The 57,671-nt window shown below is 44.1% G+C and carries 51 protein-coding genes and 1 tRNA gene (1 of these 52 running past the window's edge); 22 read left to right on the top strand and 30 right to left on the bottom strand.

Annotation, left to right across the window (positions count from 1 at the left end; genetic code table 11):
* Positions 1-931, bottom strand: the 5' portion of a protein-coding gene (gene hisS, locus HDC91_RS15225; protein ID WP_183553615.1) for a histidine--tRNA ligase. Its footprint begins 503 nt before the window's first position; 931 of the gene's 1,434 nt are visible here — the first part of the coding sequence; the start codon lies at positions 929-931; the stop codon falls past the left edge of the window.
* 390 nt (positions 932-1,321) lie between these two features.
* On the opposite strand from hisS, the gene HDC91_RS15220 reads away from it, so the two are divergent.
* The gene (locus HDC91_RS15220; RefSeq protein ID WP_183553613.1) at positions 1,322-3,094 is read left to right on the top strand and encodes a hypothetical protein; all 1,773 of its coding nucleotides are present in this window, start codon (positions 1,322-1,324) and stop codon (positions 3,092-3,094) included.
* Positions 3,095-3,250: 156 nt separating this feature from the next.
* On the opposite strand, the gene HDC91_RS15215 is transcribed toward HDC91_RS15220, so the two are convergent.
* The 15 genes from HDC91_RS15215 to HDC91_RS15145 form a co-directional block, all read right to left on the bottom strand.
* The gene (locus HDC91_RS15215) at positions 3,251-3,931 is read right to left on the bottom strand and encodes an OmpA family protein (protein WP_162429796.1); all 681 of its coding nucleotides are present in this window, start codon (positions 3,929-3,931) and stop codon (positions 3,251-3,253) included.
* Positions 3,932-4,132: 201 nt separating this feature from the next.
* The gene (locus HDC91_RS15210; protein ID WP_183553611.1) at positions 4,133-5,470 is read right to left on the bottom strand and encodes a cell wall metabolism sensor histidine kinase WalK; all 1,338 of its coding nucleotides are present in this window, start codon (positions 5,468-5,470) and stop codon (positions 4,133-4,135) included.
* Between the two features lie 4 nt (positions 5,471-5,474).
* Entirely contained in the window at positions 5,475-6,158 is a 684-nt protein-coding gene (locus tag HDC91_RS15205; RefSeq protein ID WP_183553609.1) for a response regulator transcription factor, read from the bottom strand.
* Positions 6,159-7,034: a hypothetical protein gene (locus HDC91_RS15200; RefSeq protein WP_183553607.1), complete on the bottom strand. Its 876-nt coding sequence runs from the start codon at positions 7,032-7,034 to the stop codon at positions 6,159-6,161.
* Between the two features lie 22 nt (positions 7,035-7,056).
* Positions 7,057-7,350: a hypothetical protein gene (locus tag HDC91_RS15195; RefSeq protein WP_183553605.1), complete on the bottom strand. Its 294-nt coding sequence runs from the start codon at positions 7,348-7,350 to the stop codon at positions 7,057-7,059.
* A 199-nt stretch (positions 7,351-7,549) separates the two neighbouring features.
* Positions 7,550-8,503, bottom strand: coding sequence for an FAD:protein FMN transferase (locus HDC91_RS15190; RefSeq protein ID WP_183553603.1), 954 nt, complete (start codon positions 8,501-8,503; stop codon positions 7,550-7,552).
* 181 nt (positions 8,504-8,684) lie between these two features.
* Complete coding sequence (gene prfA, locus HDC91_RS15185; RefSeq protein WP_183553601.1) at positions 8,685-9,758, bottom strand: peptide chain release factor 1; 1,074 nt, start codon at positions 9,756-9,758, stop codon at positions 8,685-8,687.
* A gap of 281 nt (positions 9,759-10,039) precedes the next feature.
* Positions 10,040-10,795 (bottom strand): UDP-2,3-diacylglucosamine diphosphatase, encoded by a 756-nt coding sequence (locus HDC91_RS15180; protein ID WP_183553599.1) that lies wholly within the window; start codon positions 10,793-10,795, stop codon positions 10,040-10,042.
* A gap of 31 nt (positions 10,796-10,826) precedes the next feature.
* On the bottom strand, positions 10,827-11,384 hold the full coding sequence (locus tag HDC91_RS15175; protein WP_183553597.1) for a DUF922 domain-containing protein: 558 nt from the start codon (positions 11,382-11,384) through the stop codon (positions 10,827-10,829).
* Positions 11,385-11,407: 23 nt separating this feature from the next.
* Complete coding sequence (locus HDC91_RS15170; protein WP_183553595.1) at positions 11,408-12,349, bottom strand: SPFH domain-containing protein; 942 nt, start codon at positions 12,347-12,349, stop codon at positions 11,408-11,410.
* A gap of 77 nt (positions 12,350-12,426) precedes the next feature.
* Complete coding sequence (gene egtD, locus HDC91_RS15165) at positions 12,427-13,413, bottom strand: L-histidine N(alpha)-methyltransferase (RefSeq protein ID WP_183553593.1); 987 nt, start codon at positions 13,411-13,413, stop codon at positions 12,427-12,429.
* Between the two features lie 24 nt (positions 13,414-13,437).
* Positions 13,438-14,592 (bottom strand): ergothioneine biosynthesis protein EgtB, encoded by a 1,155-nt coding sequence (gene egtB, locus HDC91_RS15160; RefSeq protein ID WP_183553591.1) that lies wholly within the window; start codon positions 14,590-14,592, stop codon positions 13,438-13,440.
* Between the two features lie 8 nt (positions 14,593-14,600).
* A complete protein-coding gene (locus tag HDC91_RS15155; RefSeq protein ID WP_183553589.1) occupies positions 14,601-16,172 on the bottom strand; it encodes an ABC transporter permease/substrate-binding protein in 1,572 nt (523 codons plus the stop codon).
* Positions 16,165-17,130: an ABC transporter ATP-binding protein gene (locus tag HDC91_RS15150; RefSeq protein ID WP_183553587.1), complete on the bottom strand. Its 966-nt coding sequence runs from the start codon at positions 17,128-17,130 to the stop codon at positions 16,165-16,167. The genes HDC91_RS15155 and HDC91_RS15150 overlap by 8 nt, the downstream gene beginning before the upstream one ends.
* Positions 17,131-17,136: 6 nt before the next feature.
* Positions 17,137-18,525, bottom strand: coding sequence for a mercuric reductase (locus HDC91_RS15145; protein ID WP_183553585.1), 1,389 nt, complete (start codon positions 18,523-18,525; stop codon positions 17,137-17,139).
* 280 nt (positions 18,526-18,805) lie between these two features.
* On the opposite strand from HDC91_RS15145, the gene HDC91_RS15140 reads away from it, so the two are divergent.
* The 9 genes from HDC91_RS15140 (at position 18,806) to HDC91_RS15100 (ending at position 29,105) form a co-directional block, all read left to right on the top strand.
* Positions 18,806-18,877, top strand: a tRNA-Glu gene (locus tag HDC91_RS15140).
* A gap of 162 nt (positions 18,878-19,039) precedes the next feature.
* Complete coding sequence (locus tag HDC91_RS15135) at positions 19,040-20,368, top strand: sigma-54 dependent transcriptional regulator (protein WP_183553583.1); 1,329 nt, start codon at positions 19,040-19,042, stop codon at positions 20,366-20,368.
* 252 nt (positions 20,369-20,620) lie between these two features.
* Positions 20,621-20,698, top strand: coding sequence for a K(+)-transporting ATPase subunit F (gene kdpF / locus HDC91_RS20205; protein ID WP_095705731.1), 78 nt, complete (start codon positions 20,621-20,623; stop codon positions 20,696-20,698).
* Positions 20,699-20,704: 6 nt separating this feature from the next.
* Positions 20,705-22,423: a potassium-transporting ATPase subunit KdpA gene (gene kdpA, locus HDC91_RS15125; RefSeq protein WP_183553581.1), complete on the top strand. Its 1,719-nt coding sequence runs from the start codon at positions 20,705-20,707 to the stop codon at positions 22,421-22,423.
* Between the two features lie 54 nt (positions 22,424-22,477).
* On the top strand, positions 22,478-24,508 hold the full coding sequence (kdpB, locus tag HDC91_RS15120) for a potassium-transporting ATPase subunit KdpB (RefSeq protein ID WP_183553579.1): 2,031 nt from the start codon (positions 22,478-22,480) through the stop codon (positions 24,506-24,508).
* A gap of 123 nt (positions 24,509-24,631) precedes the next feature.
* On the top strand, positions 24,632-25,183 hold the full coding sequence (locus tag HDC91_RS15115) for a K(+)-transporting ATPase subunit C (RefSeq protein WP_183553577.1): 552 nt from the start codon (positions 24,632-24,634) through the stop codon (positions 25,181-25,183).
* Between the two features lie 5 nt (positions 25,184-25,188).
* A complete protein-coding gene (locus HDC91_RS15110) occupies positions 25,189-26,229 on the top strand; it encodes an outer membrane beta-barrel protein (protein ID WP_183553575.1) in 1,041 nt (346 codons plus the stop codon).
* Between the two features lie 3 nt (positions 26,230-26,232).
* Positions 26,233-27,360: a sensor protein KdpD gene (locus HDC91_RS15105; RefSeq protein WP_183553573.1), complete on the top strand. Its 1,128-nt coding sequence runs from the start codon at positions 26,233-26,235 to the stop codon at positions 27,358-27,360.
* Positions 27,357-29,105: an ATP-binding protein gene (locus HDC91_RS15100; protein ID WP_183553571.1), complete on the top strand. Its 1,749-nt coding sequence runs from the start codon at positions 27,357-27,359 to the stop codon at positions 29,103-29,105. The genes HDC91_RS15105 and HDC91_RS15100 overlap by 4 nt, the downstream gene beginning before the upstream one ends.
* 278 nt (positions 29,106-29,383) lie before the next feature.
* On the opposite strand, the gene HDC91_RS15095 is transcribed toward HDC91_RS15100, so the two are convergent.
* Positions 29,384-30,010 (bottom strand): response regulator transcription factor, encoded by a 627-nt coding sequence (locus tag HDC91_RS15095; protein ID WP_183553569.1) that lies wholly within the window; start codon positions 30,008-30,010, stop codon positions 29,384-29,386.
* Between the two features lie 2 nt (positions 30,011-30,012).
* The gene (locus HDC91_RS15090; RefSeq protein WP_183553568.1) at positions 30,013-31,239 is read right to left on the bottom strand and encodes a sensor histidine kinase; all 1,227 of its coding nucleotides are present in this window, start codon (positions 31,237-31,239) and stop codon (positions 30,013-30,015) included.
* A 115-nt stretch (positions 31,240-31,354) separates the two neighbouring features.
* Here HDC91_RS15090 and HDC91_RS15085 point away from each other — a divergent pair, with 115 nt between their 5' ends.
* The gene (locus tag HDC91_RS15085) at positions 31,355-32,149 is read left to right on the top strand and encodes a hypothetical protein (RefSeq protein ID WP_183553566.1); all 795 of its coding nucleotides are present in this window, start codon (positions 31,355-31,357) and stop codon (positions 32,147-32,149) included.
* Between the two features lie 379 nt (positions 32,150-32,528).
* Here the strand turns inward: HDC91_RS15085 and HDC91_RS15080 are convergent, their stop codons facing one another.
* The 4 genes from HDC91_RS15080 to HDC91_RS15065 form a co-directional block, all read right to left on the bottom strand.
* Positions 32,529-33,620 (bottom strand): phosphoglyceromutase, encoded by a 1,092-nt coding sequence (locus tag HDC91_RS15080; RefSeq protein ID WP_183553564.1) that lies wholly within the window; start codon positions 33,618-33,620, stop codon positions 32,529-32,531.
* A 58-nt stretch (positions 33,621-33,678) separates the two neighbouring features.
* Complete coding sequence (locus tag HDC91_RS15075; RefSeq protein ID WP_183553562.1) at positions 33,679-35,277, bottom strand: SusD/RagB family nutrient-binding outer membrane lipoprotein; 1,599 nt, start codon at positions 35,275-35,277, stop codon at positions 33,679-33,681.
* Positions 35,278-35,297: 20 nt separating this feature from the next.
* The gene (locus HDC91_RS15070; protein WP_183553560.1) at positions 35,298-38,576 is read right to left on the bottom strand and encodes a SusC/RagA family TonB-linked outer membrane protein; all 3,279 of its coding nucleotides are present in this window, start codon (positions 38,574-38,576) and stop codon (positions 35,298-35,300) included.
* 180 nt (positions 38,577-38,756) lie between these two features.
* Positions 38,757-39,347 (bottom strand): phosphonate degradation HD-domain oxygenase, encoded by a 591-nt coding sequence (locus HDC91_RS15065; protein ID WP_183553558.1) that lies wholly within the window; start codon positions 39,345-39,347, stop codon positions 38,757-38,759.
* Positions 39,348-39,505: 158 nt separating this feature from the next.
* On the opposite strand from HDC91_RS15065, the gene HDC91_RS15060 reads away from it, so the two are divergent.
* From HDC91_RS15060 to HDC91_RS15045, 4 genes are all read left to right on the top strand, one after another.
* Positions 39,506-40,093, top strand: coding sequence for a helix-turn-helix domain-containing protein (locus tag HDC91_RS15060; protein ID WP_183553555.1), 588 nt, complete (start codon positions 39,506-39,508; stop codon positions 40,091-40,093).
* A gap of 74 nt (positions 40,094-40,167) precedes the next feature.
* Positions 40,168-40,872, top strand: coding sequence for an HAD-IA family hydrolase (locus tag HDC91_RS15055; protein ID WP_183553553.1), 705 nt, complete (start codon positions 40,168-40,170; stop codon positions 40,870-40,872).
* Positions 40,859-42,169, top strand: a complete 1,311-nt coding sequence (locus HDC91_RS15050) for a DUF5690 family protein (protein ID WP_183553551.1) — start codon at positions 40,859-40,861, stop codon at positions 42,167-42,169. The genes HDC91_RS15055 and HDC91_RS15050 overlap by 14 nt, the downstream gene beginning before the upstream one ends.
* On the top strand, positions 42,166-43,293 hold the full coding sequence (locus HDC91_RS15045; RefSeq protein ID WP_183553549.1) for a TIGR03364 family FAD-dependent oxidoreductase: 1,128 nt from the start codon (positions 42,166-42,168) through the stop codon (positions 43,291-43,293). Before HDC91_RS15050 ends, HDC91_RS15045 begins: the two co-directional genes overlap by 4 nt.
* 81 nt (positions 43,294-43,374) lie before the next feature.
* Here the strand turns inward: HDC91_RS15045 and HDC91_RS15040 are convergent, their stop codons facing one another.
* Positions 43,375-44,628: an alkaline phosphatase family protein gene (locus HDC91_RS15040; RefSeq protein ID WP_183553547.1), complete on the bottom strand. Its 1,254-nt coding sequence runs from the start codon at positions 44,626-44,628 to the stop codon at positions 43,375-43,377.
* 217 nt (positions 44,629-44,845) lie between these two features.
* On the opposite strand from HDC91_RS15040, the gene HDC91_RS15035 reads away from it, so the two are divergent.
* Positions 44,846-45,721, top strand: a complete 876-nt coding sequence (locus HDC91_RS15035) for an alpha/beta fold hydrolase (protein WP_183553545.1) — start codon at positions 44,846-44,848, stop codon at positions 45,719-45,721.
* Positions 45,722-46,192: 471 nt separating this feature from the next.
* Here HDC91_RS15035 and HDC91_RS15025 read toward each other — a convergent pair whose 3' ends face one another.
* On the bottom strand, positions 46,193-46,594 hold the full coding sequence (locus HDC91_RS15025) for a hypothetical protein (protein WP_183553541.1): 402 nt from the start codon (positions 46,592-46,594) through the stop codon (positions 46,193-46,195).
* A 119-nt stretch (positions 46,595-46,713) separates the two neighbouring features.
* On the opposite strand from HDC91_RS15025, the gene budA reads away from it, so the two are divergent.
* Positions 46,714-47,508 (top strand): acetolactate decarboxylase, encoded by a 795-nt coding sequence (gene budA, locus HDC91_RS15020; RefSeq protein ID WP_183553539.1) that lies wholly within the window; start codon positions 46,714-46,716, stop codon positions 47,506-47,508.
* On the opposite strand, the gene HDC91_RS15015 is transcribed toward budA, so the two are convergent.
* Positions 47,505-48,989: a PLP-dependent aminotransferase family protein gene (locus tag HDC91_RS15015; RefSeq protein ID WP_183553537.1), complete on the bottom strand. Its 1,485-nt coding sequence runs from the start codon at positions 48,987-48,989 to the stop codon at positions 47,505-47,507. The genes budA and HDC91_RS15015 overlap by 4 nt on opposite strands.
* Positions 48,990-49,070: 81 nt before the next feature.
* Between HDC91_RS15015 and HDC91_RS15010 the strand changes: the two genes are divergently transcribed.
* Together HDC91_RS15010 and HDC91_RS15005 are read left to right on the top strand one after the other, a co-directional pair.
* Positions 49,071-49,517 carry a DoxX family protein gene (locus tag HDC91_RS15010; protein ID WP_183553535.1) on the top strand — a complete coding sequence of 149 codons (447 nt, stop codon included), beginning with the start codon at positions 49,071-49,073 and terminating at the stop codon, positions 49,515-49,517.
* 5 nt (positions 49,518-49,522) lie between these two features.
* Positions 49,523-50,521: an EamA family transporter gene (locus HDC91_RS15005; RefSeq protein WP_183553533.1), complete on the top strand. Its 999-nt coding sequence runs from the start codon at positions 49,523-49,525 to the stop codon at positions 50,519-50,521.
* Positions 50,522-50,750: 229 nt separating this feature from the next.
* Here the strand turns inward: HDC91_RS15005 and HDC91_RS15000 are convergent, their stop codons facing one another.
* The 4 genes from HDC91_RS15000 to HDC91_RS14985 form a co-directional block, all read right to left on the bottom strand.
* Positions 50,751-50,951, bottom strand: coding sequence for a PLDc N-terminal domain-containing protein (locus HDC91_RS15000; RefSeq protein WP_183553531.1), 201 nt, complete (start codon positions 50,949-50,951; stop codon positions 50,751-50,753).
* A 101-nt stretch (positions 50,952-51,052) separates the two neighbouring features.
* Positions 51,053-51,853: an ABC transporter permease gene (locus tag HDC91_RS14995; protein ID WP_221262202.1), complete on the bottom strand. Its 801-nt coding sequence runs from the start codon at positions 51,851-51,853 to the stop codon at positions 51,053-51,055.
* A 6-nt stretch (positions 51,854-51,859) separates the two neighbouring features.
* Positions 51,860-52,759, bottom strand: coding sequence for an ABC transporter ATP-binding protein (locus tag HDC91_RS14990; protein ID WP_183553530.1), 900 nt, complete (start codon positions 52,757-52,759; stop codon positions 51,860-51,862).
* Entirely contained in the window at positions 52,753-52,959 is a 207-nt protein-coding gene (locus tag HDC91_RS14985; RefSeq protein ID WP_162429758.1) for a hypothetical protein, read from the bottom strand. Before HDC91_RS14985 ends, HDC91_RS14990 begins: the two co-directional genes overlap by 7 nt.
* A 329-nt stretch (positions 52,960-53,288) precedes the next feature.
* On the opposite strand from HDC91_RS14985, the gene HDC91_RS14980 reads away from it, so the two are divergent.
* The 3 genes from HDC91_RS14980 to HDC91_RS14970 are packed head-to-tail and all read left to right on the top strand — an operon-like array spanning position 53,289 to position 55,646.
* Positions 53,289-54,299, top strand: a complete 1,011-nt coding sequence (locus HDC91_RS14980; protein ID WP_183553528.1) for a sensor histidine kinase — start codon at positions 53,289-53,291, stop codon at positions 54,297-54,299.
* 2 nt (positions 54,300-54,301) lie between these two features.
* A complete protein-coding gene (locus HDC91_RS14975) occupies positions 54,302-55,027 on the top strand; it encodes a LytTR family DNA-binding domain-containing protein (RefSeq protein ID WP_183553526.1) in 726 nt (241 codons plus the stop codon).
* Between the two features lie 19 nt (positions 55,028-55,046).
* Positions 55,047-55,646 carry a hypothetical protein gene (locus tag HDC91_RS14970; protein WP_183553524.1) on the top strand — a complete coding sequence of 200 codons (600 nt, stop codon included), beginning with the start codon at positions 55,047-55,049 and terminating at the stop codon, positions 55,644-55,646.
* Between the two features lie 10 nt (positions 55,647-55,656).
* Here HDC91_RS14970 and HDC91_RS14965 read toward each other — a convergent pair whose 3' ends face one another.
* Positions 55,657-57,033 (bottom strand): RNA methyltransferase, encoded by a 1,377-nt coding sequence (locus HDC91_RS14965; protein ID WP_183553522.1) that lies wholly within the window; start codon positions 57,031-57,033, stop codon positions 55,657-55,659.
* Positions 57,034-57,671: the final 638 nt, after the last annotated feature.

Here is a 57,671-nt window from a genome sequence, read left to right as displayed (position 1 = left end):
GTTCCAGTTTTGCCGTTAGCGGTTTGCAGGCCGCTATATAATCAAATACGGTTTGTATCTCGTCACATCCCTGTAAGCCAATAGTTGAATTTTTTAAAGCATCGCGTAAGCTGGAAAGTTTATCATCGTTGCTGCCCTCTAAAAGGATAATAGGCTTAATGGTATCAATATCCGCCTGGCTAAAACCACGCTCATGCAGTTCTTTCACAACTCCATCAAAGCCAATTTTGTCAAGCTTATCAATAGCAACGGTCATATCTATAATGTTCTCGTGCTTATCAATAACCTGGGCTATGCCCGATAATATCTTTCGGTTGTTTATTTTGATGCTGAAATCTTTTAACCCAAGCAGGCTTAAGGCTTCGTCGTATATCATAATAAACTCCGCTTCGTTCAATAACGATGCCGAGCCCACTACATCCGCGTCGCACTGGTAAAACTCGCGATAGCGGCCTTTCTGCGGCCTGTCGGCACGCCACACCGGCTGCACCTGGAAGCGTTTGAACGGAAATGTGATCTCGTTTTGGTGCTGTACCACGTAGCGGGCAAATGGCACGGTGAGGTCGTAACGCAGGGCTTTTTCGGAGATTTCTTTTGATAATTCTTTAGAGGTTATTGCTTCTAGCTCATCAGCAGTTAACCTGGAAATGCCTTGTATGGCGGCTTTAGTAACTATTTGTTGACGATTCCAAGATTTAGATCGTTGTAAAAAATCCCCACTATCTAATACCTTAAATATCAACCTGTCGCCCTCATCGCCATATTTACCCATTAAGGTGTCCGAATTTTCCATCGAGGGGGTCTCTATCTGCTGGTACCCGTATTTTCTGAATACGCTTTTTATAGTATCAAAAATAAAGTTACGCTTTGCCATTTCGGCGGGAGAGAAATCGCGGGTACCCTTTGGTACAGATGGTTTGATGGATGCCATGCGGCAAAGGTACAAAAAAGCATTTGCCGCACCTAAAGCACTCTGAAAAGGAGCGGACTTAAAAGTTATACCGAAAGGCTAATCTGGCCTTGCTTCCCCGGTTCGGCCACAGGTGCCCGGAACTGCTTCTGCACGGGAGTAATATAGGGAGTGTAGATTTTGGTAGGTGCAAACCATTGCCTCTCATACGTGGGAGAGGATTGTTGTTTGCCGCTTAAGTGAGGGTGGCGAAATTAAAGACGTTTTTACCCCATTTAATAAGACGTTTTTGGGGTGTGCCTGCAAATTTTTTTGTTTAAATTAGTTATTGAATATCAGTAGGATATATAGCCTTCGCAAAGCTGTTACAGCCTCTTTTATCACAAACCTTAACCAAATCACAATCAAAAAATGAAGAAACAAGTATCAATAACCGCATTGCTTTGCCTGTTGGTTATTGCAGTTTGGCGCTGCAGCACCCCAAAAACAGAAACTGCTGCATCACTTGTAACCAAGAATTTGCTGCCCGATGATGTAAACCCGGCCTGTACCATTTCCGCGTCGGAATTTGCCGCCTGGTTTGCCGACGGTAAGGTGTCGATTAATGGGCTGGTCACGCCCGCAAACAGCGTAGCTTTTTCGGTAACCACGGGCAACTGCGATTTTTATGACTGGTCTGAACATATGCTGCTTTGGCTTACATCGCCGGTAAAAGATGGCGGGTCGGTACTGGAGTCGTCGTTATTTTACGATGTATCGGCCGGTGTTGAAGGCAGGCGCAGGCTGGTGCCGCATGATGCTAAAACCGTATTGAACATGAGTAGCGAAATCAATAAAACCGGCCCCAACGGTTTACCAGTGATAGAGAACAGCGACGGCAGGCTGCTTGAGATAGAAAATGCCGATACCACAACTAATGCGCCGGCATTAGTTAAAAGTGATAAGAGCAGCCCGCAGGAAGTTGCCAGTGTACAGCAGGATGCCGGCGGAGCGCTCCACTTTAAAGACCGCAGTAATAACGAGATTGCACATCCAAAAGCCCTCATTCGCCACGCGGTTAAAGAGAACTTTGTACAGCGTTTTAAAGTGGGAGATCATTTTGTATTTCTAGATGCCAATGGTAAGCTTACCCAGTCAGAAGTGGGGCAGGCTACAGGCCATGTGCTGATGTCAAAGCAGGGCTCGCTGGTTTATTACCTGTCATCGGTAAATGATGTGTATGCTTATTTTATGACTGGGGTTAAAAATGGCGAACTTGATAGCAGCAGTTTTCCAACCACCGCCGCTGCGCGCGACAAAATCATTGCTTATGCACGTAAAAGCGGCCACAACCTGCCCGACTCTAACGCACTTGCGCTGGAGATAAAAACGTCGTGGGTGGAGGCGGCCACGTTGCCTGATGCTGATAAGTATTTTAAGGTGAAAGCTACTATCCCGGTTTATGACACTACCAGCAAAATCAAATGGACACCGACAGGACATAAAACGGTAATGATGGCTATGGTAGGGATGCACATTGTGGGCAGCGTGGCCGGCCATCCCGAAATGATATGGGCCACTTACGAACATAACGGCATTACGCCTAATGCGGCTTATGATTATATCACCAAAGATGGAAAGGTAGCTACGCAGCCTGCAGATACCGGCACAGGTTGGGTATTTTCGACCAATGCCGCCGACACAGCGGTAAATATCCCGCACATGGGTAACCGGGATGCGCAGCGCGTTACCACGCCTTATATAACAGCACAAGCGGGCCATACCATAAGCGCAAGTAACACGCAACGTATTTTTGCCTGGGGCGCTTTCGGGATAGCTAACCCACGGTCTAAATCGGCGGCGGCATCAAACACCGAGCTGATCTCTATTAACAAAACCATTGAAACGCTGCTTTCGCAGGGCGATGTGAGGGCCAATTACCTGCTGATAGGCGCTACGTGGACAGAAAAGGGTGCAGCACCAAACGGGAAAAGCTACAGTGCGGAGTTTCAGGCACCGGGAGCGGCGGTTGGAACCAACGTGTTGGCCAACAGCACCATGGAAACCTATTTTCAAACATCCAGCAAGTCGTGCTTCACCTGCCACAGCAATTCCAAAGCCCCCGGAGTGTTACCAACAGATCTGAGCCACTATTTTAAATCGCTGCAGCCAATGGTGACAGCAAATGCAATGCGTAAACATTAGGGTAAGATCAAACAATGTCCCCTGAACCTAACGACCTCATTAATAACTTTTCAAGCGGGCTACCTTTCCATTGGTAGGAGAGACCTTAAATGAACAAAAAAAAGCCCCCGATGCATCGGAGGGCTTTTTTTAATTAACTATTAACTGATCTTAGTATTAATTAGTGGCTTGTTTGGCCTGGTTTTTCATGGCGTCGTTCGCCACGATCACGATCTCCACCCTGCGGTTCTGACTGCGGCCCTCAACGGTGTTGTTATCTGCAATTGGTTCGCTTTCGCCTTTACCGCTGGTAGTTAAGCGCGAGTTGGCCACGTTATTTGCTGCGATGTATGATTTTACCGATTCGGCCCTTCGTACCGACAGGTTTTGGTTGTACTCGTCTGTACCGGTATTATCCGTATGGCCCACAATCAGTATATTAGTTTGCGGGTTGTTTTGTAACGAGGTTGCCAGGTTAGCCAGGTTGGTACGTGCAGCAGGTTTAAGTTCTGACGAATTAGTGTCAAACAGAATACCCGAATCAAATTTCACCAAAATACCTTCGCCTTCGCGGGTAACGGTTGCCCCGGGTACAGTTTGCTTTATTTCTGCAGCTTGCCTGTCCATGTTGCGGCCAATAAATGCCCCGGCCGTGCCGCCAACAGCACCACCTATAATGGCGCCCAATGCGGTATTACCTGCTGCCTTGCCTATAAAGGCACCAATGGTACCACCGGCACCTGCGCCAATAGCTGCGCCTTTTTGTGTTTTGGTAAGTGAATTACAACCTGAGGCTATTACGCCTAACGAAGCTAACGCAATACTGTAAGTAGCGATTTTTATTTTTAGTGTTTTCATGTTTAAATGTTGTGTATTTAATAATGTGTTGCAAAGCAAATGCCAAACCCTAAACCTAAATATTATTAAAATATTATGGCCATTTGAGAAATAAAGGCGTACTATGACAACATATTTTTAAGATTTGAGAAAATAACTTTGGTTTAATACACTATGGAAAAATAAGTGGTATGCAGTGCTGCCTCTTTTTTAGTACAGCATTTATTTAACCGGCAGTTCGCCGGTAACTTTTTGCGGAAAGGTTAACGTAAATGTGCTGCCCTCTCCTTTTTCAGAAATTACGTTAATTCCTATTTTATGAAAAACCGCTATTGATTTAACGATAGGCAAGCCAAGCCCGAAGCTATCCTGCGAAAGGGATTGCTTTAGTTTCTTGAAACGGTTGAATATGTATGGTAACTCTTCATCGGCTATGCCAATACCAGTATCGGCTATGCTGATGGTGTAATTGTTTTTTACCCATTGCGCGGTCACGGTTATTTCGCCATCGGGCTTGTTGTATTTAATGGCGTTATTAATAAGGTTAAATAACATGTTAAACAGCAAAAACTTATTCACATTAATCAGTTCAACATCATCTATTACTAAAATGGCCAAACTGATGTTGCGGTCTTGCAACCGGATGGATATCTCGTCGTAAACATCCTGCAACAGGGTGCTGGCGGATATTTTATCTTCTTTTAAAAATTGCTCGTTCTCTATCTGTGATATCAGCAGCAAGGTTTTGGTAATGCTTTTTAAACGGTTAAGTATTTTCTGCATTTCCAGCAGGCGCACTTTCAGTTCGTCGGCAATGTCAAGCTCAAACATGTTTTCGATCTTTGATTGCAGGATAGAAATGGGAGTCATCAGTTCATGCGAGGCGTTGGATATGAATTCGCGCTCTTTCTGAAAGGTGGTTTCAATGGTCTCGACCATTTTGTGGATGCTGAGATCGAGCAGCTGAAAATCGGTAGTGCTGGTTTTAACTTCTTTGTAAACCGTAAATTTTGGGAACTTATTGCCGATTAGCTTTGTTTTAATAATAATGTTAAGCGGGCGTAAGATATAAGTAGAAAATATCTGGTCGGCCAAAATGGTGAGCAGAATCATCCCGAGCAATAACTGAAAGGCAATGTTTTGCAGCGGGCCGGTAGTTTCGCCAATGGTTTCGGTACTTTTGCCTATTTCTAACAGGTAGTTTTTATTATCCACCTTAAAAGTATGGCTTAATATGCGGTAGTCAATGGTGTCGCGCTCTACAAGGCGCTGCTCATCCCTTATGGTATCTAAATGATAACCCGGCTCTACTTCATCCAAACTAATGTACTCTTCTTTTAATGGGAGATACATACCGTAGCTTTCGCCGTTTTCGATATAGGTTTGTATACCTTTTTCCTTAACTATTTGTAAAAGCTTATTTTTTTGTTTCAGCAGGCGGCTATCGTTATAGCTTTTGTTAATGTTTTCGATAATATCAGGCAGCAGCAATATAAAAAGGGTTACAATAACCAATTTTGATATGGCATTAAACAGCGTAAGTTTAGTTGTAAGTTTCAAATACCTAAACGTTTGTTTTTATCCTGTAGCCTAAACCGCGCACGGTTTCCAGCCAATCGGCCGGGGCAAATGCGCTTAGCTTTTTGCGTATGTTTTTGATGTGGGCATCAATAAAGTTTGAGTCGTAATCGTCGTTAATCACACTTCCCCATATATGCTCGCTCAGTTGGGCGCGTGTAAGCGTACGGTTTTTATGCAGCAGCATATAAGCTATAAGGTCGAATTCCTTTTTTGTGATCGCATTAACGGCTTGGTCCTGGTACATAATGGTCCGCTCGGTAAGATTTACCAAAAAGCCATCCAGTTCTATAATATTTTGCGTGATGCCAAACTTGCGCCGCGTAATGGCCTGCATGCGGCTTTGCAACTCTAAAAGCGAAAAGGGTTTTGCCAGGTAATCGTCGGCCCCCAGGTCAAGCCCTTTTACACGGTCGTTAACTTCGGCGCGGGCGGTGAGTATGATACAAGCTGCTTCAGGATTGGCCTTTTTTGCTTCTTTAAGCAGATCGAGCCCTTCATAATCGGGCAAGCCCAGGTCAAGCAGTATAAAGTCATAAAGGTTAACAGCAATTTTTTCGGAAGCAGATACGCCGTTGTTGCTTACTTCGCAGATATAGTTATTTTTTACCAGGAAAAGCTCCAGTTCGTGGGCAAGCGCCTTTTCATCCTCTATGATCAGTACGTTCATTTAATAAAAGACGTAATAAAAGGTGAAATTAAAAAACGATTCCCGCCGGTTCCTCAATATCCCTTCAACGTTTACGGGTATCGAATATTTGTACGACGCCTCAAGCGTGTAGTGCGGCATATTGTACGCCAGGGGTATTTTAAAGCTGTAATTAAGCATATTAAACTTAGCGTTTGCCCTGGCCCGTCTTCCATTTTCGTTTTGCACAGCAATGTTATCGGCCTCTATCCTGTAATCATGATCTACAGAATATCGTTGCACAAAGTTTTGCGTGCCAAAAATGAGGTTAACTGAAGGGTTGATAGAAATAAAATCCTGATCGTTAAATATATTAAAGTTGCTTTCGATATATTTTGAGTTGCTGATGGTTGTGAACAGATCGTACGATTTGCCAAACAGGTAATCGGCGGTCAGGCTTGTTTTCAGATACTTCCAATCGAACGAGTTTTTCCAGTTGATATCGTTTGATGCGGAGGATTTAATAATATTTGCTTCTTTATTAAATATGAAACGCGTATAACTTACCGTACCTGTAAATTTTTTTGATAGCCTGTAATAATACCCTCCGCCAATATCAATCTCATCAACTAACGGCTTATAACCTAACACCTTTACCGCAGAGCCGTATATAAAAAAGCCGGGCTTGGTATTAAAAATAACGTCGGTAGACGTAAATGGATATTTAATTGGGCCGGTGCGGCCAAAAAATAAAGCGTCGCTGCCGTAGCTTATGCCTGCCGATACCGAGTTTTTACGCACAACGCTATCGGTATCTGCAACTGCGTAAGTATCCCTGTGTGCTATTACAGGCCGGGATACGGCCGCGTTTAATGCATTGCTTGTGATAATAAATAGCAGTACGCCAAAGTATCTCATTAATAAAAAGCTTGTGTACGTATTAGTCGTTTCTCCTTGGTATTTCCGGCGGCCGCTCTAAACCTTCGGGCCTGCGTTGCCGTTTGGGTTTTGGTTTAGCCGGTTCTATCTTTTCGGGCTTAGGCAACTTTTTTGCCTTAGCTACCTCTTTGATCTTCTTTTTATCTTCTTCTGATTGATGTGGTTTGCCTTTTGTTACAATTGTATCACGTTGTAACGTATAAAAAGTAATAAATGATACACCGCCGGTTGTATGAAGGCTGCCTTGAAAGCCGGGATTGTTATTGGCGTATGACAAACATGGCACGGATATCATTAAGAGTACAATATACAAAAACCACTTTATCATTTGAGAGAGTACGGAGCGCTAATATTGTAAAATACGCAACATGCGTATTTATTTATGAGTAATAGTTATTCTGTGTTAAAAGTGCGCAAAATCCCAATGGGCTTTATCCCCCCGGAATATCTGCGAAAAATTATATAATAGGTTTATGGCAATAATAAGCAAAAACTTACATCGCTACACTAATATGTTTCGATGTATATACACGGGCATGATCATCAATAATAATACATGCCATTTGGTTCAGTTTGTTAATCAGATACAAGCCGGCGTTCACGCCCATTGCAATTACAGGGGTTGCCATAGCATCGGCAAGTTCTGCGCCGGGAGTTATAATGCTTACACTTTTAATTTTACTAACCGGGAAACCATCGGCAGGATTGATATCACCGATAACTTTACTATTAGTCAGGTTGGTGTACTTATCGGTGTTATATGAAGTAGCTACCGCCATGTTGCTGATGTTGACACCTGCATGGGGTTGGGCTGCCTGCGATGGGTCGGCGGCGGCAATGGTCCAGGGTGTGTTATCGGGCTGCAGGCCCCAGGTTAGTAAGTCGCCACCGGCATTAATAACACCGCTGCTTACACCTTCTAGCTGTAGTATATATTTAGCCCTGTCTGCAGCGTAACCGCGGCTAACAGCACCCAAACCTATGCGCATACCCCTGTTTTTTAGAAAAACGGTTTGCGTGGCAAAATCAAGCACCACGTTGGTATAATTTGTCAGGTTAACTTTCTTTTTTAAAGCTGTTGCAGTGCCGGCGTTAGCATCAGGGCTTTTATCGATGCTAATAGTTGTTGCGGCAGCATAAGTAATGTCAAAAGTGCCTTCGGTTAATGATGAAATTTCCAACGCCCTTTCAATAATGCGGAATATTTCTGCACCTACACGCACCGGTTTAACGCCGGCATTGCGGTTTATATCGTTTATAATGCTGTCTTCAGTAAAGGTGCTAAGTAATTTATCAACGCGATTTATTTCGCTGATAGCGCTATCTATACGCTCATATGCCCAGGCAGGATCATTAGCCACTAAACTAATTTCGAATCTGTTGCCCATTAAACGCATTTCGCGTGTAAATATGGTTGACGCGCCTGTTAATTTTTTTACTGCCAGCATAGTAAATAGCGTTAATGTATAGTTAAACTTGTTGTACCCATACATTACGTAACGTAATGATAGAGTGTAACTTTACTATGCTAAAATAACCCGGTATTATGAAATTGACATGAAATGCAATTTTCTAAAAACGAAAAAAGCACCCGTAGGGTGCTTTAAATTTTACAATTATAGTAATTTATCAGGCTACAGTTCCTTCTTTAAGCTTCTCGGCGTTCTCAGCAAATTGCAGGGCTTCCATTATCTCCTGAAGGTCACCGTTCATTACGCCGGTTAGGTTGTATATGGTAAGGCCTATACGATGTTCGGTTAACCTGCCCTGCGGGTAATTATAAGTACGCACTTTAGCGCTTCTATCACCCGTGGCAACCATGGTCTTGCGCTTTTTTGATGTTTCTTCCAGGTGTTTTTGCAGTTCCATTTCGTAAACACGCGAACGTAACACCTGCAAAGCTTTGTCGTAATTTTTCAACTGCGACTTTTGATCCTGACACTGTGCCACAATACCTGTGGGGATGTGTGTTAAGCGCACAGCGGAGTAAGTGGTATTTACCGATTGCCCGCCCGGCCCTGATGCACAGAACAGGTCCTTACGTATATCGCTTACCTGTAAATCGATATCAAACTCATCAACCTCTGGCAGTACTACTACCGATGCTGCTGATGTATGCACCCGGCCCTGTGTTTCGGTATCGGGCACACGCTGCACACGGTGTACCCCGCTTTCGTACTTAAAATTACCGTAAGCATCCTCTGCGTTTACGTTAAATACAATCTCTTTATAGCCTCCGGCTGTACCTTCGGTATAATCAACCAGTTCGGTTTTCCAGCCGCGTCGCTCGCAGTAGCGCATGTACATACGGTAAAGGTCGCCTGCAAAAAGGGCAGCCTCGTCGCCGCCTGTACCGCCCCGGATCTCTATAATGGCGTTCTTAGAATCTTCCGGGTCTTTTGGTATAAGCATCAAACGGATGGTTTCTTCCATCTCTTCCTGCTTAACCAAAAGTTCATCCAATTCCATCTTAGCCATTTCGCGAAACTCCTCGTCCTTCTCGGTAGCTAATATTTCTTTATTGGTTTCGATGTTGCTCATAATGTTTTTGTACACATTATATTGCTCAACAATTTTAGCCAGGTCTTTATATTCTTTATTCAGCTGGGCAAAACGCTTCATATCAGCCATTGCTTCGGGGCTGCTTAATTCGCCTTCCACGGTTTTCCAGCGTTGAAATATCAGTTCTAATTTCTCTAACATACTATTTGAAAATCAATTGCAGCATTTTGTGGGTTACTGCGCCCCTTTTTACACAACAGCTTTTCGCGCTGTTAACTTAGCCGCAAAAACTTTTGTTATAACCAGTTCTGGTGTTGTTATTGCATTGCAAAAACATGCAAAAATACGTAATTAAAGGCACATAATAAATTCAGCGGATTGTAAAGAGATTGGATGTGAAAATATCGAATGAGGAATATCCAATTTTGAACGTCGAACAGAATATTAACCACTATTCAAAATTCAGTATTCGATGTTCGTTATTATTTATTGCCTTCAAAGTACTTCAACTCCAAACTTTCACCATCAAAAACAGCGTAGGTATTGTAATTTACCCACTCGCCCAGGTTTACATACCTGCTGTTTCCCGGCAGGGCAATATCCAAAGGCAAATGCCTGTGTCCGAAAATAAAGTAATCGTAACGCTTGTTTTTCAAAACTTCAAGGGCATAGGCTTCCAGCCATTCCTGCTGATGTTGTATCTTTTCAACATCCTGTTTGTTAGATATCCGGCTTTGATGCGACCATGCGTTGGCAATGCCTACGCCTAAATTGGGGTGCAAGCGGGCAAACAGCCATTGACATACCCGGCTGCGGAAAAACTTTTTAAGGAATTTATAGAATTTATCGCCGGGGCCAAGGCCATCGCCATGGTGTAGGTAAAAAGCCTTGCCGCCGCGTTCAATTTCCAGCTCATTAGCAATAATAGTAGCGTTTAGCTCTTCAACAAAGTAATCAAATATCCACATATCGTGGTTGCCTTTAAACAGGTAAAGCTTTACGCCTGCATCGGTTAACTGGGCCAGTTTCCCTAAAAAACGGATATAACCTTTAGGCACTACGGTTTTATATTCGAACCAAAAATCAAATACATCGCCCATTAAAAAAAGCTCGGCGCAATCATCTTTGATCGTATCCAGCCAGCGGATAATGCGATCTTCGCGCCCGCGCGACGAAGCATAGCCACCGGCGCCTAAATGAAAATCAGAAGCAAAGTATAAGTTTTTACCGGTTGGCATATTGCATCAAAAGTACGGGAATATTGGCAGCCTACAAACTCGCGTTTTCCTGAGGCATATATTGCAGGCGTTTGGCAAAGTAAATATCCCAGCTGTGCTGCTGCTGGCGGTTTACCATGTGTTCGGTGTCTTCGTCGTAATCCTGGTTAAGCTGTTTATATTTGGCATCTATCCGATTAAAAATACCCATCGCTTCGGCGTTGTAGTTCGCCGTAAAACGGGTGCGTTCAACTGCCCGTAATACTTCCTGTTGCTCCAGGTAGGCAATGGTATAATGGCCCTGCTCGTGTTTTAATATTTCGGCCAGCTGCTCTGCAGAGGTTATTCGTGAACGGTCTATCCACGATTTGTAGTTGTTCATGAACATGCGCACGTTAAAACGCAGTTGATAGTAACCGTCATTGCGGGTGGCCTGGTATTTAAAATCGATAGTGCAATTAGTATAAGCTATTACACCGCGGCCATTTGGTCGTGGGGTCCCCAGGAAATCGTTAACCGTTAAGGTGCGGTGCGGCTGCGCCCAAACAGGGTTGAGTATAAGGCACAACGCAACACCGGCGCAAAAAGCGCGTAAATATTTAAAAATCATTAGCCGTTGGTAAAGTAAAAACTTTACTTTTTGACTTCCTGCTTATCCAAAAGGTTTAAACTCATCATTTCTTTCATGGTGCGCTGCATGCCCTCGGCCGAGCCATCCAGAAAGATGACGTTGCCCTTTGAGTTTTCTGAAAAATGTTTGATAGATTCTGTCCACATGGTGAACAGGATAACGGACGTATCCATGTTGGCCGTTTGCATTTCTTTGGCGGCCATGGTCATACCCTTTGCTACTTCCTCGCGAAATAACGCGATGCCTTGCCCGCGTAGCTGTGCCGCCTGGCGTTCAGCCTCGGCAGATATTTTGATGGCGTTGCCATCGGCTTCCGCTGCCTTTGTTTTAGTGATCAGTAAAGCCTGGCCCTCGTTTTCGGCAGCGGCTTTCAGGTTATTTGAGGCCACTACCTGGCTCATCGACTTCATGATGATGTCATCAAAGGTGATGTCGTTCAGTTGCAGGTCCTGCAGGTGGTAACCCCAGCCTTCCAGTATGGCATCCAGTTGTTCTTTAACGTGTTCTACAATATCGCGGCGCAGTATCAGCACCTCGCTTTGACGTTTGGTAGCCACAAAAGCACGAATAGAGCCTTCAACGGTGCGGATAAGCGCCTGCATCAGGTTACGCTCGTCAACAAACTTAAATGCTACGTTTTTGATGCTTTCTTCCGACTGGTCTAACACCGAGTAAAGCAGCATGGCTTTAAAATATACGTTAGCCTGGTCAAACGTTACCGCCTGGAATTCCAGTTCGACCGAGCGGTTCTGGATAGATATTTTTGAGTAAATATTCTCGATAAGTGGGATCTTAAAGTTGAGCCCCGGCGTTAATATACGGCGATATTTACCAAATACGGTAACTACAGCGATAGTGCCCTGTTTTACCGTTACAAACGACGACAGGATAACGATAATGATAAAAAGTATTACAAGATACGTGATAATTGATGATGGTGTCATTAGGGATATATTTTTAATAAATATAGGCTTAATTGTAATACCATCAACATAAAGATGTCAACCAGCAGTACACGAGCCTACGCTGCTATCCAGATAGCATCCACAAACCATTTTTTGCTGTCGAAGAATTGGTTTAGCGGTTTAAATCCTGCGCTGGCAGCCATATCATCCACCTGGCCTGCCGTGTATTTCTGTGAAATCTCCATATCGATATATTCATCTTTTTTAAAAGAGATAGTTTCGCTGCCAATTTTTACGCGCTGGTCGGCAAGGCTAATAAGGTAGCTTTTGCATGCACCTGTTTCGGGGTTGTAAGTTGCATAATGGTCAAACTGGGTGGTGTTAAAGTCGCCGCCAAGTTCGCGGTTTATACGTTCAAGCAGGTTTATATTAAAGCGTTTGGTAATACCTTCTTTATCGTTGTAAGCGGCCAAAACCGTCTTAGGGTTTTTTTTCAGGTCTACCCCTATAAGTACCATGTCGCCCTTTGAAAGGTTATTGTGTAATTCACGGCAAAAGCCCTGTGCTACATCAACCGGCATATTGCCAATGTTTGAACCCAGGAACATCACCACCTTGCGTTTATTTGAAATTGAGGCCGCTTTGCGCAGCATATCAAAATATTCGCCGTTAAGCCCGGTAATTTTGATGCCTGGGAGGGTAACCGGAAGGGTAATATTTAGATAAGATATTACATTTTCGGAGATATCAATAGGCAGGTAAGTAAATTCCGCTTTGTTATCTATCAGATATTTTAACAACCGGGTTGATTTTGTGGCATCGCCCGCGCCAAGCTCTATCAGGTCAAATGCGTCGCCTTCGGCAATAATGGCTTTACATAGTTCTGCCGTTTGCGAAGTGAAGATCTCCATTTCGCAATTGGTTGGATAATATTCTTCGCAGTTCATCAGCTCCTGGAAAAGCTTATCGCCGTGGGCATCATAAAAATATTTTGAGTCGAGGTGTTTAGGCGTAGATGCCAATCCGGCTATAACGTCCTTGTAAAACTGATGATCGGCAATAGTATTAACCGTTTGTTGTGTTGCTGCATTGGTAGATGCCATAAATATCGGATAGTAATGTTAAAATTATTTTGCAAGGCGTATGCCGGTAAATTGCCAGCGCAGTTCGGGTTGAAAAAAATTACGATAGGTAACGCGGCTATGGTTTGGCGAGGTTACTTCTGATGCACCGCGCAGTACCTTTTGGCCAACCATAAATTTGCCGTTGTATTCGCCGATTGCGCCGGGTGCTTTAGCGAACCCAGGATATGGCAGGTAGGCGCTTTCTGTCCACTCCCAGCGCAGGCCCCAGTTAAACTGTCCGGCCGCGGCCTCCCATTCAAATTCGGTAGGCAGGCGCATGCCTTTCCATGATGCATAAGCGTAAGCCTCGTAGTAACTGATATGGGTAACTGCTTCGTGCATATTCACGGGCTGCAAACCATGGTAAGTATAGTTATGCCATGTGCCGTCAATTTGGTGCCAGTACATTGGCGCTTCTACTTTGTTGGTATTCACCCAATCCCAGCCGGCGGCATGCCAATGGCGGAAATCGTGGTAACCGCCATTACTTACAAATTCTAAATATTCTGCATTGGTTACCAGATCCGGGCTTATCTCAAATGCATTAAGGTAAACTTTATGGCGGTTCAGCTCGTTATCAAAACAAAACCCCACGCCTTCAAAACCCACCTCGTAAATACCTTCGTTAAGTTTAATGAATGGCGCTCCTGACTTGTTGAATTTGGGCGTTGCATAATCTTTTGAATAAGCCGGGAACAGCGGGTTATTGCCCAAAATGTATTTAATATCGGTAAGCAAAAGCTCCTGGTGCTGCTCCTCGTGGTTAAATCCTAATATCAACAGTTCTGCTACGTCTTGGTTGATATCGCCGCAGGCGATAAAATTAAGCATAGCATCATCCACATACTTGCGGTAGCGTTTAATATCGATAACCGTTGGCCGGCTCAGGTTGCCCCTGTCGGTACGGATAACGCGGTTGCCCACGGTCTCGTAATAACTATTAAAAACGTAATTGTAATTAGGGTCGAATTCCTGGTATTCGGCAAAGTAAGGTTTCAGAATAAATGTTTCAAAAAACCAGGTAGTATGGCCTATGTGCCATTTCGGCGGGCTAACGTCAACCACGGGTTGCACAACATAATCTTCGGTTTGCAATGGTTCGCAAATGGCCTCGGTACGCTTGCGCACTTTTATATAGCAATCGGCTAAATCAATCATATTATTACTTACTTACTTTCTAAGTATTGCTTCAGGTTGGTAATTGTTTTAATGTGCAGTTCTTTTGCCTGCTGCCCGCGCATCATTAATGCATAAGCGTTATTAAAGCCAATTGGTTTTAACCATTTTATTTGATAACGTTTTTTAAACTCCTTTTGCACATAATCATAGGTGCTATCCTTATCAACCTGCAGCCGGGCTACTGTTTGACGTGGCGCCTGCAATATAGCTAAAAGCCCTGTACCGGTATACTCCGGATACAGGTCGATCTGATCATTAGTCATGGCGTCGAAAACTATTTTAGTGCCTCCCAGGCCGGTTTTTGTAGCTACATCATAATCTGTATAGCCCTTTATCAGCATAGTGTATATACTTGCCAGGATATACTGTTCGCCAAATATTTTAGAACCGATCCTGACCACGCCTTTTAAGCCGTGCCGGTCGGGCCGGTACAGCTTTCGCGCTATTAAAAAATCCCTTGCAACGCGTTCGGGCGTTTCATGAAGATAGTCAGTTTTGTAATTTAATTCTGTCATTACCTGGTCAGTAATGGTTCCTGCAAGTAAATTTAATGTTTTTTCAAGTTCAGGAAACTTGCGTAACGCATCCTCCCGTACTACCGGTGCGGCATAATAGGGCGGGAATATCTTTTTATCATCATCCAAAACCACCAGGTTGTAGGCCTTTAGCCGGCCATCGGTAGAGTAACCGCTTATTACATCGAGTTCTTTTTCCTGTGCCGCCTTATACATTACCGCATCGCTGATAACGATGGTACGGATATTTAATCCATATTTATTTATCAGGCCCAGGTTACCGTCCTCCCTTCCCATAAACTCGGGCGTAAAGCCGGCGGTTAACTTACCGCCATAAGCCGACGGAATAAAATAAAGGCATGAAAGTACGAGCAATAAAACCGGGGCTACCTTAACCGCGCCTTTTATCTTTTTAAAATTTAGCCGCTGCACGCGTGAAAGCAGAAAATCGAACAGGATAGCTAAAAGGGCTGCCGGGATTGCGCCGGCCAGTATCATGTTGGTGTTATTAAGCGATATGCCGCCAAAAATAAACTCGCCCAGGCCGCCTGCCGCTATGTATGATGCCAGCGTTGCCACACCCACATTAATAACCGTAGCCGTACGTATACCTGCCAGTATCACCGGCATGGCCAAAGGTAATTCCACCTTAAACATTACCTGACTCTTGGTCATACCCATGGCCACAGCGGCCTCTTTAACAGCGGCGTCAACACCGGTTATACCCGTATGAGTATTGCGGATAATAGGCAGCAGCGCGTAAAGCAATAAAGCTACGATAGCGGGCTTTGCACCGATACCCAGAAACGGTATCATGAAACCCAATAGTGCGATACTCGGGATGGTTTGCAAAATGCCTGCTGAACCGAGTACAATACCCGAAAGCTGTTTTTTGCGGCTGATACAAATGCCCAGCGGCAAGCCAATGAGCACAGCAATAAAAAGCGATATAAAGGTAAGCCCGATATGCTGCAAGGTTTGCATTTCCAGCTTATCAGCTTGCTGCAACATAAATTCCCACAAAGTTTGCTGATGCTCATTCATGGGGCTGCAGCGTTTTATATTGCGAAAATGCGTTCATCAGTTGATCGAACGAAATACTTTTTACTTCTTTATTTTGTTGGTTAAGAATATTGATTGTCTCCTTTTGATAAAATTTAAAGTGCTCCAACGCCTCCCACACACTTAAACGACCTGCCAGAAGTGACGAGTTTATCTTTTTCCCGGAATCGGGAAGATGCTCCCAAATATCGTCTAACCTAATGGTGCTGAACTCCAGTTGCAGTTGCTGCGATTTAAGAAAATCTTTTACAAAATCGTTAACAGGGTTAAACAGTAGTTCAGCAGGGGTGCCAATTTGCTCAATCTGGCCGTTATCCATCAAAGCAACCCGATCGGCCAGTTCAAAGGCTTCATTAACATCGTGCGTAACCATTATAATGGTCTTGCGTTTCAGTTCGTCCAGCGCCAAAAAATCTGCATGTATTTTAGAACGTGTAACGTTATCAAGCGCGCCAAAAGGCTCATCCATCAGCAATAAAGGCGGGTCGGCGGCTAATGCCCTGGCCAGACCTACGCGCTGTTGTTGGCCGCCGCTAAGCTCATTAGGATAAACATTCAGGTGTTCTTTTGAAAGATGCAGTTTTTCCAGCAGTTCATTTATACGTCGCTGCGTTCGGGCTTTGTCCCATTTGAGCAGGTTGGGCACAATTGCGATATTTTCGGCAACGGTATAATGCGGGAACAAACCATTGTTTTGAAGTACGTAGCCAATGTCGCGCCGTAATAACTCGCGTGGCTGATGTACGATGTTTTTTCCGTTGATGGTAATTGTACCGCTATCTGGTTCTACAAGGCGGTTAAGCATCTTTAAGGTTGTGGTTTTACCGCATCCGCTGGTGCCCAAAAGCACCAGATTCTCGCCCGTGTTCACTCCAAATGAAATACCATTAACAGCTTTTGTGGTACCAAAGGTTTTTGCAAGGCGTTCAACTTTTATCATACCCGGTTAATCTTCCAAAGCCATAAAAAGGTTGTTTAATGATTCGGAGTAGGTAGGATGCGCAAAAACGCAATAGCGTATCCTGTCGTAAGTTATACCACCCTCCATAGCCATCTGCAACACCGACATGATCTCGCCACCTTCGGTGCCTATTACAGCTGCGCCCAGTATTTTTTTGCTGCCGGCATCAACCACCGCCTTCATAAACCCGCGGGTGTCGCCGGTTTCAATTGCCCTGGCCACATGCTTCATGGGTAGTTTAGCCACTTTGTAATTTAAACCCTGTTTTTTTGCTTCAGTTTCTGAAATACCAATCCGGCCCAGCTCAGGGTCGGTAAACATACAATAGGGTACAGGCCGGTTTTTAACGCTCAGATTCTGTTTCTCTATCAAATTGCGGTAAACAATGGTATAATCATTATAAGAAATATGTGTAAACGCCGGCCCCCCTTTTACATCGCCCAGCGCATAAATGCCCTTTTTACTGCTCTCGAGCTTATCGTTTACTACAACGTTGCCCTTGCTATCCATTTTTACACCCGTCTTATCTAACCCGAGCGTATCAGTTTGAGGCGCCCTGCCGATAGCAACAAGCACATGAGTGCATTTAATTTTTTGCTCCTTATCACCAACGGTTACTATTGCTACTATTTTACCACCCGATTTTTGCTTAACTTTTGTGGTTTTTGCATTTGTATAGATATTTATCCCCTCGCCCTGCAAAATCTCCGTCATCTCTGCCGAGATGTCCTCGTCCTCGCGGGATAATAAGCGGGGCGACTTCTCTAATATCGTAACCTTGCTACCAAATCTGCGGAACATTTGTCCGAACTCTAATCCAATATAATTGCCGCCGATGATAAGTAAATGTTCCGGCAGTTTCTCCAGATCCAGGATGGTGGTTGAGGTTAAATAGTTGATATCGCCTAAACCCTCAATATCGCCGGGTATAATAGTTTTTGCACCGGTATTAATGAATATCAGGTTGGCCGCGAAGATTTTTGATTTTCCTGTGCGAAGTTTTACCGAGATAGTTTTTGTATCAGTAAACGTAGCGTCGCCAAAAAGCAGATCGAGATTTTTGGTGTTCTCAACAGCTGCTTGCCCGCCATTGCGCGATTTAAGTACAATATCATCTTTATGTTTTTTTACCTGGCGCATATCCACCTTATAGCCCTTTATGGTAACGCCCATGTCGTTGCATTTTCCTGCAAGATAAGCTACCCTTGCGCTGGCCACCATAGTTTTGGTAGGGGTGCAGCCGTCATTAACGCAGGTGCCGCCAATAAAGCGTTTCTCAACGAGCAGCGTTTTCTTACCGGCCTCCGCAAGCTTTTTTGCCAAAGGTGTGCCCGCCTGTCCGGATCCAATAACTATACAGTCGTACTGCTTCATATCAGGTGATATTTATTTTTGAAAAACAGTGTAATTTTAAGATTGCGGCTATTTGGTGCTGCTCTCATAAGGTAATGTTTTATAAAGATAGGTTTTACTACCGCAATTATAAATGGGCAGGTATATTTTTTGTTTGTTGTATTAGGGTGATTTTTAAGGGGATTGACATGGAATAAAATTTTTCTGAAAATTTATTTTTAATTTATCCCGAAAGGTATATCTTTGCAATCCCAAAATAAGGGGAACGAAATTGAAAATAACCAATTTTGTTCTGCTAAATGGCCCGTTCGTCTAGGGGTTAGGACAGGAGATTTTCATTCTTCAAACAGGGGTTCGATTCCCCTACGGGCTACAATAAACGCCGATCTCTTGTAAGAGATCGGCGTTTTTGCTTTATGGGTCGCGTAACAGGTAAAATAAATCTGATGTTGAATAACACGAAACGTGCTTTGTAGCAGTTTGTTAGTTATAATGATGCTATTATTACAGCATAAATCTATACTATTGTATCTAAATGCAACCCACCATCCTCATCATCGACGACGAAAAAAAGCTAAACGATTTGCTGTCACGGATTATCGGCCTGGAAGGTTTTCGTGTGTTGCAGGCTTTTACCGGTAAGGAAGGTTTAAAATTATTACAGCAAGAGGATGTCTTATTGGTGTTAAGCGACGTTAAACTGCCCGATATTAACGGTATTGACCTGGTTAAAACCATTAAGGAAAAGAAACCTTATGTAGAAGTGATCAATCTTACTGCCTACGGTACTATTTCGGATGGTGTAAAAGCTATTCAAAATGGGGCGTTTAATTACATAACAAAGGGCGATGATAATGATAAGATTATTCCATTGGTTAATCAAGCTATAGATAAGGCTATATTACAATACAATAAATACCTACAGGATTCAAAACCAACTAAACACAGCTTTGCAACCATTATTGGGAACTCAAAAGCAATACAAGATGCAGTAACAGTAGCCCGGAAAGTTGCTGCTACCGATACCACCATATTACTGTTAGGTGAAACAGGTACCGGTAAAGAAGTTTTTGCATCGGCAATACATCATGAGAGCCAGCGCAAGCTGATGCCTTTTGTGGCCATTAATTGCAGTAGTTTTTCGGCCGAGTTATTAGAGAGCGAATTATTTGGCTATAAAGCCGGCGCTTTTACCGGGGCTTTAAAGGATAAAAAAGGATTATTAGAAGAGGCTCATCATGGCACAGTTTTACTTGATGAAATAGGCGAAATGAGTCTTGAGCTGCAAGCAAAGTTACTTCGCGTTTTAGAGAGCAAGACTTTCATAAAAGTTGGCGATACACAAACTACCCAAGTCAACATCCGTGTTATAGCAGCTACTAACCGTAATTTACAACAGGAAGCCGAGGCCGGGCGTTTTAGACTCGATCTTTACTACCGTCTATCTGTATTTACGATAAACTTGCCCTCGCTGAATGAGCGTAAAGCTGATATTGAATTGCTGGTTAATTTTTATTTGAAAGATTTTTCAGCCAAAGCCGGTAAGCACCAGCCTGTAATGGCTAGCGGGTTTATTGATCTGCTTAACCGCCATCATTGGAAAGGCAATATACGCGAGCTTAAAAATGTAATTGAGCGCGTAATGATACTGGCTGATAGCGACATACTAACTGCCGACCTGTTACCCGTGGAATTCAGGTACGATACTGGCGACCACAGCGCCATTGACCTGGCTACCATTGAGCGTCAGCATATTCAAAAAATACTGAGCCGCAGCGGCGGCAACAAAACCGAAGCCGCCAGGCTTCTAGGCATCGGCCTAACCACGCTTTACCGTAAGCTGGAGGAGTATAACCTCCACTGATAAGCTTTCCATAACGAAAATAAACCCTTCCATTTTGGTAGGGTTTTCTTGTTTATATCAATTGCGCTTTATTTTCAAGTAATTGATTATCAATTTTTTATTTTGGATTTTATTAATGTGGCATCTTCGTTGCCAATGGTGGTAAAAACAATTTAATAAAATGATCACCATACTCCTGTTGCTGGCAATAATCATCTGTTGCCGGCTCTTCTTTAAAACTATCGACTGGTTCGAAAAAATTTAATCACCCCCATGATCGCACTATTTATCATTTCCATCGCAGTGTTTGCATACATGGTGTATGTACTGCTTAAACCCGAAAAATTTTAACGTAAAATGAACAGCGAACTATCAGGAGTACTTATCTCCTTTGTTATCACCCTCGCCATCGGCATACCGCTGGGCAAGTACCTCGCCAAAATGTTTGCAGGCGAACCGGTATGGACCGATTTTATGAAACGGCTGGAACGCGGCATCTTTAAATTATCGGGCATTAACCCAAATGAGCCCATGAATTGGAAGCAGTTCCTAAAAGCGATGATGATGATCAACTCGTTATGGTTGGTTTACGGCTTCTTTGTTTTGATGTTCCAGAACAAGCTTCCGCTTAACCCTGACGGTAACCCGGGCATGACACCCGATCTCGCATTTAACTCTATCATCAGTTTTGTAGTGAACTGTAACCTGCAGCACTACAGCGGCGAAAGTGGAGCTACATATTTAACGCAGCATTTTATATTCATGTTTCTGCACTTTACCAGCGCGGCAACGGGTATTGCCTGTGCTGTGGCGGTGTTTAAAGCGTTCAGGGATAAAACAACTACTAACCTGGGCAATTTTTGGCAGTTTTTTACAAAATCCATCACCCGTTTGCTTTTGCCGCTATCGGTAATAGTAGCCTTGATATTAACTTTCAACGGAACACCGTCAAGCTACGCCGGTAAAGATCAGTTCATCTCCTTACAAGGCGATACCGTAAATGTATCGCGTGGGCCGGCAGCACCTTTCATTGCTGTAAAGCATATTGGTACCAACGGCGGCGGCTGGTTTGGTGTAAACTCCGCGCACCCGTTGGAGAATCCCAATTATCTCACCAACGTCACCGAGATCGTAGCGCAAATGATTATTCCTATTGCCATGGTGTTGGCTTTCGGGTATTACATTCGCCGAAAGAAATTAGGGTGGGTGATATTCGGGGTAATGGCCATAGGAATGTTGATGCTCATGATCGCTACTTTCAGCAGCGAATTAGGGGGTAACCCGGCTTTAACAAAAATGGGAATCAGTCAAACCACCGGCGCAATGGAAGGTAAGGAAGTGCGCATTGGCCCGATGGCTACAGCCTATTGGAGCACCCTTACTACTATAGTTTCTACCGGCTCTGTAAACGGTATGCACGATAGTACCATGCCGCTTACCGGCTTATGGCAACTACTGGCCATGATGATCAATTCATTCTTTGGCGGATGTGGCGTTGGTGTGTTAAACTATCTGGTTTACCTCATCATCGCCGTATTTATATCCGGCTTAATGGTTGGCCGCACACCCGAATTTATGGGGCACAAGGTTGAAGCGCGTGAGGTAAAAATCGCTGCCATCATTACCTTGTTGAGTCCCTTTTTAATATTGGCGGGTACCGCTATTTCTACCTATGTATTTAACAATTACGGCGCGGCAGACTGGGCGGTAAAACCATCAAACTGGTTAAATAACCCGGGCTATCATGGTTTTTCTGAAATGCTTTACGAAAACACTTCGGCCAATGCCAATAACGGTTCAGGTTTTGAAGGACTGGGCGATAATAACATCTTTTGGAATGTTGTTACCGGCTTCACACTTATCCTGGGGCGCTTCCTGCCCATTATAGGCCCGGTGGCAATTGCAGGCTTGCTTGCTCAAAAAAAATACATCCCTGAATCGCTAGGCACGCTGAAAGTTGATACCGTAACCTTTGGTGCCATGACGTTTGCCGTTATCCTGGTGCTCAATGCATTGTCATACTTCCCGGCGCTGGTGCTTGGCCCAATTGCCGAATATTTTTCAATGCTAAAATAAGGCCTCACGCTAAATCCCTCTCCAAAGGAGAAGGACTTTCAAGACAAAAATACAATGAAAACATCTAATAAATTATTTGAACCCGCTTTAGTGCAAACCGCGCTTAAAGAGTCGTTCATAAAATTGAATCCTAAAACCATGATGCGCAACCCCGTAATGTTTACGGTGGAGATCGGTACGGCCATTATGCTCTTTGTATCCTTTTACAGCTTTACGCACCATGATCAGGGCTCTTTCGCTTACAACTGCAGCATCTTTGTTATCCTGTTGTTAACCCTGCTGTTTGCCAATTTTGCCGAGGCGATTGCCGAGGCGCGTGGTAAAGCACAGGCAGACAGCCTGCGCAAAACCCGTGAAGATACGCCCGCCAAAGTTGTGTTGGAAGACGGATCAATAGTTACCCGTTCATCTAACCAATTGTTAAAGGGCGATGTATTTACCTGCGAGGCCGGCGATATCATTCCTACCGATGGTGAAATTATTGAGGGCTTGGCTACAATTGATGAATCGGCTATTACAGGTGAATCTGCCCCGGTCATCCGTGAGGCTGGCGGTGATAAATCGTCCATAACTGGTGGTACCAAGGTATTATCAGACCGTATAAAAGTAGTTGTAACCACACAGCCCGGCGAGAGCTTCCTGGATAAAATGATTGCCTTGGTTGAAGGTGCATCACGCCAGAAAACCCCGAACGAAATAGCTTTAACTATCCTGCTTGCAAGTTTTACGCTCGTATTCATTATTGTTTGTGTTACGTTGCATCCATTTGCGGCTTATGCAAACACGCCAATAACAATAGCAGCGCTCATCTCTTTATTTGTGTGCCTTATTCCTACCACAATCGGCGGCTTACTGTCTGCAATTGGTATAGCGGGAATGGACAGGGCGCTGCGCTCTAACGTAATTACCAAGTCCGGCAAGGCTGTTGAAACCGCTGGCGATGTTAATGTGCTGCTTTTAGATAAAACCGGCACCATCACCATAGGAAACCGTAAGGCAACCCAGTTTTGGACCGCGCCCGGCGTATCAGAAGATGATTTGGTTAAGGCCTGTGTACTTTCATCATTGGCTGATGAAACGCCGGAAGGTAAATCTATCATCGAGCTGGCACAGCAAAGCAACAACCGCTTATCGCTTACTGCGCCTCAAGGTTCTGAGTTTATCAAATTTACTGCTGAGACACGCGCAAGCGGCATCAACACGCCCGATGGTAAAAGGATTCGCAAAGGCGCCTTTGATGCTATCCGCAACTCAGTTGTAAATGCCGGTAATCATTTCGATAACGGGGTGGAAGAACGTGTAAAAACCATTTCATCTAAGGGTGGTACGCCGCTGGTTGTGGCGCAAAATGAACAGGCCCTGGGCGTTATTGAGCTGCAGGATATTATTAAACCAGGCATAGCCGAACGCTTTGAGCGCCTGCGTAAAATGGGAATCAAAACCGTTATGGTAACCGGTGACAACCCCCTCACAGCCAAATTTATTGCTGAGAAAGCCGGTGTAGATGATTTCATAGCGGAAGCAAAACCCGAAGATAAAATGCGCTACATAAAAGCTGAGCAAGCTACAGGCAAACTGGTAGCTATGATGGGCGATGGTACCAACGATGCGCCCGCCCTTGCCCAGGCGGATGTTGGCGTGGCCATGAACAGCGGCACGCAAGCCGCCAAAGAAGCCGGTAACATGGTTGACCTGGACAACGACCCAACCAAGCTGATCGAGATAGTTGAGATAGGTAAACAGTTATTGATAACCCGTGGCACGCTCACCACTTTTTCTATCGCTAACGATGTAGCTAAATACTTTGCCATAGTACCGGCTTTATTTATAGCGTCTATCCCGGCCTTGCAGGCCATTAACATTATGCGTTTACACAGCCCGGAAAGCGCCATACTATCGGCAGTGATATTCAATGCCATCATTATTCCGATGCTGATACCGCTTGCTTTAAAGGGGGTCGAATATAAGCCCATTGGTGCCAGCGCGCTGTTGCGCCGCAACCTGCTTATTTACGGCCTGGGTGGTGTTATAGCGCCATTCATCGGCATCAAACTGATCGACCTTTTAGTTTCTGTAATAATATAGACGTGACATATGTGATACCGGATATGAGAAAGCATATCGCACAACTCAAACGCTAGAAAAAATCAATAACGGCGAAAAGATAGCGTCTAAAATCTTCTATCTCAGGCCTCAAATCAAAAACAAATGAAAACGCTCATACAATCCATACGCTTAACCCTGGTGCTAACGGTATTATTATGCATAGCATATCCAATTATCATCGCCTTCGCAGGTAAACTATCAAAAGGGAAAGGCGATGGCGAAACCATTACTGTGAACGGCAAGGTAGTAGGTTACGCCGCCTTGGGCCAAAAATTCGATAAGCCGCAATACTTCTGGAGCCGCCCTTCTGCCGTGGGATACAACGCTGCCGGCTCGGCAGGTTCAAACAAAGGGCCCAGCAATCCCGACTATTTAAAAGATGTAAGCAACCGCATCGATACGTTATTAAAATACCACCCTTACCTAAAACGTAGCGAAATCCCTGCTGATATGGTGACTGCTTCGGGCAGTGGCCTGGACCCTGACATTTCCCCTGCCGCCGCCCAGATCCAGGTTAAACGCGTTGCCCAATACCGCAAACTGGATGAGCAAAAAGTAGCTGCCTTAGTAGCCAATCATACCGAAAAGCCAATGGTCGGCCCTGCGAAAGTAAATGTTCTGAAACTCAACGTAGCACTTGACAAGTTGAAATAACCACCATGAAAAAAATTATTGTAACATTTATTGCTGCTTTAAGCACAACCTGTTTATTTGCCCAGGATACAATCAAAACCAGTTCTCCTTTAGTTATAAGCGGTTCGGTCGATACCTATTACAAGTATGATTTATCCGGGCACAATAACATTCCCACCAGTTTCGCGTCAGATCATAACTCGTTCTCGATAGGCATGATAGATCTCGGAGCGAAGAAAAAAGTGAATAAAGCGCTTTTTGTAGGCGAGTTGTCATTCGGGCCGCGTGGCGAGGGGCAATCTATCCCTAACGCCGGTACTAACGGGCAATCATTCCATATCCAAAACCTTTATGTAGGATATGATATTACTAACAAACTAAACATCAACGGCGGTTACATGGCTACTTTTTTAGGTTACGAAGTGGTATCGCCCATTGGTAATTTTAACTACTCAACATCATATCTTTTCACTAACGGCCCGTTTCAAAATGCGGGTGTAAAACTTACCTATGCCTTTAATAATAAGGTGAGCCTGATGGCAGGCGTATTTAACGATCTTTGGAACGTTTACACATCTGCAGGGCGGGTAAATACCTTTGGCGGGCAACTCATGATCGCTCCGGTTAGAGGCTGGACAGCCTACCTCAACGTATTGGCCGGCCCCTCATCAGGCACAGAGTTTGACCTGACCACCAATTACCAAATAACTAACGAATTTAAATTGAGCCTAAATGCCGCCGATTTTAATGCATCGGGCAGCGGCGAACGTGGTGGGTTTTCGGGCGTGGCGCTATACCCGCAATACGCTGTATCATCAGCCGTTGTATTAGGCCTGCGCGGTGAATACTTCGAAACCAAAAATGGTGCATACACATCAGCCACCGCGCCAATGCCGGGTAACTCGGTAACTAGTTTTACGCTTACGGCTAATATTAAAAGCGGTCCGCTTACTTTTATACCCGAAGTTAGATTAGATAGTACGAAAAACAACATTTTTACAGACAGTAATGGTGTTGCAACAAAATCCGCATCGCAGGTTTTGGTAGCAGCTGTGTATGCCTTTTAAAGCATGAGCAAAGTAAACGACAATACGGTAAAAGACTTTATAGACCTGGTAAAGAGGTCGCGCAGAGGTAAGCTCAAAATTTATATTGGGATGAGCGCCGGCGTGGGTAAAAGTTACCGTATGTTGCAGGAAGCGCATGCCCTTTTACGAAACGGGATAGGCATCCAGATAGGATACATAGAAACCCATAACCGCGCGGAAACACATGCATTGCTTGCAGGTTTACCACTTATAGCCCGCCGTAAAGTATTTTACAAAGGCAAAGAGCTGGAAGAGATGGACCTGCAAGCCATCCTGAACCGCCACCCGGAAGTAGTGGTGGTTGATGAACTGGCCCACAGCAATATAGAAGGCAGCAAAAACAGCAAGCGCTGGCAGGATGTAGCCGATATACTGGAAGCCGGCATTAGCGTTATTACAGCCGTAAACATCCAGCACCTTGAAAGCCTTAACCAGGAGATAGAGAAAATTACCGGTGTCCCCATAACCGAACGCATCCCCGATAAGATCCTGGAAATGGCGGACGAGATCGTTAACATCGACCTTACCGCCGACGAGCTGATAGGTCGCCTAAAGGACGGAAAGGTATATGACAGATCAAAGATTGAGTGGGCATTGAAAAACTTTTTCCGTAACGATAAGATCTTGCAGCTCCGGGAGATAGCGCTGAAAGAGGTGGCCCATCACCTCGAACGGAAAATAGATACCGAAATACCCAAACAAATTAAGCTACGCCCCGAGCGTTTCCTGGCCTGCATATCATCCAATGCGGAAACCGCCAAGATCGTAATCCGTAAAACAGCGCGCCTGGCGTCCTACTACCGCTCGCCATGGATAGTGCTCTATGTACAAAGCAGCAGCGAAAGCATGGAGCGCATAAAGTTAGATAGGCAGCGCCATTTAATTAATAACTTTAAACTGGCAACAGAACTAGGTGCCGAAGTTATGAAAATGAAAAGCGACCAGATAACGCAAACCATTATGCGGGTAGCAAATGAGCGCGATATTACTACCATTTGCATTGGTAAACCGCACCTGAGCCTGTTCCAGGTTATTTTGCGAACAGCGGTATTTAACGAGCTGCTTAAAAATATAGCAGCAAATCAAATTGATTTAGTGATACTATCATGAAAGTAAAAAATAAACTGCGGTTGGGGTTTGGTTTTCTGTTCATCGTTGTGCTGTTCTTTGGCGCTACTGCCGTTTACTATATTCACGATATATCAGAGAACTCAAAGGTTATCCTCCAAAACAACTATGAGTCGCTAAGCTTTGCTCGCCAAATGCGCGATGTTTTAGATAATAATGACTTTCCCCTTAACAATTCCGCCATTAATAAATTCAATATATACCTGGAACAACAAGAAACTAATATTACCGAGCCCGGTGAAGCTTTTTTCACACATAGGCTGCGGACAGATTTTAGGCTTCTGATGGCTACCCCCGAAATAAGTGTGCAACATGAAACAGCGCGCAATATCAGGAAAATTTTAAGTGATATCGAAAACTTAAACATGCAGGCCATTATTCGTAAGGACAACAAAGCACGCGCATCAGTAGCCAATGCGACGCTGTTTTTGGGACTGGTTGGTGGGTTTACCTTTTTGGTCCTGTTCAGTTTTAGTGTAAATTTTCCGGGGTTTATTTCTAAGCCCTTAAATACATTATTAATAGGTATCAGGGCAATCGGGCTAAAGAACTATAAGCAACGCATCCATTTTGACAAGAACGACGAATTTGCCGAGGTTGCCAATGCCTTTAACGATATGGCCGAACGACTCGACGAGTGGGAAAACAGCAACCTCTCTAAGATAATGTCGTCAAAGCTGCGGATAGAAACCATTATCGAGCAAATGCATGAGGCAATTATAGGGGTGAACGAGAAGCAGGAGTTACTGTTTGTTAACACTGCGGCCATGAAAATCCTCAATTTAAATGCCCAAAAGATAGAAGGTGCCTCTGCCGATGATATTTCCAAAAACAACGAATTGTTCAGGTATATTATCAACGAAGCCACCAACATCAAACCTTTAAAAATTGTGGTTGATGGTAAGGATTGTTACTTCCAGATGGAGTCTCGGGAGATCAATGTTCCAAATATATCATCAGATAAAAGGCAGGCTTTAACGATTGCCAAAAACTCTGCCGGCAAAGTTTACATCCTGCGCAACATTACCGAGTTCAAGGAACGCGATGAAGCGAAAACCAATTTTATAGCCACCATTTCGCACGAATTAAAAACGCCTATATCATCCATTAAAATGAGTTTGAAACTGTTGAAGGACGAACGTGTAGGCCACATTAACACCGAGCAGCAACAACTGTTGGAACACATTAAAGACGACAACGACCGCCTGCTGAAGATCACAAGTGAACTATTAGAGCTGTCGCAAGTAGAAACCGGCAACATCCAACTGAATTTTGTACCGGTGCAACCTCAAGAGATCGTAGATTATGCCATAACATCCGTAAAATTTCAGGCCGAGCAGAAAGGTGTAAAACTGGAAGTAGTTAATGATGCGGGGCTGCCCCAGGTAAACGTCGACGTGGAAAAAACAGCCTGGGTGTTGGTTAACTTCCTGTCGAATGCATTACGTTATAGCGCTGAGAAATCAAAGGTTATTATATCAACTATCAAAAAAGGTAACGAGGTGGAGTTTTCAGTAAAAGATTTTGGCAAAGGTATTGATGAACAATATCAAAAACGTTTGTTCGACCGCTATTTCCAGGTACCAACGGATGGCCAGAATAAATCGGGTTCCGGCTTGGGGCTGGCTATATCAAAAGACTTTATTGAAGCACAAAACGGCCGAATATGGCTTAAAAGCGCCATTGGCGAGGGGAGCACTTTCGGATTTAGTTTGCCGTCAGCGTAAATTTCGTTAGCGCAAAAAATGGGTAGAGTGCAATTCATGCCTAAATAAGTTGAATCATGCCTGGATAATGCTTTACAAAGCGCAAACGCTACATAGCCATCATCAATCTTATTTCCATAAGGGCTACTAAAGGAGCAAAGTCATCGAAAGATCACCTTGCCCCTTTTTTAGATTATTAACTGCTAATCTGCATGACGAGAGCGAGCGTTCGCTTCATAAGGCGTCAATGTCCTCCATAAAGCAAATGTTTTTGGATACTTCGAACGATTAATTTTTAATTATTTAAGTAACCATCTATTGGTACCCGCAACTTTCAGCGCTTCAGCCTTACTGTTAACCGCTAATTTCTGGTAAATGTTTTTGATGTGGCTGCGTACTGTTTCCTTGCTGATAAAAAGGTCAAGTGCAATTTTTGAATAACTTTTACCGGCAGAGATTCCACGCAGCACCTCGCTTTCCCGTTCGGACAAAGGAGAGTCTGTTATCTGATTAAAAGAAAGTACGACCATTTTAGCAATGTTCAGGCTCATTGGGGCGCCTCCTGCAAAAGCTTCAGCTATGCTTTTTATAATGCTATCTGTATCGGAGTTTTTGACAATATAGCCGCCTGCCCCGGCGCAAAGCGAGCGAAACACTTTATCACTATCTTCCAGAACTGTTATGATCAACACAATGCAGGCCGGGCAGCGTTTTTTGAATTGAATTGTTCCATTAATACCGTTCATTCCCGGTAGATCAATATCCATCAGAATCAGGTCGGGCCGGTCGGTATCCAGTTGTTTCAGCGCGGGTTCACACGCCGGATACTGACCGCAAACTTCGTACACGTCAGTATCGTCGACCAGGGCTGCAAATCCCTCCCGTATAACGGCATTATCTTCTATAATTAAAATCCTCTTTTTCATTTTTATTTTGTGATCTGTAAAGGGATGGTGATCGTAATGCAGGTGCCTTCCTGTGTGGAAGACACACTTAAGGTAAATCCATTCTTTTTACAGCGCCGTTCCATATTCCCCAAACCGTAATGCGGCTGGCTGGTATCTGCAACCTTCCAGCGCCCGTTATCGCGCAATTGATAGATAATTTGCCCTTCTTCCCCATACATGCCAAAAACCACTTCCTGTGCTACTGCATGGTTTACAACATTCGTCATGGCCTCTTTGAAGATGTAAATAATATTCAATGCCGCCGTAGGCCCCAATTGTAACGGCGGACAATTTGCCGAAGCGGAAGAAAAGGCAATGTCGAACTGGTTATAGTACTGTTGCCCGTAAGCGGTAAGATATCGAAAAAGCTCCTGCGGATCATCACTTTCGTGATGCAGTTGCCAAAGGAAATCTTTGCTTGCACTGAGTAATTTATTACTGTTTTTGATAATACTGTCTATGATGAGTCGGGCTTCCTCACCCTGACTGTGTTTGTGTTTAAGTAAGCCCGCCTGCCGGGTAATGGCCGAGAGCATGTTGCCCGTTTCGTCATGGAAATCAGTGGCCATCGCTTCGCGCATGGAGTTCAATTGTTCTGTGCGCTGTTTTACGGCCTCGTCCAGCAGCGTGATCTTCTTATTCTGCAGGGATTCGATCTTGAGACGGTCCCGTTCCTGATCCATTTGCAGGTAAGCTAAAAATCCACCAAAAAACACGGTGATCAAACTATTCATTATCAAAGCATATAACGCATCACCCGTAGCCTGCTGTGAATGAATGGATTGGTAATAGATAAAGCCAAATACGGCAAGATTAGAAAATATGGCCCACCAACCGTACCTTTTATCAGCCCAGATGGCGCATAACAGATACATATGCAACAGGCTTAAATTCGAGGAAAAAATCAACCCGGAATCGCGTATCCAGCCATAAATCAGAAAATAAGTAACAAGTGCTGTCGTGGTCATAGGTATCCGGTAATGACCTAAATAGCGGGTACACAGCAAAGTAATGATTACCAGCGCATCATTAATAAAATAGGCGGCAACAGGTTTACCCAAAAAATACAGAGGAATTGGAAACAACAACATCAATGGCAGGCCGATCAGGCAGGTACTAAGAAGTACCCTGAACTCATGATAACGAGGGTCTGCGATATTACGGCGCATCTCCCTTGGCATAAAAAAAGTAACGATATGATCAAACATGACAAATAAAAATACAGTCTTTTTCGGACCTTAATGCTCCCGATTCAAAAATCCCCCAATCTGCGGTATTGTAACCCGTAATCAGACTGGGTAAATTTGTAATATAAATTTTATCATGAAAAGAATATTTCCGATACTGGCGTTACTGATTAGTTTAACCGCCTGCAAGAAAGAACCGGTGTTAAAAGATACACCTGTAAAAGATGAAGATTCTACTATCCAGGAACCGGTTTTCGCTTACGGAAATCTCAGCGGCACTATCTATCCGGCAGGAGCTGCTGAGAAAATAACGCTGACTAGCGATAGTGATCCAAATGTCGCGGCAGCCCTGCAGCTTGATGCAATCACCGGTGATTTCCATGGATGGGAACTTAAACCAGGAGCCTATCATCTCATCGTGTCGCTTAAAACTGGTTACACATTGAAAATAACGGATTATCCTTTTCAAATAACAGAAGGCCAAACTACCGCTATCGGCACTATAAAAGCGGACGAAAAAAGTCCGGAACCAGATAAAAAGTACTCATTTTCCTACAAATTAAACGGTTCCAGGGAAAGTTTCGGAGGCAAGTGTACTTACACCGGAACAGATTTAAAGATTTCTGGTAAACGATCTGAGGGCACTTACCAACAACTCGGTTACAACATTTTTGAATCAACGATTAGCGTTTCCGGGGTTACCGGGCCCGGTGACTATGCAGCTGTAATGACTTACATGACAACTAAAAATACCATAGGTTACCGGACATGGGGGAGTGCAGCTGAAGGCGGAAGCGCTAAAGTGACGGTTACCGCAATCGATCCTGTTAGTAAAAAGATCAGTGGTTCTTTTACCGCTACGCTGGTTCCTATCGCCGGCACAAATGGAACGCTGAAGGTGACAGAAGGTACTTTCAATATAACATATTGACATAGCCGGTGCTGTACAATTTAACTGAAAATCTGTATCTATGTTTCTTGATACGTTTTAATATAGTAATTCAACAAATTCTGTAAACAGGCAGTGAGAGCATACATCAATTGCATAATAACTTAAAAAGATCCGAAGCTAACCAATTTCCTAAAGTCTCCAGAAAAGGTTCTACGGGCTACAATAAACGCCGATCGCTTATAAGAGATCGGCGTTTTGTTTTAGGGTCTCGTAACAGGTAAAATTTATTTGAAATAGAATGACAAACATTCAACAGGTCAGACAGCCAAGTTGGATTTTCGCGAGATGTACATCTGCATAACCTGCGCAAGTTTAGACCGTTTAAGTGCTGTTAAAAATGCGCAGGTAGGTTCTTGGGCTACTTCAAAACTGTACTGATTGCGTCGCCCACTTCATGCCCAGCGTTTTTCTTAAAATCCAAGCCAAGCAATTGGGCAATGGTCTGTGCCAGTTGCTTATGATAGGTAGTGGTTTGGGTTTGTACCTCGCCTGTTGGCTTAGTATCCGGGCCAATAACGGCAAACCAGGTTTGTTCTGAATTTTCAACATCAGCACCATGGCTGCGCCAGGTGTCTAAAGGCTGCTCGCCACGGCCATGGTCGCAAGTGATCAGCAGGGTGGTTTTGTCCTTATAGAAGGGGTCACTCTGTATCATTTCCCAAAGGTGCCTGATAAAGCCGTCTTCCTGTTTTGCACGCTCCAGATATAACTTGTAATTGCCTTCGTGAGCCATATCGTCGGTTTCGTCAAAAGCCATGTATAAAGCACGGGGTTTATATTGTTTCATGTACTCTTTTGTATATTCATAGGTAATAAAATCAGACCGGGTAGAGTCGCCCAGGTATTTGGGGACATTATGCTGCAGCTCGTTCAGATACTTTAGGCGAGGGTTAGCGTCGGCGTTTTTAATATCAGCATAACCGGAGTATACTGGTAATTTAGAACGCCAGACATTCAGGATCTGCGGAAAGCGCTCCCATGATGAAAACGCAGCAACCTTGCCTTCAAAGCCTTTTTGTTTGTTGATAAACTCAAGCACGTTGATGTTTGGATTAACAATTGGGTCGTTGGTGTTCATTCGTCCATCCGGAAAACCAGTGAATATTTCACTATAACCGGGGTAAGAGAAGTGATATTTGTTTGCCACTTCATCTTTGTTTCCCAGATCGCGGTTGCCATAGATCTGGCCCTTGCTGCTAACCTCCGACCATAGGAACGGGAATAGCAATTTGCGGCGCTCGGCAGCGGAAACCGCCCAGAAACGCTTTTTTACATCTTCGTTGTCAGCAGTATATTTTGAATTGATCAGCGCTGAATCCGCTCCGCGAAACACATCCTGCCAGCGCATGCCATCAAGGGTAACTATTACCACGTTTTGTGTGCGATGGCTTTGTGCGAAACTGCCGGTAAATGCGGCAGCCATTAAAAGGGTTAAAAGCAACTTTTTCATAAGTATAAAAAATGGAAACGGCCGTTAACAATAACGGCCGTTTGTATGAAGTATTTAGTTATTTTAAGATCCACATAACGCCATTGATGTCGTCATTACCACCAAACTGACTTTGTAAAGCAGCCTTGTAGTTTTTAGCGTTTGATACGCGCTCAGCATCCGGGTATTTGAAACGTTTCGCTATACGAGAGCTGTTACCTGTACCCGGACCGGTAGTAAAAGTAGGCACGCCGGTACGACGGTTAGTGAAATACGATTCTAACCCTGAATGGCGGAATAACGCAATATATTTTTGCTGCAAAATTTTAGTGATACCTTCATTTCCAGCTTCATACTTAACGGCACCCTGGTTGTAATAAGTGTTAAATGCTACCGTAATCGGGAAGGTATCGTAATTGGCATCGCTTGTAACACTTGTTGACCCCGGGCGGTAAAAATAGGCTGTGAAGGTGCCGTTTTCGGGGATGCCGTATGACGCCATTGAAGCTTTGATGCCGTTTTGGTAATACGTTTCTGCGTTACCGCTTGCCCAACCACGATTAATGCCTTCGGCTATGTTGAACATTAACTCTGGATAGCCAATTTGTACGCTTGGCTCGCCGGTGTAAGTTGAGTAGAAGTGCTTACGGTTAATGAACGAGTATTTCTGCAAACCAGCGTTGTTGTACATAGTGCCCTGGTCTTCGCCCGGATTTGCGCCAACAAAGGAAGCAAAATCAGTGGGGCTTTTCTTTTGCTTATCCACCAGATCGCGGGCGGGCTCGGCGGTTACAAATATGCGCGGGTCTTTAAGCGTTGTAAGCAAACCTACATATGTTGACGACATGTTTTTACGTGAACCGCTTTGGCCAAAGTTATTCGGGTTCATCGGATAAAAGTTGTTCGGTGCTAAAAACACATATTGCATATTATCCGCATTGCTTTCCATTAAAGGATATTTTGAAGGATTATTAACAATGCTTGCGAAGCGGGTAGTCACTTTTAAATCGGCGTCAGTGGTTTTATTACTCAGGTGGAGCAGTAAACGTACATACAATGCGTTCACAGTTTTTTGCCACTTTTTAAGATCGCCGCCAAAGTAAATGTCATTCTTTAAAACGGCGCCTTCGCCGGTACCAAAGCCATCCGGTTTTGCTATCAGCTGGCCCAGGTCACTGTTTGCACTCTCCAACCAGTCTAATGACTGTAGCATCACCATTTTCTGAGCATCGTAAACCGGCTCCAGGTTATCCAGGCCTTTTAAAGCTTCAGTCATTGGAATATCGCCCATCTCCAGGCTCATTTTGCTAAACAGATAAGCTTTAAAGAACTTGCCTATCGCTTCATACGGATTAATGGCCCCGCCACCTGTAGCGGCGGCCTGCTTCTCCATTTCCACCACATTTTTAAGCGTGGTGTAATAATTATCACCGCCGCCAAAGTCATACCGGTTGTTTCCGTAGTAGTCATAGTTATACAGGTAATATTGGTCGTAAACTTCGTTCTGGCCGTCGGGCAGTTCGGCAGTGCTGTTTAACACACCATTGAATAGTAACGAAGCCGGTACATTATTAGGCAGGTTTGTATTTTGAGTAAGCTCGTCAAAGCTTTTTTTACAACCGGTAACTGAAAGCAGCAAGGCTGCCGGCAGTATATATTTTTTTAATATCGTTTTCATGTTTAACGCTTATCAGTTATTTAAAATGATACATTCAGGTTAAAACCATAACTGCGTACAGTTGGCGATTGTAATCCTGTTAAGCCTGCCGCATAGTTATACTGGTCAAGGTCAACATCTTTAAAGCGTTTGTCTTTATAAAAATAAAGCAGGTTGCGGCCGTAAATTGATATTGATGCTTTCTGGATAAAGGTTTTTTGCAGCAATTGCTTAGGGAAATCGAAGCCTAAGGTAACCTCACGCAGCTTTGAAAAGGTTTTGCTCATCAGGTTTGCCTCATCAGCATTGTAGTATTTACTTACATAATCTTGTACAAATGTTTTTGAGCCGTTTTTCTTGTATTGCAGGTCGCCATAGTTAAGTACAGCACCGGTGTTTGAATCATAATTGATAACACCACCGTTCGATATTTGCACACCTTCGCCAATATAGCTGCCCGCATATCCGGGCTTGCCGTAGTTCGACCAATCCTGGTAACGCGCTGCACCTAAGGCGCCTTCTGCAGTTTCAATGTTGGCACCGCCGCGCATAGTTTTGTTGTGCATATAATCTACAATTACCCCTCCTACAGAACCGTCAAACTGGAAGCCCAGGCTCAGGCTTTTATATTGTAACTTGTTGTAAACGCTCCACGCATATTTGGCGTTCATGTTGCCCAGGTATTGCGCAACAGGATTAATAAGCGGTTTGCCGGCTTCGTCGTTAATGATCTGCCCATCCGGGGTTTTTACGAAAGCTGTGCCGTACAATTTGTCGGTACGGTCACCCGCTTTAAAGAAAGTGGCGTAAGTGTCCTGTCCTTCAGGAAGCTCTTTGTAAACTTCTTTAAAACTTGAGATGTTGGCTAAAACATTCCAGGTAAAACCGCCCATATTTTTGATAGGGGTGCCCTGGATCGATACTTCATAACCTGTCTTCTTGGTTTTTAACGCGTTAACGTACTCTACCCTATAACCTGATGCAGTTGAGATGGAGTTAGCAAGGATCTGCGGACCATCAATGTATTGAAAGGTAGTACCGCTTACACCCAAACGATTTTGGAAAAACTTAATATCCAAACCTTCCTCGTAGTTTACACGTGTAGAGGTTTTAATACCCTGTTGAAATAGGTAATCGGTTGCATAACCGGCAGTTTGGCTGTTATATGGCTTGCTTGTTGAAAAAGACGTGTTCAACGCGTAAGACGGGCCATTGTACGGCGAATTGTATGTTGTGCCGTAGCCAAGCGGGTTATTATATAGTGATTCGCCCGTGCTGCCGTCAAATACAGTGATTGAACTGAATGGCGCGGGGCCAATGGTTGTTGCAGTGGCGTCAGACCGAATGTTTGAGAACGATGCACGTGCTTTCAGGAAGCTAATAGCCTGGGGTACGGGGATATAGTCAGACAATACCGTAGATACCGATACACTTGGATAATAATAAGTGGTTGGCACCTGAAATGCTGATGATTTATCGATACGGCCTGTGCTCGAGATGGTAGCGTATTTACCCAGGCTTGCATCCAATGAGTAGTAAGCGCTTAGCACACGCATATCAGACCTGAAGCTGGTTGATTGCACAGGGTTCATAGAATTACTGAACGAGTACACACCGGGCACATTAAGGTAATCAGTCGAAGTCCAGTTTGAGTTGTAGCTTAGATTACGCATGTTACCACCAACTAAACCCGACAGGTTTAAGAACTTGGCTACGGTATAATCATAGTTAACCATCAACTCCGTGTTGTTGTCAAACAGGTTACGGCGATCTTCGCGGTAGTCGCCCAGGTTACCCTCACGGCCGTAGGGGTGTGCCGAATAAGGCATCTTTTCGGTACGTAACAGGTCATAGGTATCAATCTGCGAACGCAGCGTAACGTTTAAGTTGTTGTTGATCTTATAGTTGCCCAGTAAATAACCTGTAGTGTTATTTTTATAGTGGCCGCGTGTCCACTCTTTAACCATTAACCAGGGGTTGTGGTAACGGGTATATTCTGCAAATTGTGATTGCACACCAACCTTTCCCGGCTGCCAGATAGCCTTGATATCAGGCGCGTTAACGTCCCAGTCGGCACCGGTCCATACAGCGATGTTATAGATCAGGCTGTTAGGGCCATATTGTACGTCGGGGAAGTTGTCGGTAGTCTGACGGTTAAAGTTTACGTTACCTTCAAATTTCCAGCGGGGATTTGGGTTAAACGATGCGTAGATGTTAGCGTTTGCAATATCCAGATATTGCTCGGGGATGTAGCTGCTTTGATGCTGTTGCGATGCGGATAGCCGTACAGTGTAATTATCGCCGTTAGCGCTTAACGCAACGTTGTTGTTGGTTTGATAACCGGTACGTAAAAAGTTGTTAAGGTTGTTTGCACCACGGGCAGTATATGGTGTAGCCTGCCGAACGCCGTTGATAACCGGGCTGTCATACTGTTCAATTAACTGGCCTGCAAAGTAAGGCCCCCAAACGTCATAGTCGGCATCCACACCGCCTGGTGCACCGCCTTTACCATCAACAAATTTGTAGAAGGTGTTTTCGCCTGCACCGTATGAATGCTGTACGCGAGGGAAGGCTAAAAAGCCATCGTTTATAACGGTACTGCTGTTTATATCAACAGTAAGACCTTTTTTGTTCTTGTTACCTTTCTTAGTGGTGATCAGGATCGCACCGTATGATGCGCGGTTACCGTAAAGCGCCGCAGCTGCAGGGCCTTTTAGCACGGTGTAAGTTTCGATGTCGTCAGGACTGATGTTGTAGGTATCCGTATTGATAGGGAAGCCATCTACCACATAAAGCGATATGGCGTTACCACGTAACCTTACGCTTGGCGCGCCCAAAAGCTCTGCTGACGGACCAACAGATAAGCCTGCAACCTTGCCGGTTAGGCCGGTAATGGGGTTGGGGTCGCGGGCCAGGGTCAGGTCTTCGCCATTAACTGTTTGTACCGAGTAACCCACACGGCGGGTTTCTTTTTTTACACCCAGCGCCGTTACCACCACCTCGTTCAGCGTTTTATTGTCGCCCTTTAAGGTAATAAGCATGTTACTGGCTGAGCCAACAGTTGTTTCCTGGTCGGCAAAACCAAGAAATTTGAATACTAACGTTTGGCCCGGCGAAGCATTGATAATAAAGCGGCCGTAAACATCTGTAGTGGTACCCAGGTTGGTACCTTTAAGCATAACCGTTACACCCGGCAGTGGCTGCCTGGTTTCGTCGGTTACCGTACCTGTTATTTTGCTTTGAGCAAACAAAACAGCAGGCGAAAGACAGCACATTAATACAATGGCGAGTCTTTTTAAGTGGGAGTAAAATCGTTTCATTCTGCTTTTTAAATCGTTAATATTAGGGTTGATTTATCCGCAGCAATACTAAACTTTGTTTATTATTTATAAACTGAGTTTAAATTAAGTAAACTTTAATGTTTTATTCCCAATAGGTTAAGTGAAGTAGCTGTGCGTAATAATTACGGCACAAGTGAGTAAACTTAACGTAACATTGCGCTAAGCGGTTGTTCTGTTAGCGTATAAATGATCAAGTGCCATTTGCTTAAGATGACGGATATTGGTTACAGGTAAATGTTCAATCTTAGCCTCATCATCCCAGTGCCTGAAACGTATGATCAGTTCCTTGTCGGGATTGGCTTCAAACACGGCAGCCTCATGCGCGCTCATGACCCCGCCCTGGAAGCTCAGGGTTGCGCGGCTTGCCGGAGAAAGCTTTTCATAATATTCCGGGTACTTATAAGTCAGGTAGCGCTTGGCTATCACATGACTTTGTACCAGTGCTGTCAAACGTTTTGAGAAGCCAAGCTTTAATAAGTAATCGGCACCAAGTTTTTCATGGTCCACATTGCCCATCCCGGCCATACTTTCTGCCTCACCTTCTGCCGCGCATAAGTGGCCAATGTCATGAAAAAACGCAGCTAAAACCACTTCATCATCGTAACCTTCGTTCTGTGCAAGTGCTGCTGCCTGAGCCATATGCTCCAGTTGTGAAACCGGCTCGCCAATGTAATCTTCGTCGCCATGCTGCTCATACAGGGCAAATACTTGGTCAACAACTTGTTCGGGGGTGCGTGAAGTTAAGGGCATGATTAATGTTTGCAACAAAAAAAAACGTTCAATATTAGCTGTGTATTAAGCCTGTATAATAAAATGCGCATTAACCTTTTTTAACTCACTTAACGCAAATTTACTTGCTATATGCCTGGTAATATATTACTTTGCCGCCGCCACCAACCTGATAAATAATGGAAGATGATGTACTTATACAAATAAGTAACCGTATAAAAGAAAAGCGCCGCGAAAAAAACATAACCGTGCAAGAGCTTGCCACTAAAGCTAATGTGAGCAAGGGCCTGATATCACAGATAGAAAATAGCCGTACCATACCGTCGTTAATTGTGCTGGTAGATATTGTTAAGGCGCTTGATATCGATCTGAACGTTTTCTTTAAAGACATCCGGCATCGCAACGAAAACTTTCCGCTCATCATCAAACGGAAAAACGAATACGAACACTTTGAGAAAGAACACGCTGAGGGCTTTAACTACCAGCGCATCTTTACACAGTTCATCAAAAACTCTACAGTTGATATCGTAATCCTTGAACTGGAGCCCAACGCATACCGCCCGCTGGTAGAAACTGAAGCGTACGAATACAAATACGTGATAGCGGGACAGATAGAATATCGTTTTGGCGATGACACAACTTACCAGCTGAGCCAAGGCGACAGCATGCTGTTTGATGGCCGGATGGCACATACCCCACGTAATACTGGTACTGGCACCGCCACTATGCTGGTAATTTATTTTTTTGAAGATAAAAACGGCTCTTAAACAATTCTTAACAATACCTTAGTTTATATTTAATAAACATAGTTTAATATTGCTAAACAAAAATATTGATTAGCATGTCTATTAAACTTGTGGTTTTTGATATGGCCGGCACTACGGTAGCCGACGAAAGTGGTGTTATGGATACCTTCCGGGCATCGCTTGCCAAGTATGGGTATGAGATACCCCTTAATGAAATAGCGACATTAATGGGTTACGAAAAAAGGCTGGCCATTAAAACCATGCTTGAACGGCATGAACCCGATGAGGCAAAGCTTACCGATAATTTAATTGATGACATACACCGCGATTTTGTAGATACGCTTGTAAACTATTATACCAATGCTACTGATCTTGAAGCATTGCCGCATGCCGAAGAAACACTTATTACCCTGCGCGGCAAGGGCATTAAGGTTGGTTTAAATACCGGCTTTTCAAGAAATATTGCCGACAGTATTATCAACAACTTAAAATGGCGTGAGCGTGGTTTGTTTGATTATTCGATCTGTTCAGACGAAGTACCGGCCGGCAGGCCCGATCCTGCTATGATACATATTATGATGCAGCATGCCGGTATAACCAACCCGGCCGAAGTAGCTAAAGTTGGTGATACCGAAGTAGATATCCGCGAAGGGCAAAATGTGGGCTGTAGGTATGTGATAGCCGTTACTACCGGTGCATTTACCCGGGCGCAATTACAGCCGTATAACCCTACCCACATTATCGACGACCTTTTTGAAGTAATATCTATCGTCACCAACACAGCTGATGCAACTGCTTAATAGTATAAAAGGCCGCGTTGCGAAATGGCCATACGGCCTTGTATCGGTAATGGCCGGGCTATCGGCATTTGGGGCATATACATGCATGTACGCTTTCAGAAAAGCTTTTGCTGCGGGCACATTTACGGGGCATCAATATCTACACGTGGATTATAAGGCATGGCTGGTAATAGCGCAGGTATTAGGTTACATGCTTAGTAAATTTTACGGCATACGTTTTATAGCCGAGGTGAAACCCAAAAGCAGGGGTAAAAGCATTTTACTGCTGATAGGCATTTCCTGGCTGGCACTACTGCTCTTTGCCGTCATTCCGACTCCCTACAACATCGTTTGCCTGTTTATAAATGGTTTTCCTTTAGGCATGATATGGGGCCTGGTGTTCGGCTATTTGGAAGGCCGGAAGGCTACGGAATTGATGGCTGCAGTGCTATCTATCAGCCTGATTTTTGCTTCAGGGTTTGTAAAGACCGTAGCCCGCAATATTATGGGGAACTGGCATGTGAGCGAATATGTAATGCCGTTTGTAACAGGTGCTGCATTTGTAGCTCCATTACTATTATTTGTGTTCTTTTTAGAGGTAATGCCGCCTCCTACCCGGCAAGATAAACAACTGCGTACCGAGCGTACTGCAATGAACAGGGCTGAACGCCGCGCATTTATCAGCCGCTTTTTACCCGGCATCATTTTAACCGTGATTGTTTACCTGCTGCTCACCATCATGCGCGATATAAGGGATAATTTTGAGGTAGAGATATGGCACGCCCTCGGGGTGAAAAACAACGGCATATTCGTCAGTATCGATTCAGTTATTTCCATTGCGGTGTTGGCAGGTATCGGTTTACTCATTCTCATCAGGAACAACATTAAGGCTTTTAGTGTAATCCATATCTTCATTATCTGCGGGTGCTTACTCGCGGGGGTTGCTACGGTATTGTTTAACTTAGGAGCTATTGGCCCGGTGTGGTGGATGACCATGGCCGGGTTGGGCTTGTATGCAGGTTACGTACCTTATAATGCAATATTTTTTGAACGGATGATAGCTTCGTTCAACTACAAAAGCAATGTAGGCTTTATTATGTACGTTGCCGATGCTATTGGCTACCTGGGCAGCATAAGCGTGCTGTTGTTAAAGGAGTTGGGTAATCCCCGCGTTAGTTGGGACCTTTTCTTTAAAAACGGTCTCATTATATTGTCGGTGGTTGGCACTTTCAGCGGTGTCCTTTCGCTTGTATATTTTCTGCAGAGCGCACGTAAAAGCGCAGATAAAAAAAGGCAATTAACATTATTTACAGCATGAGCAACAAAACAGCCATTGTAATAGGCGCAGGCATTGTAGGCTTAGCTACGGCAAGGGCGTTAGCGATAAGAGACTACAAAGTAACCGTGTTTGAACGCAACCAGCGAGCCGTGGGTGCCTCCATACGCAACTTTGGGATGGTTTGGCCAATTGGCCAGCCTACAGGCCCGTTATTTAATCGTGCTATGTTATCGCGCGAGATCTGGAAACAGATTTGTACAGAAGCTAATATCTGGCATGATGAAGTTGGCTCGCTGCACCTGGCTTATCATGATGATGAGTTGCAGGTGATGCAGCAATATGTTGACGTTAACGGCTTGTTGCGTGATTGTGCTTTGCTGTCACCCCGGGAAGCTTTACAAAAATCGCCCGCTGTAAATGCAAACGGCCTAAAAGGTGCCTTGTGGAGCGGTACCGAAATGATCATAGAATCGCGCGAGGCCATTGGCACGGTGGCTAAGTATTTGGCCGAAAAATATGGCGTCATCTTTCACTGGAATACCGCTGTCAGCGAGGTGAAAAGCAATGCCGTTCGTACCGGTGCGCAAAGTTACAGCGCCGATGAAATATTTATCTGCAGTGGTATCGAATTCGAAACGCTTTATCCTGAGTTGTTTGCTGCCTCGCCCATTACAAAATGCAAGTTGCAGATGATGCGTATGGCTGCACAACCCAATAGCTGGCGTATCGGGCCATCGTTGTGTGGTAGCTTGTCAATGATACATTACCCGGGTTTCCAGGCAGCGGCATCATTGCCACAATTGCGTAAGCGCTACCAGGGCGAATATGCCGAACAATTGAAATGGGGGATACATGTAATGGTATCGCAGAACCAGTATGGCGAACTTACCGTTGGCGACTCGCATGAGTACGGCATGGTTCACGACCCTTTTGATAAAGAATTTATAAACAAAATGATAGTGGATTACCTGTTGACCTTTACCAACTTAAAGGACACGCGGATAATTCAGACCTGGAATGGTATTTACGCCAAACTTACCAACGGCCAAACCGAATTGGTGCTTGATGTTGAACCGGGGGTAACTATTGTAAACGGACTTGGCGGTAACGGCATGACGCTCTCTTTTGGCTTGTGCGAGCAGCTGATAGCATCGCGTGTTTGATACCGTTATGTGGATGATCACTTGATTTATAGAAAAGGAGCGCCGCGAGGGTGCTCCTTTTTGTTTATAAACTCCAGCCTGTTACTTTTTCGGATCGATAATAACCCAGCGGTTAATGGTGTTGTACTTTCCTTCTATACAAATCTTATAAAAGTTTGACGGCATATCCTTAACGGATACCGACGCGTGGCCTGCATCCGCATTAAATTCACCCTCAAGTTTGTAATCGTCGGGGTGGCCTTCTTTAACGTTATTGGTAGCGGCTACCCAGATCTTCACTTTTTCGCCTTTGTTTAAAGCCTTCCAGCTTACATCTAAGGTGCCCTGGATAAAGTTGGCCTGTGCTTGTGCCACAGACACCGGTCCGGTAAGGTTGATGCCATCAACCTCACGTTTGTATTTTACCGGAATTGCTATGTTTAAATACTGCGCTAAAGAAGGCATGATATCAACTACACCAGGATAATAGTATCGGGCATAGGTGTTAAGGCCATTAGCGTTGGTTACCATCCAGGTTGAGCGCTGCCTTGGCGATTGCCCGCCATGGCCTTTGCCGTCTTTCTCGCTGCGGCCATGGTCTGTAGTGATGTAAATAACCCAGTCTTCGTTAAACTTTTGCTCGCGGTACTTAATGGCTTGCCATACTTTACCCATTTGTTTATCCATCATCTCTATTGCGGCATAATACTGCGGACTATCACCGTACGCGTGGCCCATATCATCAGTATATTCCAAATATATCCATGACAGATCCGGTGCTTTTGTCCGGATAGCGTCTGTTGCTTCTGCAATTACCTTTTCATCAATTTGGTGCATGTAAGCGCTTTCTTTATCGTGCTTGAAATTTACGGTGTCCAGTTCATAACCATCGGCGCTATAGTCAACATGTATGTTGCCGGTTTCAGGCAAGCCATCGCCAACAAGCTTGGTGCGGTTATCCTGCCAGCTCGAGAAAACAGCGATCTTCTTGGTCGGATACTGGTCTTTAAACAGCCTGAATATAGTTGGATAGTTATAATTAGGTGCCTTGATATCGTTGTCCCAAACGTTGTGCTTATTTACCCATGTGCCGGTAAGTAAGCTGTTATAGCCCACGGCAGATATCGTGGGTGTTTGGCTGTAACCGTTCTTTTCACCGCCTACATGCGCGCGCAGGTATTTGCCTTCTTTGGCAATAGCATTCAGGTTCGGCGTCCTCAGCTTTTCAATTACATCGGCGGGGATACCGTCAGCAATTACAAAAACGGCTTTACGGCTTTTGGTTTGGGCGTAAAGTGCTGTAGTAAACAAATTTGCAGCAACAAGCAAAAAGAGTTTTAAGATATAGGACCGCATAAATATAGTTTTGTCAAATATACAAAGTACGCTTTCGACAATAGTTAAACAAGCGTTATCCAGGCGTTATCATTTGTTTATGCAATCCCGAATATTAGCTATCCGATATGACCTTGTCGCAAACAACCCCTTAAATTGTCACTTTCACACAGCATCGTATCCGTAAATCCTTTACAACTTTGTATTATCAACATAAAAACCCGAAACTGAAGCTATTATGAAAAAGTTATTCAACACACTTACCATCCTTAAAGCAATATTGCTTACATCCGTTATACTATTTACAGCGGCCCGGTCAAACGGCCAGCAAATTAAACCTGCAAGCAGCGGTTATGCACCTGTTAACGGCATTAAGGTTTATTACGAAATATATGGTCAGGGTAAACCTTTAGTGTTAATACATGGGGCATTTTACACTATTGAAATGAACTGGGGGCAGTTGATACCTGAACTATCAAAAACAAGGAAAATAATTGCGATTGAAATGCAAGGCCATGGGCACACACCATATTCAGACAGGAAATTAGACATTGCTACGCTGGCAAGTGATGTTGAAGGAGTGATGGATTATTTAAAGGTTGATAGCGCTGACATTGCCGGTTATAGCATGGGCGGCTCTGTTGCTTACCAGTTAATTGTAAAAAGCCCTAAGCGGGTAAACAAATTAGTGATCATTTCCTCTACTTATAAGACCGATGGCTGGCTGCCAGTAATAAATGGCGGTTTTAAGGATTTTAAGCCCGATTTTTTTGATCACACGCCCATCAAAACGGCATATGACGCCGTAGCACCCGACAAAACCAAATGGAGGAAGTTTATTGAGCAGATGATTGCTTTTGCAGCTGTACCCTTTAACGTAGGCGATGCCAATATTGCGAAAATTACTTCGCCGGTATTGCTGATATCGGGTGATAATGATGGACTGGACAAGGTGGAATTGATGAAAACTTACCAGTTAATGGGTGGCGGCGTTTCTGCTGATTTGGCGCCCATGCCAAAATCGCACCTGGCCATTGTGCCAGCTCAGGGCCACGTGAGCCTGATGATGCAAACAAAAACCATACTGGGATATATGAACGATTTTTTAAAATAAAATGTTACCACTGGTTTTGGTAACCCCATTACTGATTTTGCCCGGGCCTGGATAACAAGGACGCTTTTATATTTTATTATTAAGAAGAAGTGTTTGTTTAAGGATGATAGTTTTATTTACTTACTGACAGTTTTTGAAGTAACGCGTCAATTTTGTCGGTGCATAAAATATCCGCGTGTAGGTTCATCAATTTTTGCCATCCTGCCGGGTTATCGGGTGCCGCCCAAAAACGGATCTTTTTCCCTGCGGCGTGTACTGCGTTAATAACCGACTTAAGCACTTTTTCGTCAGTAGGGGGTAAGGCGCCCAGACCCTGCCATTTAGAATAGTTTTCGAAGCAAAGGCTTACCTGCGCAACACGGGCCCACTGAGCCGGGGTATGCGGCAGTTGCAGGTCGTCGTCGAAAGTAATGTAAGATGGGTAGTTATTATAGTAGGCCGGCGGAGGGCGGTTGCCGGTAATGATAATACTTAAGGGGTTTTGGTTGTTGTATCTTTTATCAGCTTTTTTAGCGGGGCTAATTCTTTCAGCAACTCATTTAATAAAGGGCTATAATCTTCTTTAAGATCAATTAACAGGTTAAGCGGCCTGGGGTGGGCTTTCATTTCCTTTAATATAGGCTCCAGGTACATTTTTTGAAGGGTAACATAGTGATTGACGGTAGGGGTATCATGCGAAACCACTAACCGGCCGTTGCGTAAATATACATCTGCCTCTATGGCCCCGGCCCCTGCGTTAAAGGCATGGTAAAATGCATTTGGGCGCGTATAATCGTTATGCGAATGTATATTAGCAGCGGTATATTGCGCCTGCGCATTTACCGAAGTGAAAATAATTAGCGATAGAATAATTGAATAAAATAATCGTGCCATTGCGTGTTGTAAAAAGAATTGCCACCTGTGGCGGCCTAAAGTAGCAATTTATAATTAAGCTTATATAACGCACATATTAGTATATTTAGCACGCAATTATTTTTTCTATACGCTCTTTTATGACCTGTCGCAAAACCCACGCCTTATTATCAGTTGTATTATGCCTTGCTGCTATTTTTAACGCATCGGCACAAACAAAAAACAATACGCTTTATACGGCAGGCCATGCCAGCGCATTTATCGGCGGGCTATACGATGCATTTTACCCCTATACCAAAGTATTAAAGCATGGCGATTTTGGCCTGGGTGCCCCTGATAAACTGGATGGCGAGGTGTTGGTTTTAGATGGTAAGATATACCAGACGCAATCTACCGGGCGCACATTTGAGGTTAAGGCAACCGAGTTAACACCCTTTACTGTAGTCAACTTTTTTAAAGCCCAAAGAACGGTTCAAAACGACAAAGAACTGACCAAAAACGACCTTTTTTTGTACCTGGATAGTTTGCTGTCCAACAAAAACGGTATTTATGCCATCAAAATAACTGGAAACTTTAATTTCATCAAAACCCGGGCATTCCCACCGGTAAAAAAACCTTATGTACCACTGGCCGACATGCTACCCCTGCAACATTTTTTTACTTTCGAAAATGTGAAGGGTACCCTGGTGGGTTACCGCATACCAGCCTATATGGATGGGCCTAATATTACCGGATACCACTTCCATTTTTTATCTGACGATAAAAAGGGTGGCGGGCACATCATCGACCTTACCACAGGTTCGGTTACTATCGAAATCGATGAACTTGACAGCTTTATGGTAGATATCCCCCAAACACCGGCTTTCAACAACTTCGACTTTAAAAAGGACCGCAGCGAAGAAGTTAAGCGTGTAGAGAATGGTAAAAAAGATTAAACCAGTTTTTTTACCGCTTTAGCCAAAATACCGGTCGCCTGTTCCATCTCCTTAAAATTCATGGACGCAAAACCAAGGCGGATATGCTCGCTTTCGCGGGCTCTGTCATAATAGTAATCTTTACCTGCGCTAACAGCAAGGCCCATCGCGGCTGCCTTTTCGGCTACTTCTTTTGGCTTTAGTCCGTTCTCATATTTCATCCAAATAGCAAAGCCGCCATCGGGTATTTTAAAACTTACATGGTCGCCAATTTGCTGCTGTAACAAGCTGCAAAATACATCGCGTCGTTCGTGGTATAACTTATTGGCCTTTTTAAGATGCCGTGTAATATCTCCATTCTTTAATAAGTTAGCCATCGCTTCCTCCAGCAAATGCTCGCCCTGGCGGTCAATAATGCGGCGCAACTTAGTGGCCTGCTCTATCAGATTTGGAGGCGCTATCATAAAACCTATGCGTATACCGGGAGCAATAGTCTTGCAAAACGATCCCACATATATCACACTACCATAGTAATCGGCACTGGCAAGGGGCAATATCGGGCTGCTGGTATAATGAAAATCGTAATCGTAATCATCCTCTATAATTGCAAAGCGGTACTTCATGGCCAGTTCAAGCAGCCGCATACGCCGCTCAGAGCATAAGGTTACCGTAGTGGGCTGGTGATGGTGAGGTATCACATAAAGCAGCTTTACCTTTTTCTTTTTGCAGATCTCTTCCACCGCATCAAGGTTAATACCCAGTTCATCAACTGGTACAAGTTCTAAATTTGCGCCGGTTTGTACAAATACTTCGTTGGCACCGCAGTAACCCGGGTCGGCAGCAATAACCGTTTCGTTTTTATTAAGCAGCAGTTGCGACACTAAATAGATAGCCATTTGCGCGCCTTTGGTTATCAGTATATGATCGGGCGTTACATGTAAACCACGGGTTTCGCCAAGGAAACGGGCAAGCTCGGCCCGCAGGTTTTCTGAACCCTGCTCGGGGCCGTACAACAAATATTTTGATGTAAAATGGTAATTGGCAAATCGACGGTACTCGCGCAGCATTAAATCTAACGGAGCAAGACGGGTATCGGGGAATCCCTCGTTAAACGCTATGTTCTGCGCTTTGGCAGGGTTAAATAAGTTAATATGCGATAGCGTATTTTCCCCAACCTCAAAAAAAGTTTGGCTGGCGTATGCTGTTTTTTGCGGGCTATCAGCAATTGGGCGCGGCGATACTTCGGGCAGGTTGGCCGCGACGAAAATGCCCTTTTGCGGATATACGTCTACCCAGCTTTGGGCATACAATTCATCGTAAGCGGCAACCACGGTATTGCGGTGCACCTTTAAGCCCTGGGCAAGGGCGCGGCTGCTTGGCAATGCCGATGCTGGCTTTAAGGTGCCCTGCCTGATGTGGCATATAATGCCGTTGGCTATTTGCAAATACACCGGCACCGGCAGTGTTTTGTCAATATTAAGTAAAGCTGCTACGAACTGCATTCTGGACTACCTCGCTTGTTTTATCTGGACTATAAAGATAGGCCACTGTAGCCGTATTTTTATATCAGCAAACAAAAAATTATGCAGCAATCAAAATACTATAACCTGGCAGCCATATATTTAAGAGCCGCGCTTGCATTGGGGTATATTTGGCTGGTAGCCGATCGCCTGGGTTGGTTAGGCACTTACGGGCAACCTCATATAAGCTGGGGCGACTGGGAACACTTTATGGTGTTATCCCGTAAAACCATGTCGTTCCTGCCCGGGGCGCTGGTAACACCGCTGGCGGTTTTAGCCACGCTGGGAGAAGGTATTTTTGGATTGATGTTGCTGATTGGCCTGTTTACCCGTATTGCAGCTATCGGCAGCGGGGCGTTAACGCTGGCCTTTGCTATATCGATGACCATTTCAAGGGGGATAGATTCTCCTATCGGATACTCTGTTTTTACGGTAAGCGCCGCAAGCTTTTTGCTGGCCACCCTGCCGGAATACAAATGGAGCATCGATCAATTAATCTCTAAAAAGTAATTGTAATGATAAGTACTGTACAACAAAAAGCGCCATCAACCTTATTGGTAGTAATAGCATTTGCTATTGTGTATGTTGTTTGGGGCTCTACTTATTTCTTTATCCAGATGGCTATTCGCGGCATACCTGCTATGCTGATGGGTGCTATGCGTTTTATAGCCGCCGGCGCAATAATGCTGGCCTGGTGTGCCCTTAGGGGAGATAAAATTTGGGTGAAGCGCGATGTAATAAACGCGGCCGTAAGCGGGCTGCTGTTACTTGCTGTTGGCAACGGTATAGTAATATGGGTTGAGCAGGCTTTACCCAGCGCTATGGTAGCCATTATGGTATCGGCCAACCCTATATGGTTTGTGGTGTTGGATAAACGAAACTGGAAACAGAACCTGCGCAGCACCGCAACAGTTGTGGGCTTAATTATAGGCTTTGCAGGCGTAATACTGCTATTTGGCGAACAGGTGGTTAATACACTCGGCGGCACACACAACAATGCTAAAATACGGGGTGTGTGTTTACTGGTAATAGGCCCCATAGGGTGGGCGGGCGGGTCATTGTATTCTAAGTATAAAGGCAGCAGCAGCCCGGCAAGGGTTACCACGGCCTGGCAAATGCTGATAGCCGGCATAGCTTTTTTACCGGCAAGCGCCCTGCATAACGAATTTGCAAACTTCGACATAGCGCAGGTACCCGCCCAGGCATGGATGGCGGTTTTATACCTGGTATTTTTTGGGTCGATAGCGGCCTTTACTGCTTATGTGTGGCTGTTGCAGGTTAGGCCCGCAACACAGGTAAGCACCCACTCGTATGTTAACCCGGTTATAGCAGTGTTATTAGGGGTGATGTTTGCACAGGAACATATCTCCTGGCTGCAGATAGGCGGACTGGTAATTATACTGGTCAGCGTGCTGCTGATAAACCTGGCTAAATACCGCAAAGATGGGGATGATAAAAAAGAAGTAAAACCAAAGGGTGTAAAATTAAACGGATCTGTTCGAGAAGTGGTGTAATACTATGGATATAACCAAATAGCCAATGGTTGTGCTATTACCTCCCCTGGGAGGGTGTAGGGAGGGGTTTAATAAAGCGACTAACCCCTCCCTGCCTTTACACATGCCAGCCGCACCCCTCCCTTGGGAGGGAATTAAGATATCCGGACACTCATGGTTTATTTCATTGCTTTAATGCCCTTCAAAAGGAATCCTTAAATCAAGAAAATCTGTTTAATACCGGTTCAGACTATTTTTGACCCCGGCCAATTGTAAGGTATAGTATTGAACCCAGGAACGGGAAGAACAGGATAACTAAAACCCACATCAGCTTGGTAACCGAATCGTTGAAAGTTGAACGGACAGCATCGATCAAGCTAAAAGTGATTAGCCCGAGGTAGGATAATGCTATAAATATCAGGATAAGTTCAGGAGTGCCAAGGCCGCCCATAAGAAGCTTTAAATTAGTGATTAATTTTAAAGATAGGCATTTATGCAATTATAAACAACCGCGTAACCAATCTTTAAGCACTAACCACCAATCACCAACCCCTATTTCACACTCTTTTTTTGAACAATAAAGTACCCGGCAATAAATATTACAACGGCAACTGCAAGGCTTACCCATACATCCTTGGTATAAATGTCGATCTCGAAGTTGCTTGCAGGGCCTTTAGTATTATGTTTTATCATACTTTTTATAGCGCCCATAGGGTGCGCGTAGGGGAAAAGGTAGCTGTATTTCCAATCGTTTGAAGCCAGTATTACGCCGGTGATGGTTGCCACAAAGCCAAGGCCCATCGGCTTCAAAAAGTCCGACCATAAAAGGCTCAACAAAAACTGAATAGAAAGTATACCTAATGCAGCTAACAATAATTTATAAAATACCTGCATCAGCTGCAGCTCCATATGGTACTCGTTAAACTTCAGCGAAGGTTTTACAATACTTAGTAAATTACCAAAGGCTATATTAAATATGGTAAACAGCGAGAGGCACAGAAAAAGCAGGAAAAACGCGTAAAAATATTTAGCGCCGTAAACAGCCCAGCGTGAAATGGGCAAGCTAAACAGGGTTTTCCAGGTATCGGCCTTATGTTCAACATTGTTTACAGAGTACGCGACAAATATGGTGTAAATGGGTAATAATAACGACCCCATGCTGCCCAGGCTTATCATGCTGAACTGCACCCACAGCATCATTGGCGGCATTTTAACAAATTTATCGCTGTTGGAATAAATGGCTACAAATGCCAGCCCGGTTATAAGTAAAGGCAAAATAATGGCACCCCAAAAGCCAAGCGTTTTGCGGCTTTTATAAAATTCGGACTGAAATGATAGTAAAAATCCTTTCATGATGGTTTAGTTGCTTTTGGTGGTAATATCTAAGAATAACCGCTCAAGGTCCTTGCGCTGTTTGCTGATGCCCAAAACGGTTATGCCGTTTTGAACAAGCAGCGTATTTATTTCGCCAATTTGTTGTTTAGAGGTAAATGGAACAAACAAGTGGTCGTTGTTAATATCGGTTACAGTAAAATTATTGCGCTTTAACAGGTTGGCAGCATCAACTGTGTTATCGGTTTCAATATGGATAAGCGGCTGGCTTATATCCTGAAGTTCTTGTATGGTTCCCTGAAACATCAGTTCGCCGTTATTGATAATGCCTACATGCGTAGCCATTTTTTCGATTTCGGCCAGCAGGTGGCTCGATATAAATACGGTTTTCCCGGTGGTTACCAGGCGCATCATCAATTCGCGTATCTCAATAATGCCGTTAGGGTCAAGGCCGTTGGTGGGTTCGTCAAGTATCAGCAATTTGGGGTCGCTTAGCAAGGCAAGGGCAATACCCAAGCGTTGTTTCATCCCTAAAGAATATTGTCCGGCTTTTTTGCCTGCGGCACTGGTTAGCTGTACAAGTTTCAGCATTTCGTCAACCCGTTGTTCGTCAACCTGCAATAGCATGGCGCGGTTCATCAGGTTTTCGCGGCCGGTTAGGTGGTGGTATATAGCCGGCTGCTCTATCAGCGACCCTATTTGCGATAATATGCTGATGCGGTTGGCTTCAAGCTCGAGCCCGAAAATACGAATGCTGCCTTCGCCCGTACGTAACAGGTTAAGCAGCATTTTAATGGTGGTGGTTTTACCGGCACCGTTTGGCCCTAAAAAACCGTATATACTACCTGCCGGGACTTGCAGCGACAGCGATTTAACAACTTGCTGATTGCCGAAGCTAAAAGACAAGCCTTCCGTTTGGATTACCATAGTTTCTCGGTTGCGATTGAGCATACTGTTTTAACTACAGATACACCTTTAATAAATAACGATGTAGCCTGTGCAGCCGAGTTGTGTGAGGTAAATTGTCTTTTTTGTTCAAACTGGTAGCTTACGCCCATTATAATGGCAAATACTACGGGGGCCAGTAATAAGATAAATGGATTTGAGTTGGAAACTAACTTTTTCATTGTGTTATCGTTTTGATGAAACAAAGGAATACTAAATATTTTACCTGCTAAAAACATTTAGACCAACAGCCGCCATTTGTAGATGAACGGTTAATAAGGCGGGTAAACCCGTTCATCGGTTTTAAATGCCTGTTCATCGAAGAAATTTATTGCTACATATAATTACACCGGCAATTTCATCTCAAAATATTACTTTAGATGCAGGTTAGGCTCACCTAATCCAATAGCTATCGGATCTTCTGCAATGGATAGGACTTGAATATGCACTTTTAGAACCCTCTCCCCTGGAGAGGGCAGGGTGAGGCTATGTTAATACATTACATATATAAATGAGAAAAGGCTGGCAAATTTTTTGGCACATTCTGTTTTGGACAAGCATCATATCCTTTTTTGTGTTTGTAGCGCGTAATGGTGGCAAAAGCAGTATGCAAAGCCTGCTGATCGTATTTGTGGTGTTTGGCCTGGTTAATATCGGCCTTTTCTATCTGAACTACCTCGTACTCATTCCAAGATATTTAGATAAAAAGAAATACAAGCTTTACGCGGCGTTGGTAATAGGAGCCATTATCGTAATGGGCCTTTCTAAATTTGGGCTGGCTGTTATATTCAGGCCCATTACCTACATCCATATGGGCAAAGCCATCGGGTTTTGGCAGTACACGTTCAGCACATCGTTCACCAGTATTGTATTTATATTTTTGAGCACTGTTTTAAAATTCACTATCGATTGGTTCCTGAACGAACGCATACAGCGCGACCTGGAAAACCAACGCTTAACCGCCGAGCTTTCGTTCCTTAAATCGCAGATCAATCCCCATTTTTTATTCAACTCATTAAACAGCATCTACTCGCTGGCTTATCAAAAATCAGATACCACGCCCGAGGCCATTTTAAAGCTGTCCGAAATTATGCGCTATATGCTGTACGAGTGCAACGATAATAAGGTGGAGATGAGTAAGGAACTGCAGTACCTGCAAAACTATATCGACCTGCAAAAGATACGTTTTGGCAATAAGGCCTTTATCGATTTTGAAGTGAACGGCGAGGTAAGCAACCAGCAAATTGTGCCTTTACTGCTTATCTCATTTATCGAAAACGCCTTTAAACACGGTATTGCCAACGATGCGTTATCGCCCATAAAACTTAGAATTAATTTAGAGGATGGCCACATGTACTTTTTTATCCAGAATAAAAAACACACCCATAACCGCGATGCATCCGGTGGCATTGGGCTGGCAAACGTACGCCGCCGGCTTGACCTTTTATACCCCGGAAAATATAATTTAGATATTCGCGACGAAGCGGATACATACACTTGTCAATTATCCTTAGCTTTATAGTAATGATCAGATGTCTTGTTGTTGATGATGAGCCTTTGGCGCTGAATATACTGGAAGATTATATCTCCAAGATACCTTTCCTGCAATTGATAAAAGCAACCACCAACCCCATTGAGGCATTAACTATGGTGCAGGATGGCGGCATCGACCTGGTTTTTCTGGATGTGCAAATGCCCGAACTTACCGGCATACAGTTTTTGCGGATATCTAACGGTAAAACCAAGGTGATCTTAACTACCGCTTACCCACAGTATGCGCTGGAAGGTTACGAGCTTGATGTGGTAGATTATTTATTAAAACCGATAGCTTTCGACAGGTTTTTTAAATCGGTACAAAAAGCGCAGGGCATCATACAACCCGCAGCGAAACCCATTCAGCAAGCAGAGCCTGTTGCGCAGGACGATTTTATGAGCGATTTTATTTTTGTAAAAACCGAGCATAAAATTCAGAAGGTTTACCTGCACGATATATTGTTTATAGAAGGATTAAAGGATTATGTATCCATTTTTACCCCGGCCGAGCGCATCATCACCCTGCAGGGAATGAAGAAGATGGAGGACGCCCTGCCGCCAAAACACTTTATCCGCGTGCATAAATCATACATCGTATCCATCAATAAGATCGACAGCATCGAACGCAGCCGCATCTTCATCGGCGATAAGATCATCCCAGTAGGTGACACCTACCGCGATGAATTCTTTAAAATTGTGGACGGGAAGAATATATAGTATATATTATATTAGGTACATGAAAACTTTTTGCCTGTTTATAGTTCTTTTTGCTGCCGGAATATCGGGATTTGCTCAAACTAAAGCGGCTGATAGATCTAAAGCAGATTCAATGCTGGCATTGTTAAAAAGCAAACGGGCCACAGTTGATGCATATGTGAAAAAGCATGGCAAAAAGCTCTTATTATACTCCAAGATACCCGGGAAAAAGGTACCTGTTAGGGTAAGAAATGAAAAGTGGCCCGATGAAGTTGAATATTCTTATAACGTGCTTAAAGATTCGTTGGGGAAAATAGTGATGATTGCCGAAATTCCTTTTAGCCAGAGCGGCGATTGGTATATAACCTACACGCATTATTTTGACGAAGATGGAAATACATATGCGTTTAAGAAAGAAACCAATACGTTTGATAACGAGGTAGAAGACGGTGTGATTTACGAAACACTAATAAGTTACTACGGAGGAAGCCTTAAATTGTTGAGCAAAACATATTCATTGAAGGACAAAAGTGGTAAGCCAGTAAAAAACAATAGCCATATCGATGTTTATCAATATAAATATATCATCTATAAAAACGTAGCGGAGTGCTTAAAGGCATATAATATTAAAATGCTTTAGTCGCCCCCCTTCAGGGGGTTGGGCTCGTCATGATCCTTATCTCCTTCGGATAATAGTTATTGATACGGTTGGGCAGTAACTTCGCCCAACCCAAAGCCAAACCTTCGTAGGTCATCAAGCTCCAGCCTTTGCCTGTTACAGCTATATCAATATTATCCCGGCGCAGGTATTGTATGGCTTGCTCTTTTGTTAATTCAGTAGATATTACCTTATCCTTATTTATAATCAAGCTTAAGGCCAGTTCATGGTCAGGTATCAGGTCGTTACCGGCCAGTTTGCCTATCCGCGCACCCGATTTTTTGATATACAGGTGCCGGTGCAAAATATTCAGGCTTTCCTTATGCTCACGGTTTATGGCCAGCCAGTCGTCGTTTACTTTAAAAAAGTAAAAATCGTCGGCATTGTTAATATAGGCCTTCACTATATCCATCTCTTTGGCGGGTAGTTTTTGCTGCGCGTTGTTTTTGTAGTTTGATATACCGCCGCTGCTTTCCTTTTTACGCAGGCATGCTGCAAACAAACCCTCGCCTTTAACCTTGCCCGGGTAAAAGCGGTAGCCCCATGCTTTTTTAACCGGCGATCCGGTCTCAACAATTCCCCACTCCTTATATATAGGTATCCGGATGCTTTCCAGGTCAAACTCGGTGCAAAGCCAATCCAATATATCTTCGTTCTCCTGGTGCGAGTAACTGCAGGTGCTATATATAAGGTAACCATCTTCTTTTAATGCGGGGTAAATATCCGCCAGGATACGCTCCTGCCTTTGGTGGCAAAGGTTCACATTGCCTTCGCTCCATTCGTTCATGGCGGCGGGGTCTTTACGGAACATACCCGAGCCCGAGCAAGGCGCATCAACCAATATTACGTCAAAAAAACTATGTATGGCGTTAAAATCCTTCGGATCGTTGTTGGTAACAATGGTATTTGATGTGCCCCAGCGGTTAAGGTTATCGCTTAATATAGGTACACGTGTTTTAATGATCTCGTTGGCCACCAGCAGGTCGGCGCTTTGCAGCGCCGAATTTAGCAGTGTGGTTTTACCGCCGGGCGCCGCGCAAAGATCTAATACCTTAATAGGGTCGCTCTTATCCGGGCGAACGGTATTTAATATATGGCTGATGAACATTGATGATGCTTCCTGCACGTAGTATGCCCCGGCATGAAACAGCGGGTCGAAAGTAAACGATGGGCGGGCATCCAGGTAAAATCCCTCGGTGCACCACGGCACTTGTCCGTTTATTTTTGTGGCAGATGGCTTAAAAGGATTGATCCTGATAGATGTTGGGGCGGGCTCGACCAGGTGTGCATCAATAAAATTTTGCCTGTCAAAGCCCGGCTCGGCATTCAGATCCTCTAAAAAAAGCGGCGGAAAATTATAATTATCCATATTTGAATCAAACTTACGGAAAATTTTTAGCGCCCTGTTTCAGGGCTGATAACCCATAGATATATTTATAGCGATGATAATTGATGTTTATACACGTATTTAAGACTAAACTTTAATGTTAGTTTACAGCTAGTTACAAAATTGTTTTAATTATTTTAAAATAATGCTTGTAGTGGTAGGGGTTTTCTCCTTACATTTGTGGCCGCTCAAATAAAAAGGGCGTTGTTTTTTGAAGTTTTAGCAAATAAATAAAAGTTTGAAAATGTGATTTTTTCGCTTGCCAAACACAATAATTATTTGCACCTTTGCAGCCCGCAATAACGAAAGGAAATGCGATTGTTAATTGAAAAAACAAAGCGAGAAAATAATTTCAAGAAAGTGAAAATAACACTTGACACGAATTAAAAATAATCGCACCTTTGCAGCCGCTTCTACAACGAAGCAAAGCATTGAAAAAAGAAAACCACAAGGGTTTTTTAAAAAACATTGAAAGTTTAGACCGCAACGGTCGACGACATAAAAGCTGAACCGCGAGGCGAAGCGAAAAGTTCTTAAAAGAGATAGAGAATAAATTATGCAGCGTAACAGCAGGACAGCGATGTTCTGGATGTTAAGAGCGAGACTTGAGGGATGGGATA

Origin of the sequence: Mucilaginibacter sp. AK015, assembly GCF_014200785.1 — a bacterium.
Lineage (GTDB): Bacteria > Bacteroidota > Bacteroidia > Sphingobacteriales > Sphingobacteriaceae > Mucilaginibacter.
This window is presented reverse-complemented; position numbering and strand designations above follow the sequence as displayed.

Bases quoted from the DNA above. Each gene is read 5' to 3' on its own strand.
- HDC91_RS15220 (WP_183553613.1), top strand. From the start codon at position 1,322: ATGAAGAAACAAGTATCAATAACCGCATTGCTTTGCCTGTTGGTTATT.
- HDC91_RS15215 (WP_162429796.1), bottom strand. From the start codon at position 3,931: ATGAAAACACTAAAAATAAAAATCGCTACTTACAGTATTGCGTTAGCT.
- HDC91_RS15205 (WP_183553609.1), bottom strand. From the start codon at position 6,158: ATGAACGTACTGATCATAGAGGATGAAAAGGCGCTTGCCCACGAACTG.
- HDC91_RS15200 (WP_183553607.1), bottom strand. From the start codon at position 7,034: ATGAGATACTTTGGCGTACTGCTATTTATTATCACAAGCAATGCATTA.
- HDC91_RS15195 (WP_183553605.1), bottom strand. From the start codon at position 7,350: ATGATATCCGTGCCATGTTTGTCATACGCCAATAACAATCCCGGCTTT.
- HDC91_RS15190 (WP_183553603.1), bottom strand. From the start codon at position 8,503: ATGCTGGCAGTAAAAAAATTAACAGGCGCGTCAACCATATTTACACGC.
- prfA (WP_183553601.1), bottom strand. From the start codon at position 9,758: ATGTTAGAGAAATTAGAACTGATATTTCAACGCTGGAAAACCGTGGAA.
- HDC91_RS15180 (WP_183553599.1), bottom strand. From the start codon at position 10,795: ATGCCAACCGGTAAAAACTTATACTTTGCTTCTGATTTTCATTTAGGC.
- HDC91_RS15175 (WP_183553597.1), bottom strand. From the start codon at position 11,384: ATGATTTTTAAATATTTACGCGCTTTTTGCGCCGGTGTTGCGTTGTGC.
- HDC91_RS15170 (WP_183553595.1), bottom strand. From the start codon at position 12,349: ATGACACCATCATCAATTATCACGTATCTTGTAATACTTTTTATCATT.
- egtD (WP_183553593.1), bottom strand. From the start codon at position 13,413: ATGGCATCTACCAATGCAGCAACACAACAAACGGTTAATACTATTGCC.
- egtB (WP_183553591.1), bottom strand. From the start codon at position 14,592: ATGATTGATTTAGCCGATTGCTATATAAAAGTGCGCAAGCGTACCGAG.
- HDC91_RS15155 (WP_183553589.1), bottom strand. From the start codon at position 16,172: ATGAATGAGCATCAGCAAACTTTGTGGGAATTTATGTTGCAGCAAGCT.
- HDC91_RS15150 (WP_183553587.1), bottom strand. From the start codon at position 17,130: ATGATAAAAGTTGAACGCCTTGCAAAAACCTTTGGTACCACAAAAGCT.
- HDC91_RS15145 (WP_183553585.1), bottom strand. From the start codon at position 18,525: ATGAAGCAGTACGACTGTATAGTTATTGGATCCGGACAGGCGGGCACA.
- HDC91_RS15135 (WP_183553583.1), top strand. From the start codon at position 19,040: ATGCAACCCACCATCCTCATCATCGACGACGAAAAAAAGCTAAACGAT.
- kdpF (WP_095705731.1), top strand. From the start codon at position 20,621: ATGATCGCACTATTTATCATTTCCATCGCAGTGTTTGCATACATGGTG.
- kdpA (WP_183553581.1), top strand. From the start codon at position 20,705: ATGAACAGCGAACTATCAGGAGTACTTATCTCCTTTGTTATCACCCTC.
- kdpB (WP_183553579.1), top strand. From the start codon at position 22,478: ATGAAAACATCTAATAAATTATTTGAACCCGCTTTAGTGCAAACCGCG.
- HDC91_RS15115 (WP_183553577.1), top strand. From the start codon at position 24,632: ATGAAAACGCTCATACAATCCATACGCTTAACCCTGGTGCTAACGGTA.
- HDC91_RS15110 (WP_183553575.1), top strand. From the start codon at position 25,189: ATGAAAAAAATTATTGTAACATTTATTGCTGCTTTAAGCACAACCTGT.
- HDC91_RS15105 (WP_183553573.1), top strand. From the start codon at position 26,233: ATGAGCAAAGTAAACGACAATACGGTAAAAGACTTTATAGACCTGGTA.
- HDC91_RS15100 (WP_183553571.1), top strand. From the start codon at position 27,357: ATGAAAGTAAAAAATAAACTGCGGTTGGGGTTTGGTTTTCTGTTCATC.
- HDC91_RS15095 (WP_183553569.1), bottom strand. From the start codon at position 30,010: ATGAAAAAGAGGATTTTAATTATAGAAGATAATGCCGTTATACGGGAG.
- HDC91_RS15090 (WP_183553568.1), bottom strand. From the start codon at position 31,239: ATGTTTGATCATATCGTTACTTTTTTTATGCCAAGGGAGATGCGCCGT.
- HDC91_RS15085 (WP_183553566.1), top strand. From the start codon at position 31,355: ATGAAAAGAATATTTCCGATACTGGCGTTACTGATTAGTTTAACCGCC.
- HDC91_RS15080 (WP_183553564.1), bottom strand. From the start codon at position 33,620: ATGAAAAAGTTGCTTTTAACCCTTTTAATGGCTGCCGCATTTACCGGC.
- HDC91_RS15075 (WP_183553562.1), bottom strand. From the start codon at position 35,277: ATGAAAACGATATTAAAAAAATATATACTGCCGGCAGCCTTGCTGCTT.
- HDC91_RS15070 (WP_183553560.1), bottom strand. From the start codon at position 38,576: ATGAAACGATTTTACTCCCACTTAAAAAGACTCGCCATTGTATTAATG.
- HDC91_RS15065 (WP_183553558.1), bottom strand. From the start codon at position 39,347: ATGCCCTTAACTTCACGCACCCCCGAACAAGTTGTTGACCAAGTATTT.
- HDC91_RS15060 (WP_183553555.1), top strand. From the start codon at position 39,506: ATGGAAGATGATGTACTTATACAAATAAGTAACCGTATAAAAGAAAAG.
- HDC91_RS15055 (WP_183553553.1), top strand. From the start codon at position 40,168: ATGTCTATTAAACTTGTGGTTTTTGATATGGCCGGCACTACGGTAGCC.
- HDC91_RS15050 (WP_183553551.1), top strand. From the start codon at position 40,859: ATGCAACTGCTTAATAGTATAAAAGGCCGCGTTGCGAAATGGCCATAC.
- HDC91_RS15045 (WP_183553549.1), top strand. From the start codon at position 42,166: ATGAGCAACAAAACAGCCATTGTAATAGGCGCAGGCATTGTAGGCTTA.
- HDC91_RS15040 (WP_183553547.1), bottom strand. From the start codon at position 44,628: ATGCGGTCCTATATCTTAAAACTCTTTTTGCTTGTTGCTGCAAATTTG.
- HDC91_RS15035 (WP_183553545.1), top strand. From the start codon at position 44,846: ATGAAAAAGTTATTCAACACACTTACCATCCTTAAAGCAATATTGCTT.
- HDC91_RS15025 (WP_183553541.1), bottom strand. From the start codon at position 46,594: ATGGCACGATTATTTTATTCAATTATTCTATCGCTAATTATTTTCACT.
- budA (WP_183553539.1), top strand. From the start codon at position 46,714: ATGACCTGTCGCAAAACCCACGCCTTATTATCAGTTGTATTATGCCTT.
- HDC91_RS15015 (WP_183553537.1), bottom strand. From the start codon at position 48,989: ATGCAGTTCGTAGCAGCTTTACTTAATATTGACAAAACACTGCCGGTG.
- HDC91_RS15010 (WP_183553535.1), top strand. From the start codon at position 49,071: ATGCAGCAATCAAAATACTATAACCTGGCAGCCATATATTTAAGAGCC.
- HDC91_RS15005 (WP_183553533.1), top strand. From the start codon at position 49,523: ATGATAAGTACTGTACAACAAAAAGCGCCATCAACCTTATTGGTAGTA.
- HDC91_RS15000 (WP_183553531.1), bottom strand. From the start codon at position 50,951: ATGGGCGGCCTTGGCACTCCTGAACTTATCCTGATATTTATAGCATTA.
- HDC91_RS14995 (WP_221262202.1), bottom strand. From the start codon at position 51,853: ATGAAAGGATTTTTACTATCATTTCAGTCCGAATTTTATAAAAGCCGC.
- HDC91_RS14990 (WP_183553530.1), bottom strand. From the start codon at position 52,759: ATGGTAATCCAAACGGAAGGCTTGTCTTTTAGCTTCGGCAATCAGCAA.
- HDC91_RS14985 (WP_162429758.1), bottom strand. From the start codon at position 52,959: ATGAAAAAGTTAGTTTCCAACTCAAATCCATTTATCTTATTACTGGCC.
- HDC91_RS14980 (WP_183553528.1), top strand. From the start codon at position 53,289: ATGAGAAAAGGCTGGCAAATTTTTTGGCACATTCTGTTTTGGACAAGC.
- HDC91_RS14975 (WP_183553526.1), top strand. From the start codon at position 54,302: ATGATCAGATGTCTTGTTGTTGATGATGAGCCTTTGGCGCTGAATATA.
- HDC91_RS14970 (WP_183553524.1), top strand. From the start codon at position 55,047: ATGAAAACTTTTTGCCTGTTTATAGTTCTTTTTGCTGCCGGAATATCG.
- HDC91_RS14965 (WP_183553522.1), bottom strand. From the start codon at position 57,033: ATGGATAATTATAATTTTCCGCCGCTTTTTTTAGAGGATCTGAATGCC.